We start from the raw sequence: 57,671 nt of genomic DNA on the forward strand, positions 1-57,671 counted from the left end.
TCGGCACTACCGAAAGTTTCATCGTGCCGTTATCGATGTCGACGATGCTGACGCCCTCCTGCCGACCGCCGTGCAAGGTGCGCAGGGTAACGCTGAAGGGTTTGTCGGTTTTTATGCCGAGTTGCTGGCTGGTGATCTGCCAATTCCGGGCGGCTTTGTCGGTGGCGAGAAGGACGTAATCCCAGGCCATGGCGTGGGAGGCGGACAGCGCGCCAAGAGCGACGAGGAGTTTGAGCGAGATCATGGGGAAAGCCGTTCTTGGAGTTTGCATTTTTTATAGCGCTGATGAAACGATTCATCAGCTTAAAAAAGCTTACACCCAAGCCTTCCCAAGCCAATTAAAATTGACCTTATGCAACCTCCGCGTGCTTACGTTAGTCTCATAAGGTTTGAACCTCCGGCAGATTGATGGCGATGTCATGATGATATTAAGATCGCCCGCTAACTGCAGGAGCAGGTACAGACAGTTTTGTCTGTCATTTTTGCGCAACGGATCGTATGGAGTTTGAATGCGCGGGGCACTATTACGCAGCGGTAAGAGCGGGTCATTCACTGCCCTCGGCGAAACAGGTCAACCGGTCTACCGGGCAGCCCTGCAATTGCGCGAAGCCATTCGCCGCAAGAACCCCGATTTGGTCGATCATCTGGCCATCCCTCAAAGCGATGAACTCGGCAATCAGATCGATTGGTACAGCGCCCTCGACGGCGATGTGATTCCGTGGAGCAGTGCGACCGAAGAAGAACGCGCCCCTGCCCGCCGCCAACTTGAAGCCCTGAAGATCGCACTCGAGGAATTGAGCCAGCGTTTCCTGGGCACTGATTCCGGCGAACAGCAGCAAGGCGATAAAGCCGTGTTCGGCAAGTTGCTCAAGCGCGTCATTCATATCCCCGACGAAAACTTCGTCTACCTGGTGCAAGGCAAACCGGTGCTGACCTTTTGGGGGTTCGAGCACGCCGGTACCGACCTCAATCGCGATCCCCTGCACTGCCTCTATCAGGTTCCGCCGCTGCCACCCGTAGTCGAAGCGCCTGCTGTTCCACTCGTCGTGCCGGTGGTGGCCCGTCCGTGGTGGCGGCGCTGGTGGTGGCTGTTGTTGCTGCCGCTCCTGCTGCTGCTTTTGTGGCTGTTGCTCGGCCTGCGCGGTTGCGTCCCGATTCCGTTGGTGGCGGTAGACCTGCTGCCCAAGGGCGTCGTGCCGGTGGAGAAACAGCTGGAAGAGCCGCCACTGACTGGCAATGTCACGACGCTCAATGGCATTCCGGTGACAGGCTCCGTTATAGGCTCCACCACTGGAACGGGCACCGCTGTGACCGGAGCCCAAGGCGTGGAATCGCCGGCCGTCGAGGGTAACGAGGCTGACGCAGCACCCGCCGACTTGAGCAAAGACCCAGCCAAAGACCCGGCAGCCGAAAACAGAACCGCGCCACCCGAAAACAAAACCGCGCCGCCGGATGTCACATCGCCCGAGGCCGAAAAATCCGCAGCCACAAAAGCCGGCCCTCCCCTGAGCATCCCGCCAGACGCCGCCGACGGTGCCGCCAAGTTCCTCGACGGTCAGTACAACGCAGGCGCCGGGATACAAGACCGCCGGACCGGCAAACCTCTGCGTCTGGAATACCAGCTCAAGGACGGTCAGGGCAAAGTCACCGTACACCAGGCCGACGGTTCCAAATGCAGCGGACCGGTAAGCGCTACCATGAAGGGTGGCAGCCTGGCCATCGACAGCCAAGGCCAGGCCGTGTGCGGAGATGGCAGCACTTACGACATGCCCAAGGTCAACTGCCGCCCAGGGGCGACCACGGTCGCGGACTGCACTGGCGGTTACGGAAAAGAACAATTCCCCATGTCCATGCGGCAAGCGGCCGAAAAAACGGAATAACCCGACATGTTGCCTGAAGTCACTCAATTCGAAGACACCGTCACGCTGGTCTGCGACACCGGCATCCAGTTCATGGATTTCGCACTGCGCCTGGATCCCCGCAAGGAACCGGCGGGCGAATTCGCACCGATGATCAGCGGGCTGATCTGCCGCCTGGCGTACAACGAAGAGAAAGACTTCTTTTTCTACGAGCCCGAACCGGAAAAGGTTGAAAAAGCCAAACCTGCGTTCAGCATCGACATGAAAAGCAGCCTCGAATTGCTCGACGGTATCTGGCTGCCGACCCCGTTTTTCCGCTTCATGCCGCCTCATCGCTTCGATGAAGGTCCGACCAACTGGTCGCGCATGCGTCTGGTGAAACTGGCGACACCCGACATCGACGGCAACACCCACCGTCTGACAATGGCCTTCGACAGCCGCGTGATGCCCAAGCGTGACGGCACTGCTTATCTGGCGCCAAACGAAGAAGACATCAGCTCCGGTGTGTCTTTCAAACTGGCGACAAAGGCCAGCGAAATCCGCTGGTTCCTGGCGCAGCCGTGGGTCAACGAATGGTTGCTGGAAGTGTTCAACGAGGGCAATGCCCACCGTTCGCGCGCAGAGTTGGACACCGATATTCGCGCCAGCTATCACCTGGCGCACTACCTCAACTTGCTCAGCCTGTTGAGCACGCCGTCAGCCGCCCAGCAGTCGACGGCCCGGGCGAAAGTTGAAATCCCCGAGCTGAAAGTGGTCGCCAACGACAGTAATGGCCTGGTCAAACCGATTCCGGTGGACCTGGTGCTGGATGTCGGCAACTCGCGCACCTGCGGCATCCTGATCGAAAACCACGGCCAGGCCGGCTCCGGGCTGAAGCAGAACTACGTGCTGGAACTGCGCGACTTGATCACCCCCGAACACACCTACAACCTGCCGTTCGAAAGCCGCGTGGAATTCGCCCAGGCGTACTTCGGCAAGGACCACTGCTCGGTCAAGAGCGGCCGTCACGACGCGTTCCAATGGGCAACGATTGCCCGTGTCGGCAATGAGGCCAGCCGTCTGGCCAGCCGTCGTCGCGGTACCGAAGGCTCCACCGGCCTGTCCAGCCCGAAACGCTATCTGTGGGACGAAAACGCCTATGGCCACGGCTGGCGTTTCAACTGCTCGTACATCAAGACCGACAACGAGCCGTACGCCACCGCCGCGCCGTTCTCGCATCTGATCAACGAAACCGGCGAGGCGCTTTACAGCCTCGAAGAGGACGATCGCCTGCCGGTGTTCATGCCGCGTTACTCACGCAGCTCGCTGATGACCTTCATGCTCGCCGAAGTGCTGGCCCAGGCGCTGTCGCAAATCAACAGCCCGGCCCAGCGCTCGCGCCAGGGGCACACCCGCGTGCCGCGCCAACTCAACAGCATTACCCTGACCGTGCCGCCGGGCATGCCGCAGGCCGAGCGCAGCATCCTCAACGAACGCATGCTGCAAGCCATCGGCCTGGTGTGGAAAAGCCTCGGCTGGCATGCCGGCGAGGAAGATCCACATCAGGATCAGGCCGTCAGCCCTCGCACGCCGATCCCGAGTATCCGCGTGGAATGGGACGAAGCGTCCTGCGGCCAGTTGGTGTACCTGTACACCGAGGTCAACGAGAACTTCGCCGGTCACCCGGAAGAGTTTTTTGACACCATCGCCCGGCCGGACAAGACCGACCGCCAACGCATAACCCTTGCGACCATCGACATCGGCGGCGGCACCACCGACCTGGTGATCACCGACTATCGCCTCGACCGTGCGGGAAATACCGGCAGCGGCAGCAACGTGCACATCGTGCCCGAGCAGCGTTTTCGCGATGGCTTCAAAGTGGCCGGCGACGACATCTTGCTGGACGTGATTCAGGACTTCATCCTGCCAAGTTTCGAGAAGGCCTTGCAGAACGCTGGCGTGAAAGCCCCGGACTCGCTGATGTCAAGGCTGTGTGGCGATGAATCGGTCAGCGCCCAGGACATGATCCTGCGTCAACAATTGAACCTGCAGGTGTTCGCACCGCTGGGCCTGGCGCTGCTCAAGGCGTACGAGCATTACGATCCGCAGGTCCCACAAGAAGTCACCCCGCAAAGCTACCGCCAATTGCTCGGTGACAACGCGATCAGCAAGAGCGTGCTTGACTACGTCAATGCTGCCGTGCGCCGGGATGTCGGCGGTCAGAGTGGTTTCGACCTGTATGCGGCACCAATCAGCTTCGACCTGCAAAAGCTCCACGCCGCCTTCCTCAACGACCAGATCAACATCACCAAGATCCTTGGTGCGCTGTGTGAGGTGGCCGCGCAGTACCCGTGCGATGTCTTGCTACTGACCGGCCGCCCTTCGCGCCTGCCCGGCATCCAGGCGTTCATTCGCAAGGTGTTGCCACTGCCACCGGGACGCATTCTGGCGCTGCAAAACTACCGCACCGGCGGCTGGTATCCGTTTCACAAGAACGGCCGGATCGACGACCCGAAAAGCACCGCCTCGGTCGGCGCCATGCTCTGCCTGTTGTGCGCCAACCACAGCGTACCGAACTTCTACTTCCGTGCTTCGGCACTCAAGCCGTATTCGACGGTCAAGCACATCGGCGTCATCGACCTGAACAACGTGATCAAGGATGCGGACGTGCTGTACCGCGACATCCAGTCCGAAGACTACAAAATCAAACTGCCGGAAATCGGCGTTGGCGATGCCGCAGACACGCCACAGCTGGAAATGCGCGGCGATCTGCGCCTCGGTTTCCGCCAGTTGGCCACCGACCGCTGGGCCGCCTCGCCGCTGTATACCTTGCGGTTCACCAAGGCTGGTCGGGAGAAGTTTTCCCGCGCGATCGGTGAAAACGGCAGCGCGCCGCTGCTCAAGGTGCGGTTCGAGGTCAAACCGGCGGACAAATACACGCGCAAGCAGGATCTGGTCAGCGACCGTCTCTCGGTTCGCGACATCGAATCCAACAGCAACAACGTCAACTTCAACCCGCGCAGCGACCTCGAACTGGAACTCAACACCATGCTCGACGCCGGCCTGAGCGAGACCAAGTACTGGCTCGACAGTGGAAGTGTGAAACGCAAATGAACGATCTGACCCCCGATCAAATTCAGCTCTCTGCCAGTTGGGCCGCTGTTTATGAAGGCGCCGGTCAGGCGCTGGACTGGATTGGCCAGACGCGCGGCAATGCGCCGCGCCTGGACAGCGAAGCCGACAACCTGAACATCCGCCTTCACCGCGCCCGCAACCTGGCCCAAAGCCTCGGTCGCGTGGCCTGCACGCCGATGACCATTGGCTTTTTCGGCTTGTCCCAGGCCGGCAAGTCGTACCTGATTTCGGCCCTCGCCGCCGGTCAGAACGGCAAGCTGGAAACCGAGTTCGGCAACCAGCGCCTGGACTTCATCAAGCACATCAACCCAGTGGGTGGTGGCAAGGAAGCCACTGGCCTGGTAACGCGCTTCAGCCGTCGAGCGACGGAAAGCCAGGACAAGGAATTCCCGGTAGAACTCACGCTGTTCAAGGAAATCGAGCTGGCGAAGATTCTCGCCAACGCCTGGTTCAAGGATTTCGACCTTGAACGGATTTCCTACGAGATCGACGAAGAGCGCATCCAGCGCGTGCTCAAACCGTTCGAAGGCCGCGAAACCGGGCCGCTGCAAACAGGGGTCAATTCCGACGATCTGGTGTCGCTGTGGGATTACCTGCGCGACAATTTCCGCAACTCGGTAAAGAAACTTGAGCCCCTGTACTGGCCCAAAGCGCTGCAACTGGTACCACGCCTGAATTACCAGGAACGGGCCGAGCTGTTTTCCATCCTCTGGGGTGAGCAAAGCGAGTTGACCCGCGTGTACCAGCAACTGGCCGGCGCGTTGCACAAGCTGGGCCTGCCCGAGACGGTGTTCGCACCGCTGAAGGCCCTGGTGAGCTTCGACAACGACACCTACAGCCAGCGCGACAGCATCATGAACGTCGATATCCTCGAACGTTTCGGCAGCCCGCTGGATTTACCGATCGACGTTCGACCGCTGGTGGGCGATCGCCTGCAAAACAGTCAGCCGATTCCCGTCGCGCAACTAGCGGCACTGACCGCCGAAATGACCTTTCGCCTGATCGAAGCGCCGGTGGATGACATCGTCAATCAGGTCGACTTGCTGGACTTCCCCGGTTATCGCGGACGCCAGAAACTGCACGAGATCGCCGATTCCTACGACCCGCAATCCACCGCCAAGGACAACTCGGTTTCCCAGCTGATCCTGCGCGGCAAGGTTGCCTATCTGTTCGAACGCTACACCGACAACCAGGAAATGAACGCGCTGGTGGTCTGCACAGGCACGACCAAGCAAAGTGACGTCAACGACGTGGGCCCGGTGCTGACCCGCTGGATCGAAAAGACCCAGGGCGCCGACTCAGCCGCGCGCAGCAAACGCGACACCGGTCTGATCTGGGCGTTGACCATGCTAGACCTGCGCATTACCAACTCTCTCAGCCTGACACCCGATCAGTACGACGAGAGCTGGAACGGTATGGTCAAGCTGACCATGCTGGAGCGCTTCGGCAGCCTGAGCTGGATGAACGACTGGGCCGGCACACCGTTCCAGAACACCTACCTGGTGCGCAAACCGCGTATGGACGCGGCGTTCATCGGACAAGACGCGACCGGCGCAGAAACCGGCCTCAATGCCATCTATCAGGAACGTGTCAGCGCGCTGGGCACCAGCTTCGCCAGCAACGCTCTGGTGTGCAAACACATCAAGAACCCGGCCAACGCCTGGGCAGAAATGCTGCGCAACGATGACGGTGGCATCAGCCACTTCAGCGGCAGTTTCAAAGGCGTGGCCAATATCGAATTCAAATTGCAGCGCATCCGCGAGCAATTGAGCGAATGCCTCGAAGGCCTGACCACCCACGGCCTGAGCACCTGGTACCACGCCGACGGCGACGGCGCCGCAGCCGCCAAGAAAGCCAAGTCGCAGATGATTCTGACGGGCCTTGGCCGTCGTCCGGCGGTGCTCGGTGAGTTGATCGATCAACTCGACATACCGAGCGAAGAGGTCCGCGACCTGTATCTCAGCGGTGTGTACGAAACCGATGACGAGTCCGTCGTGAACGACGAACCGGCTGCCCCGACACCGAGCCAGAGCCTATATGGCAACGACGCCGGTTTCGATTTCGATTTCAGTGACGACCTGAGCCACGATGCGCCGATCAGCAGCAAAACCGGCACCCCGGCGCCCGAGCTGCAAAGCAACGAGCACCGCTTTGCCAAAGCGGCATTCAAGGCCTGGATCGCGCACCTGCGTGAACTGACCACCCGGCAAAGCCTGCTCAACCTGCTGGGGCTTGAAAAGGCCTTGCTGGAAGCGGTGGTCGATGAACTGATAACCGCCGGCTATCGCCAGGACTTGCCGGGGCAACTGAGCCGCGCCGTCCTCAAGCGCGCACAAAGTGGCGCGCGACGCGATCAACTGGTCGAGCGCCAGGTACTGGAAGTGCAACGTGTGCTGCGTGACTTCGTATCCTGGTTCGGCTACCTCCAGAAGCCGGTGAACGAGCGTCCAAACAGCCGCGCCGGAGCCAAGGCGCCTTTGTTTTCGTTCTATGCCGACATTGGCCCGGGACAAGTGCCGGTGCTGCCGGCGCAACCAGCCAATCAGGCACAGCTGTATCTCGGCGACTGGCTCTCGGGCCTGGCCTACATCACGCAAGACAATGCCGGCCATGGTGCCGGACGTGAAATTACCCCTGAACAGAACGAACGGCTGGGCCACGTGCTCACAGCCTTCACAGCGAGATAAGCAATGCCAATTCGTGTCGACCTGCTCGCGTTAGAGCCCAATGTGCCTGGCCAGGCCCGTTTCACTGTGAAGAAATGGCAGGGTGGTGAGCAACAGCTGGAGTTTTCCATTCAGCGCAACCAGGACGGTTTTTACCTCCAGGACCACAAGGCCTGGAGCAACAATCCATTCTGGTTCAAGGTCTCGCGTTTCAAGCTCACGGCCAACGGCGAAGCTTTGGAAACGCAGGTCGGCCCGGAGGTGGTCGACCCGTTGCTGGAAGGCGGCGCCAACTCGCAATTCCAGATCGAACTGCGCGAACAGAGCCAAGGCCACACCGACAAAGGCGTGGTTCGTCCAGGCGTTGGCGTGCTGCCGTCCACGGCTGGTGGTCAGACACGCTCGACTTACGGCGGCGCCGAACTGACGGCGCCGAGCGCACCGGCACCGGAGATCCCAGAGCTGCCTGAGCTAACCCTGTCCACCGCCGAGCCAGAAGTGGAGCTGGAGTCGGTACTCACCGAGCCCGCCTATACGCCGCCTCCCGCACCGGTGAAAAAAAGCAACACAGGCCTGATCGGTCTGTTGATTGTGGTGATGCTGCTGGCGGCCGGCGCCGGTTTCTGGTTCTACAAGCGCGCCCCGACGCCTGCTCCAGTGGCCACAGCCGCTGGTTCCGCACCAGCCGGCGCAGATGCCCAAGCCTGCACCCTCGACAGCATGAACAGCCTGCCCGAACTGACCTTCGTCCAAACCTGCATCAAGGCGGCACCCGACAGTGCCAAGTTGCTGGAGATCATCAACCAGGCCAAGGACGGTAAACACTGCGGCGTCGCCCAGCGTCTGTACGCCAACCGCGCCCAGGCCGGTGATACGTTGATCGCCAACGCCTATGCCCGCGAATACGACCCAAAATACCTGAAGGCCAGCGAGTGCTTCCCGGCTGCGGACAACGCCACCGCCGCCTACTGGTATGAAACCATCCTCACCCAGGACCCGAACAACGCCGAAGCCAAGCAGCGCTTCGAGGAGTTGCAGAAGTGATGCGTTCACCCCTGAGTCGATTCCTGCTGAGCGGTGCCGTCTTGCTCGCACTGTGCATCAGCCCGCCGTCCCAGGCTGAAGACAAACCGCTGATCCAGACCGGTAAAAAGACCCTGTTCCAACGCGTGCTGACCACACCAGGCTGCAAAATCAGCCCGACGGCGGGCAGTGCGGCAGGCGACCCACAACCAGTCTTCAGCCGCTTTTATGTGTACGAGCGCGCCCAGGCGAACAATGCCGAGTGGCTGAAAGTCGGCCCTGACAGCTACGGCAAAACCATTGGCTGGCTGCCCGCCAGCTGTACCACCGACTGGAAGATGCAACTGACACTGGCCTTCACCAACCCAGCCAACCGCGACCGCTTACTGTTCTTCAAGGACCGAGCCACTGTCGAAGGCATCCTTGATGCGCCGGATCCGGTCAGCAAAGTCGCGCCGCTGCGAGCCACGCTGAAAAAGGGCCAGCAAGCACCGGGCGTACTGGCTGAAGAACCGGAATACTTCGTCGACCTGCAAAAGCAGTTCTACCTGCTGCCGGTGCTCAGTGGCGAAGAGGTCATGACCGAAAGCGGTTTTCGCACGCGCCTGCTCAACGTCGCCTCCGTCAGCAAGCCGGATGACAAGAACGCCAAGGGCGGTGCTGCTCACAGCGCTGCCGGCAGCAAGGAAGCCGAAGAGAAAAAGGCCAACCAGCTGAAGGAATTCAGTGCAGCCGTAGTATTTGTTATCGACTCGACGATTTCGATGGACCCCTATATCGACCGTACCCGCGAGGCGATCCGCAAGGTTTACCAGAAGATCGAAGCGCAGAATCTCGGCAAGCAGGTCAAGTTCGGCCTGGTGGCTTTCCGCTCCAACACCCAAGCGGTGCCGGGGCTGGAATACACTACCAAGATGTACGCCGACCCTACCAAGGTGAAAGACAGCGCCGATTTTTTCGCCAAGATCGCCGACCTCAAACAGGCCACCGTGTCGAGCAGCAGCTTCGATGAAGACTCGTTTGCCGGTGTCATGGAGAGCATCGACAAGGTCGACTGGAGCCAGTTCGGCGCGCGCTACGTGGTGCTGATCACCGATGCGGGCGCCATCGAAGGCGACGACAAGCTGTCGAAAACCGGTTTGAGCGCCGCACAGGTGCGGCTCGAAGCCGCCAACCCGGGCGTGGCGATTTACACCCTGCACCTGAAAACCCCGGCCGGAGCCAAGGACCACGCCAAGGCTGAAGCGCAATACAAGAACCTGTCGATCTACCCTGGCACCAACACCTCGCTGTACTACCCGGTGAATGCTGGCGATGTGCAGGAGTTCGGGCGCAAGGTTGACGCTCTGGCCGGGGCGATCACGACACAAGTGAAAGCCGCCTATATGGGCGAAGACGCCATCGGCAGCGCGGCGAACGCCAAGCAGGATCCGGCCGAGAAGAAAATGCTCGAAGACGCGGCGCTGATCGGCCACGCCATGCAACTCGCCTATCTCGGCGAGAAGACCAACAGCAAAGCCCCGCCAGTGTTCAAGGCGTGGATCACCGACCGCGACCTGATCAAGCAGAACATCCCGACCACCGACGTGCGGGTATTGCTGACCAAGTCACAGCTCAGCGACTTGAGCGACGTGATGAAGCAGATTCTCGATGCCGCCAACGAAGGCCTGATTTCACCGACGGAAATGTTCGATCGCCTGCGTTCCGTGGCAGCGACCATGGGCGCCGATCCCAATCAGCTCAAACAGAACAGTAACGCCAAACTGGCGGACATGGGCGTCCTCGGTGAATACCTCGAAGACCTGCCCTATCAGAGTGAAGTGTTGAACCTGGATGAAGAGACCTGGAAGAGCTGGGACGGTCTGGCGCAAGAAAAATTCATCCGCACGCTGAATACCAAACTGCGGCATTACCAGCGTTACAACGCCGATGTCGACCGTTGGGTAGCTTTAGCCAAAGACAGTGATGCGCGGGACAACGTCTACCCCGTACCACTGGAAATGATGCCTTAACGAGACGCCCATGCTCGATATCAAGAACCTGCTGGTACGCCGTGGTGAAGGCGCACAGGCTCATCACGTGCGACTACCGAACTTACAGGTCGGCGTCGGAGAAATCCTCGCCATCACCGGCGAGAGCGGCAGCGGTAAAAGCACGTTGCTCGAAGCCATCGGCCTGTTGCTCGTACCGGTGGAACTCGAGCGCTTTCGCCTGGGCCCGACGCACGCTCAGGATATTGCCCAACTGCTGGCCGCTGACGACCAGCCGGCTCTTGCAGCGGTGCGTTCACGGCATCTGGGATTCATTTTGCAGAGCGGCGGCTTGCTGCCGTTCCTGAGCGTACGTGACAACATCAGCTTGCCACGCCGTTTACTCGGGATGCCGGCAAAGAGCGAGCACATCGACCACGCCGTTGACGTGTTGCGCCTGCAAGGGTTGCTGGATAAACAACCTCAGGCCCTGTCGATCGGCGAACGCCAGCGCGTGGCCTGCGTTCGTGCGATTGCCCATGAACCGCTGCTCCTGCTGGCCGACGAGCCGACCGCCGCGCTCGACCCTCACAGTGCCCGGCGCTTGTTCGAGTTGCTGTTGAGCCTGGTGTCGAGCATGGGCCTGAGTGCACTCGTTGTGTCCCATGACTGGGCCTTGCTGAAGGTTTTCGGCTTGCCTCGACTCGGCGCTGTCAGCCATCAGGGAGAGACTCTGTTTGAACCGATGGATTGATCGCTTGCACCTGCTGGGCTCACTGGCGCTGCAAGACCTCTGGCACGACCGCAAGGTCTCGCTGTGTATCGCCGCCTCCCTGGTGGCGGTGATCGCACCGTTGTTGTTGCTGTTCGGGCTCAAGCACGGGGTGGTCAGCCAGTTGCAGGACGAACTGCTGCGCGACCCGCGCAACCTTGAAGTGAAGATGCTCAGCAACGGCAACTACGACACGGCCTGGATAGAGCGTTTACGCCTACGCCCCGAGACTGGTTTTGCCCTCGGCCAGACCCGCTCGCTCAATACCCAGGCTGACCTGCTGATCGGCATGCAACGGTTTGTCGACGGTGCGGAAATCATCGCCACCGAGCCGGGCGACCCGCAACTGAGCCTGGCGTCACTCAACCCCGTCGGCAATCAAGTGATCCTCAGCGCCAGCGCCGCGCAACGCTTGCAGGCCAAGGTCGGCGACAGCGTGCAACTACAGGCCTTGCGCCGCCTGGATGGGGTCAATGAACGTGGCGAGATGACGCTGACGGTACTGGCCGTGCTCGACGGTTCCCGTTTCGGTCGCGCGGCCGGGTTTGTTGCTCCGCCGTTGTTGCTGGATCTGGAGCGCTTTCGCGACGGCTATCAGGTCAGTGCGTTCGGTATCGCCACCGGCAAGCCTCAGGACAATCTGCAACCGCTGTATGCCCGCGCCCGCGTGTATGCGCGCGACATCGATCAGGTCGCACCGCTGGAACGCTGGCTCAACGAACAACATATCGAAACCTCGAGCCGACTGGCCGACATCGACAACGTCAAAGCCATCAACCATGTCCTGGGGCTGATCTTCAGTGTGATCGCCGTGGCGGCGCTGATCGGCTGTGTGGCGTCGATGGTCGGCGCGTTCCTGGCCAACATCGACCGCAAGCGCAAAAGCCTGGCGGTCCTGCGTCTGCTGGGTTTCAAACGCAGGGCCGTCGGCGGCTTCGTGGTCCTGCAAGCGCTCTTGCTGAGCCTGGCCGGCTACGTTGGCGGGCTGGGGTTTTATACCGCGGGCAGTCATTTGTTCGACTACCTGCTCGGCAGCAGCCAGGCCACCGGCACCTTTGTTTGCCACATCACTGTCTGGCATGGCCTGGCCGCCCTGCTCCTGACCTTTTTGGTCGCTGCACTGGTGGCCGTGATCGGCGCACTGCGCGCCATCAACATCCAACCTGCGGAGAGTCTGCGTGAGCTATAAACGTTTTGGCCTGCTGTTGCCCCTGAGCCTCGGCTACGTGCTCGACACCTCGGCCGCGGGCTGGGAAGAGAAGTATTACAACCCGATGCCCGACGCCTCCGACGTGGTGCTGCCAATGCCTTGCGAAGGCTCGATGGTGTTCCGTAAGGTGTTCATCCCGGTCGCCGGTCCGCTCGACGACTATCCGATCAACATCGGCCAGGACGGTGCGGAATACGGCTACGTCGAACAGACCCGTCCGACCTTTATCGCCGGCAGTTTTACCGGGGCCAAGAACGAAAAATCCCGCTACTACCTGATGGCCAAGTACGAGATGAGTCAGTTGCAATACGCCGCGCTGACCGAAACAACCTGCCCCACCGCCGCCACCAAGATGCGCGTGCCACAAACGGCGGTGAGCTGGGTGCAAGCCATCGACGCCGCCGACAAGTACAACCTGTGGCTGCGCAAAAACGCCGCCGGCAAACTGCCCAAGGAAGACGGCGCGCAGGGCTTCTTGCGGCTGCCGACCGAAGTCGAGTGGGAGTTCGCCGCGCGCGGCGGGCTGGAAGTCGGTGCTGCTGAATTCCGCGACACACACTACCCGATGCCAGAAGGCATCAACGCCTACGAGTGGTTCGCCGGTGCACAATCGTCCAACGGCAAAGTGCAATTGACCGGTCTGCAAAAGCCCAACCCGCTGGGCCTGCATGACATGCTCGGCAACGTCGACGAAATGATGTTCGAGCCGTTTCGCCTGAACAAACTTGACCGCCAGCACGGTCAGGCCGGCGGCTACGTCGTGCGTGGCGGCAACTACCTGACCGCGCAGGCCGACCTGCGGACCGCCTTGCGCAAGGAGGAACCGTATTACAATGCTGAAGGCCAGGTGAAAAACAAGACCACCGGCCTGCGACTGGTGCTGGTCTCCACGACCCTCACCTCTCGTGAACGGGTCGCCAGCATTGAAAGCAGCTGGAAGAAACTCGGCACCGGCAGCAAGGAAACCGAATCCGCCAACAAAGGCACAGTACAATCCCTGAACAGCCTCGCCTCGGGCGTCGAAGACAAAGCGCTCAAGGAAAAACTCCAGGCTCTGGAAAACCAGCTGCGTGCCAGCAACCAGCAGCAGGAAGAAACCCGCGATCAGGCGATTCGCGCCAGCCTCAACCTGGGTGCGTTCCTTTGCACCAAGATGCTCGACGACGGCCAGTACGTGGATTTCCTGCAAAAGAACTACAAGCTCAATTGCGAAAGCGCGGACAAAGACGCCAGTTGCGACATGCGCAAAGGCAAACTCGCGGAGCAAAAGGATCGCCTGCACAAACTCAGCCGTTACTACGCCAGCAGCCTGGTGGAATCCGCTACCTTGTACGGCCAGCCACTGCTTGAAACGCAAGTCCCGGTAATGGAAGAAATCCTCACCCGTAACAAACAGCTTCAAGACCTGAAACCTTACTTGCGCACCCACTGGGCCAATCAGAAGGCATTTCTGCAAAAACAGAAAATCGACACTGAAGCCTGGCTGACCAGCTGCAAAACCGTCACTCAATAACAACGCGTCAACACCGTTACGCAGGAGTTTCACCATGTCGCGCAGCCTTTGGACTCGCTTCAAGCTACAGATCGCTTTCGTTGTCGCCGGCAGCCTGTTAATGACCGGTTGCGCCAACACCGGCAGCTCTATGCTCGGCGAAGGCGACGGTGCCGACCCGCGCCTGACCCAAGGCAATGACGCAGAGTTCTTCAGCAAGTCCGGATACCAGGCCTGCGCCGTCGGCGCCGGTGTCGGCATCCTCGCTTGCGCGCTGTCCAACAGCAGCAACAAAACCGTGTGCGTCATCGCCGCCGGCATTACCGCCTGTGGCGTGGCCATGGGCGCGAACTATTACCTGGATCAACGTCGCGCCGAATACGCCGACACCACCACCCGTTTGGCGAAGATGAACAGCGACGTCGAACAAGACACGCAGAAGGTGATCGCCCGTACCGCGACCGCTCAGCAAGTGATCAATGATGACCAGGCGCAAATTGCCCAGATCAAAAAGGACATCGCCAACAAGAAAGTCGACAAGAGCAAGGCTCAGGCGCAAATCGCCGGGATCGACTCGGACATCGCGCGCCTGCGTAAAGACCTGGCCAACATGCGTACCAAAGTCACCGAGTACAGCAAAGTGGCAGACGCCGAGCGTACACAAGGCACCAGCGCCGAGATCAGGCAGGTGGACATGAACATTCAGAGAATGAACCAGAAAGTCGTCTCCTTGCAGAAAGAAGTTGACGCTCTGTACAGCCAACGCTCCGCAATCACCCTGGGCTAAGCACATGACACTACGACAACTGATGGTCATCACTGCCGTCCTTGCCCTGAGCGGTTGCGCGACCCAGCCTGGCGAGTGCGATGCGACCAATCGCGACAGCAGCATGCTGACCAAGATGAACTGCGACTACTCCGGTGGTTACAGCGATCAGGTCAAGCAGAAGGAGCTGGCCCTGAGCGAGTCCCGTCAGCAAAACGCAATGTTCCGCCAGGTGTACGAGAACATTCAGTCCCAGCAGCTCAGCACCAAGACCGATCTGGCCAGCCAGCAGAAATCCCAGGCAGCGCTTAATCAGTCGCTGGCGCAACTGCTGAACTCGCTCAAGGCTCGGCGGGGCAATGAAGCCCAGGTGCAGAAGCAGATTGCCGACCTCGAGAAGCAGCTCAAGGCTTCGCAAGCGGCGCCAACGACCAAATCAACACCCGCGACACTGGCGGCCAAGCAGCAAGAGCTGAAAGCGTTGCAGAAGAAGGTCAATCAGCTGCAATTCAGCCTCGGCTACGAAGAGTAACCTTTCACCCCGCAGGGCATCCCGACGGATGCCTGCACTTTTTCAGGAATTGTCGTCATGCAGCGGGTCATCAGGGATGCGCAAGCCACAACGGAGGGGATGAGTGCGCTGCAAGCCAAAGTCGCCCTCATCCAGAAACACTTTCCGCCAACCGTCGCCAGTCTGTTTGCTATCCCGCGGATGGGCAGCGGTGACGTGCTGGAATGGTGGACCGAACTGGGTGGCCAACCCACGCCCTATGCCGACCTCAACGAGGACGCGCAACGACGCTTGCTGGAAACCTATGAAGTGCGTCAGACGTCCCTCGGACAGTTGGCGGATGAACTGCAAAATCGCGGTCAACCGACGGAAGCGGACGACCTGCGCAGCCTGCTCGGCGCGCCTGAGCTGGACAAACTCTACAGCCTCAACGGTGAGCCATTGGTGGTGCGCTGGAACCAGCGCCCGCCCAAACCGATCGTGCCGCCGGTGGTGCCGGTCGTGCCGCCATCGCGTCGTGGCTGGTGGATCGCGGCGGCTTTGCTCGCGCTGCTGTTGCTGCTTCTGGCGCTGTGGCTCTGGTGGTTCCTGCACCGAGAGCCGGTGGTCGTGGTTCCGCCTGTAGCGCCTGTAGCGCCGGTGGTGACGCCGGTTGAGAAACCGGCTGAGCCAGTCCCCGAGCCTGTTGTGGAACCGGAACCGAAACCTGCTCTGGTACCAGAACCCGCGCCAGAACCGGTACCGGAACCCAAGCCGGTCCCGCCACCAAAACCGGCACCGGAACCCAAGCCGATACCGCCACCCAAACCAGTTCCACCACCAAAACCGGTAGTGGCTGCCCCACCACCAGCCCCGACGCTGGACAACTTCGCATGCCGTAAAAATGCGCCGAACGCAGAGATCCCGCAGTTCGTGGTGGTGCTCGACACTTCGGGTTCGATGAACTTGAACATCAAGTCAGTGAAAGCCGACGAGGACTGGTACTTCGGTAGTGACCTCAACAAGCTCCTGGACCCGAACCGCACCATGCGGCTCACCGCCAAACCCAGCCGCATGGACGTCGCCAAGGACTCGCTGGCAAGCATGATCAACGGGCTGGACCCGAAGATCGACACACGCCTGATCACCTTCGCCGGCTGCGAAAGAACACCGGACCGGGGTGTGTTCAAGTTCGGCGACCGCCCGCGGCTGATCAACGGGATTCGAGGTCTGGTTCCCGACGATGGCACACCGCTGGCCGACAGCCTGGCCCACGCGGCGAGTACCGTCGACGGGCGCAATAACGATGCGGTTATCGTGATGTTTGTCGACGGAGAAGACGGTTGCGGGCAGGACGTGTGCGCGGTATCCCGTCAAATCGCCAGGGAACAACCGCGCCTGCGGGTCAACGTAGTGAAAATCGGTGTTGGCGGCCCGTCACGTTGCATCGCTGAAAACACCGGTGGCCGGGTTTACAACAGCACCAACGCGGCCGAACTGGGCAACCAGTTGAAACAGGCAAGCAAGGAATTATCCAGCAATGCCAAGTGCGATTAGTTTGGGGACTGATCCGGCTTGCCCGCGATGATTCAGCTCAGGTGCTCGACCGCCGGTAACTCCATCGCCTGAACCTCTCCCAAGAGGAAATCGCTGAGCCGGCGCAAACGTTCACCTCCGGGACGGGTTTTCGGCCAGACCAGGTAATATTTTTCGCCGCTGGCGACCGCCGTCGGCCACGGTAAACTCAGACGTCCCTGCGCCACATCTTCCGCCACCATCAGTAGATCGCCCATGGACACGCCATATCCCCGTGCGGCGGCGATCATGCCCAGTTCCAGGGTGTCGAACACCTGCCCGCCCTTGAGCGACACCTGTTCGGCCAGGCCCATGCGCTCCAGCCAGTTGCGCCAGTCGCGGCGGTCCGGCGTCGGGTGCAGCAACTCGGCGTTGCTCAAGCGTTCGACATCCCAGGGTTGGTCGCCCCGCAGGTTGGGCGCGCCGACCGGGATCAACTCTTCGGGGAACAGGTAAATCGCCTCCCAGTCCGGAGGGAAATGTCCGTTGCTTAACAGCACCGCACAGTCGAACGGCTCGTCGTTGAAATCCACGGAATCGACGTCCATCCACGCACTGGTCAGCTGCACTTCGTTACCCGGTTGCAGATGACGGAAACGACTGAGGCGCGCCAGCAACCAACGCATGGTCAGGGTCGACGGGGCTTTCATGCGCAGGATGTCGTCTTCGGCGCGCAAGGTATTGCAGGCGCGCTCCAAGGCGGTGAAGCCCTCGCGAATACCCGGCAACAACAAACGGGCCGACTCGGTCAGTTGCAGGTTGCGGCCACTGCGATGAAACAAGCGGCAGGCAAAATGTTCTTCGAGCGTACGAATATGTCGGCTGACCGCACTTTGGGTAATCGACAGTTCTTCCGCGGCCCGGGTAAACGACGTGTGTCGCGCCGCCGCTTCAAATGCGCGCAGGGCATATAAGGGAGGGAGACGACGCGACATCAAGAAAGCTCCTACAGCGGTTTTTGGATACCCTAGCAGAAACTATCCTGCATGAGTTTGAATCATGCTACCCATCCTTTTTATCCCTTTGTGCAAACGCCGCAGAGCGCCGAGAATCGACGCTTTCCTGTCCACTTCCAGAATCGAGCGTGATGACCATGCAGCATCCAGCACGTACTGAACTCTGGGCCATCCTGCGGCTGGCGGGGCCGCTGATTGCCTCGCAGTTGGCGCACATGCTGATGGTCCTCACCGACACCCTGATGATGGCGCGCCTGAGTCCCGAGGCTCTGGCCGGTGGCGGACTCGGCGCGGCGACCTATTCGTTCGTGTCGATTTTCTGCATCGGCGTGATTGCTGCCGTCGGCACTCTGGTCGCGATCCGTCAGGGGGCCGGCGACATTCTCGGGGCGACCCGGCTGACCCAGGCCGGGTTGTGGCTGGCATGGCTGATGGCGCTGGTCGCCGGTTTGCTGCTGTGGAACCTCAAACCGGTGCTGCTGCTGTTCGGCCAGACCGAAAGCAATGTCCAGATGGCCGGGCAGTTTTTGATCTTCCTGCCTTTCGCCCTGCCCGGCTACCTGAGCTTCATGGCCCTGCGCGGGTTCACCAGCGCCATTGGCCGCGCGACACCGGTGATGGTTATCAGCCTGGGCGGGACCGTGGCCAACTTCCTGCTCAACTATGCGCTGATTACCGGCATGTTCGGCCTGCCGAAACTGGGGCTGATGGGCATCGGGCTGGTCACGGCGATTGTCGCCAACCTGATGGCCCTGGCGCTGGCGTGGCACATTCGCCGGCATCCGGCTTATGAGGCCTATCCGCTGCGTCAGGGCCTGTCGCGGCTGAACCGCCAGTACCTGAAGGAACTGTGGCGTCTGGGCCTGCCGATTGGCGGCACCTACGCGGTGGAAGTCGGGCTGTTTGCCTTCGCCGCGCTGTGCATGGGCACCATGGGCAGCACGCAACTGGGTGCACACCAGATCGCCCTGCAGATCGTCTCGGTGGCGTTCATGGTGCCGGCGGGGATTTCCTATGCGATCACCATGCGCATCGGTCAGCATTACGGCGCCGGGCAACTACTGGATGCGCGGCTGGCCGGGCGGGTCGGCATTGCGTTCGGGGCGGCGGCGATGCTGTGTTTCGCCATGGTTTTCTGGCTGTTGCCGAATCAGTTGGTCGGTTTGTTTCTCGACCACAACGACCCGGCGTTCCGCGATGTCATCAACCTCGCCGTGAGCCTGCTGGCGGTGGCGGCATGGTTCGAGCTGTTCGACGGCACGCAAACCATCGCCATGGGCTGCATTCGCGGGCTCAAGGATGCCAAGACCACGTTCCTGGTGGGCCTGGGGTGCTATTGGCTGATTGGCGCTCCGGCCGCGTGGTGGATGGCGTTCCACCTGGACTGGGGGCCAACGGGTGTCTGGTGGGGCCTGGCGCTGGGGCTGGCGTGTGCGGCGGTGAGCCTGACGCTGGGGTTTGAGTGGAAGATGAAGCGGATGATCAAGCGCGAAACGACGTCAGAGCAGCGCTTCGAAGTCGCTCAGCCCGACTGAGATCCCTTGTAGGAGCGAGCCCGCTCGCGATAAACACGAGAACGCCGCGGGGCACCTGCCAACCAGCGTTATCGTTGACGACCATCGCGAGCAAGCTCGCTCCTACAGGGTTCCGTGGCAAACAATTACTCGTGATCAGCTTACGACTTCCAGCGCCGGCTGCTGGCTGGAGCCAAACATCAGATATTCCACCAGCTCGGCCAGCGGCAATGGCTTGCTGATCAAATACCCCTGCACCTGATCGCATTCGAACCCGCGCAGCAGATCCAGCTGCTCCGATGTCTCCACACCTTCGGCGACCACTTCAAGGTTGAGGTTGTGTGCCAGGTTGATCATCGCGTGGACCAGTTTGCGGTTTTCCTCACGCTGCTCCATGCCGCCGACAAAGCTCTTGTCGATTTTCAGCAAAGTGATCGGCAGGCTGTTTAGGTGCACGAACGACGAGAAGCCGGTGCCAAAGTCGTCGAGAGAGAAGCGCACACCGAGGCGCCCGAGTGCGTCCATGGTCTGCTTGACCAGGTCGCTGCGGCGCATCACGGCCGTTTCGGTCAGTTCGAACTCCAGCCACTGCGCCTCGACGCCGCGCTCGGCAATCAGGCGACTCAGGGTCGACAGCAACTGGCTGTCCTGGAATTGCCGGAACGACAGGTTGATCGCCATGTGCAACGGCGGCAAACCCAGCTCAAGCAGCGCCTGCATGTCGCGCAAGGCCCGGGAAATCACCCAGTAGCCCAGCGGCACGATCAGACCGCTTTGCTCGGCCAGCGGCACGAATTCACTTGGTGGCAGCAAGCCGCGCTCGGCATGGCGCCAGCGCACCAACGCTTCGAGGCCGACGATCTGTCCGTCTTCAAGGTTCAGCCGTGGCTGGTAGTGCAACTCCAGCTCATCACGGCGAAGTGCCCGACGCAGTTCGGTTTCGAGGTCGGCGATGCTGCGGGCATTGCGATTGATGCGTTCGTTGAAAATGTGAAAGGTGCAGCCTTGGGTGCTTTTGGCCTGCTGCATGGCAATGTGCGCGTGCCACATCAGCGGGTCCGCGCCGGCCTGGGCCCGGGCGTAAGCGATGCCCAGGCTGGAGCCGATCAACAAGCTTTCGCCGTCGACCCAGTAGGGTTCGGCCAGCGCTTCGCTGATGCGTTCGGCCATCCACTCGGCACGCTGGGGTGCACGACGGGTGTCGATCAGCAGCGCGAATTCATCACTGCCCAGGCGCGCGAGTTGATCGCCGGCTTCAAGCTGGCTCTTGAGCCGCGCCACCACCTGCAGGATCAGGCGGTCACCGGCCTGATGACCGAGGGCGTCGTTGGCGTAACGGAAATTGTCGAGGTCGAGATGACCGAGGGCCAGGCCGCGACCGTCGTTTTCCGCCAGGCGCGCCGTCAACAGGGTCTGAAAGCCCTGGCGATTGGCGATGCCGGTGAGCGGATCTTGCTCGGCCAGGCGTTGCAGGGTGTTTTCCAGGACGCCACGTTCGCGCACATGACGCAGGCAGCGGCGCAACATGCCCGGATCGAGATGATCGCGCACCAGCCAGTCACTTACACCGTCGGGCGGGGTCAGCGGCTCATGGTCGAGCAACAACACCGTCGGCAGGCTGCAACGGCCCGGCGCCGGTTGAAGTTGCGGGATGGTCAATAACACCGCACTGCGGTTGTCATCGAACAAGCTGCTGACCGACTCCCAACTCGGCGCGCTGATGAGCACGGCCGAGCTCCCCATCGGAGCCAGACACTCGCGCAACAACGCTGCCCACGCTGGCTCTTCGGCCAGTAGCAGCAAACGCAAGGGTTCGACAGGCGTAGACAAGCTAGCTCCCTAGACTCTGCAAAGATGTAGGCGACGGGCATTATGCCGTCCCGATGACCAATGACAATGACATCAGTTATCAAAACGAGCCCTTTGTATCTGGAATTACGAACATTAGCCGCAAATTCGTTGCGCATCCTGCGTGAAAGTAACAAAACCGGCAATTACAGATAGCGCGGTACGTCACAAGTCGGACAGAGCAGCACAAATCGCTGAGCCTGTTAAAATGCCGGCCCATTTCGTGACTGACTCCTGAAATTACCTATGTCCCGACTCAATCCCCGGCAGCAAGAAGCCGTGAGCTACGTCGGCGGCCCTCTTTTGGTGCTCGCCGGTGCAGGCTCCGGCAAGACCAGTGTGATCACGCGCAAAATCGCGCACCTGATCCAGAACTGCGGCATCCGCGCCCAGTACATCGTCGCCATGACCTTTACCAACAAGGCTGCCCGCGAGATGAAGGAACGGGTCGGCACCCTGCTGCGTGCCGGTGAAGGTCGCGGGCTGACGGTCTGCACCTTCCACAACCTGGGCCTGAACATCATCCGCAAGGAACACGTGCGGCTGGGCTACAAACCGGGCTTCTCGATCTTCGACGAGACCGACGTCAAAGCCCTGATGACCGACATCATGCAGAAGGAATACTCGGGCGACGACGGTGTCGACGAGATCAAGAACATGATCGGCGCCTGGAAAAACGACCTGATCCTGCCGGCCCAGGCCCTGGAAAACGCGCGCAACCCCAAGGAGCAGACCGCCGCCATCGTCTACACCCACTACCAGCGCACGCTCAAGGCGTTCAACGCAGTGGACTTCGACGACCTGATCCTGCTGCCGGTGAAGCTGTTCGAAGAACACGCCGACATCCTGGAAAAGTGGCAGAACAAGGTGCGATACCTGCTGGTGGACGAATACCAGGACACCAACGCCAGCCAGTATTTGCTGGTGAAAATGCTCATTGGCAAACGCAACCAGTTCACCGTGGTGGGCGACGACGACCAGTCGATCTACGCCTGGCGCGGCGCCCGCCCGGAAAACCTGATGCTGCTCAAGGAAGATTACCCTTCCTTGAAAGTGGTGATGCTGGAGCAGAACTACCGCTCCACCAGCCGCATCCTGCGCTGCGCCAACGTGCTGATCTCGAACAACCCCCACGAATTCGAAAAGCAGCTGTGGAGTGAAATGGGTCACGGCGACGAGATCCGCGTGATCCGCTGCCGCAACGAGGACGCCGAGGCCGAGCGTGTGGCCATGGAAATCCTCAGCCTGCACTTGCGCACCGACCGTCCGTACAGCGATTTCGCGATCCTGTATCGCGGCAACTACCAGGCCAAGCTGATCGAGCTGAAATTGCAGCACCACCAGGTGCCGTATCGCCTGTCCGGCGGCAACAGCTTTTTCGGCCGTCAGGAAGTGAAAGACCTGATGGCCTACTTCCGTCTGATCGTGAACCCGGATGACGACAACGCCTTCCTGCGGGTGATCAACGTGCCGCGCCGCGAGATCGGCTCGACCACGCTGGAGAAGCTCGGTAACTACGCCACCGAGCGCAAGATCTCGATGTACGCCGCCACCGACGAAATCGGCCTGGGCGAGCATCTGGACAGCCGCTTCACCGATCGCCTGTCGCGCTTCAAGCGCTTCATGGACAGGGTGCGCGAGCAGTGCGCCGGCGAAGACCCGATCTCGGCCCTGCGCAGCATGGTCATGGACATCGACTACGAGAACTGGCTGCGCACCAACAGCTCCAGCGACAAGGCCGCCGATTACCGCATGGGTAACGTCTGGTTCCTGATCGAGGCGCTGAAGAACACCCTGGAAAAAGACGAAGAAGGCGAAATGACCGTCGAGGACGCCATCGGCAAACTCGTCCTGCGTGACATGCTCGAGCGTCAGCAGGAAGAGGAAGACGGCGCCGAAGGCGTGCAGATGATGACCCTGCATGCGTCCAAGGGCCTGGAATTCCCCTACGTGTTCATCATGGGCATGGAGGAGGAAATCCTCCCGCACCGTTCCAGCATCGAAGCCGACACCATCGAAGAAGAACGTCGCCTGGCCTACGTGGGCATTACCCGCGCGCGCCAGACCCTGGCCTTCACCTTCGCCGCCAAGCGCAAGCAGTACGGCGAGATCATCGATTGCGCGCCGAGCCGCTTCCTCGATGAGCTGCCGCCGGACGATCTGGCCTGGGAAGGCAACGACGACACACCGACCGAAGTCAAAGCCGTGCGGGGCAACAACGCATTGGCAGATATACGCGCGATGTTAAAGCGCTAGAATTGACCACTTTTATATGACCTTCGGCGCACAGGCGCCAAAAGAGGACAGCTTCATGGAAGCCCTGCACCAGAAAATTCGCGAACAAGGCATTGTGCTTTCCGACCAGGTCCTGAAAGTCGACGCCTTTTTGAACCACCAGATCGACCCGGCACTGATGAAGCTGATCGGCGACGAATTCGCCACGCTGTTCAAGGACTCGGGCATCACCAAGATCGTCACCATCGAAGCCTCGGGCATCGCCCCGGCGATCATGACCGGCCTGAACCTCGGTGTGCCGGTGATTTTCGCCCGCAAGCACCAGTCCCTGACCCTGACCGAAAACCTGCTGTCGGCGACCGTGTACTCGTTCACCAAGCAAACCGAAAGCACCGTGGCGATCTCCCCGCGCCACCTGACCAGCAGCGATCGTGTGCTGATCATCGATGATTTTTTGGCCAACGGTAAGGCGTCCCAGGCGCTGATTTCGATCATCAAACAGGCCGGCGCTACCGTGGCGGGGCTGGGCATCGTGATCGAGAAGTCGTTTCAGGGCGGTCGTGCGGAGCTGGATTCACAGGGTTATCGCGTAGAGTCGTTGGCCCGCGTGAAGTCGCTGGCAGATGGTGTCGTGACCTTCATCGAGTAAGCCGTCACACCGCAATTCCCCCTGTGGGAGCGGGCTTGCTCGCGAAGGCGGTGTGTCAGTCGACTGATTTTTGACTGACACACCGCCTTCGCGAGCAAGCCCGCTCCCACATTTGATTTATGTTGGCTGTTATTGCGCGGTGGCTTTCAGGCCAGCCAGCAGCAACCGCTGATACAAATCCTCCTTCAGTCCTTCAGGATTGGCCAGCTCCATGCGTTCCAGATGCTCCGGGAACGACGCAGGCTCCGGCGCATCCAGCGCTGCCTTGCCCAGTTCCAGCACCTCGCTCAGCTTGAACTTGCTCTTGAGCCAGTTCAGTGCCCGCAATACATCTTGCTCGATCTCGGTGAAATCACAGCCCAGTGGATACTCTGGAAAGAGCAGCGGATGCCGCGCCTGGATCTCCTGCAACCGCTGCGGACTGTTATCGGTAAAGCGTGGATCGAGACAGAAGTCCTTGGGCAATTTGCCGACCTTCTGCGCCTGTTCAATCAATCCCGACTGAAAACGCGAGTCGCTGATATTGAGCAAGGCCTCGATCACTCCAGCATCGGTTTTTCCACGAAGATCGGCAATGCCATATTCGGTGACCACCATGTCCCGCAAGTGCCGGGGAATCGTGCAGTGGCCATACTCCCAGACGATGTTCGAGCTGACGTCACCGCCAGACTCACGCCAGCTGCGCAGCAGCAGCACCGAGCGCGCACCCTGCAGTGCATGACCCTGAGCCACGAAGTTGTATTGCCCGCCTACGCCGCTGAGCACACGTCCGTCCTCGAGCTGATCCGCCACCGCGGCACCAAGCAAGGTCACGGTGAACGCGGTGTTGATGAACCGCGCATCCAGGCGCTGCAAGCGCTTGAGTTCTTCCTGCCCGTAAAGCTCGTTGATGTAGCTGATGCGGGTCATGTTGAATTCGAGCCGCTTGTTTTGTGGCAATTCGCGCAGGCGTTCGTAGTAGCTGCGCGGACCGAGGAAGAAACCACCGTGCACCGAGACGCCATCGGTTTGCGCAGCCTCGTCGAGGGTGCCGGCATTCGCCTGCTGTTGGGTCGCCACGTCCGGATAAACCTTGCGCCGTACGATTCCGGCATCGGCCAGCACCAACAAGCCGTTGACGAACATTTCGCTACAGCCATACAGGCCTTTGGCGAACGGTTCGATACCGCCCTCGTGCTCGATCAGTTGCGCCCAGTGGCTGAGGTTTACGTCGGCCAGCAACGCCTTGTAAGCGTCGTTGTCCGCTTGCCGCGCCAGCAGCGCCGCCGTCAGCGCATCGCCCATGGAGCCGATGCCGATCTGTAAGGTGCCACCGTCACGCACCAGGGTGCTGGCATGCAGGCCGATGAAATGGTCCTGGCACCCCACCGGCATGTTCGGCGTGGAAAACAGTGTGGTGTGGTCTTTCTCATCGATCAGCAGGTCAAAGGTGTCGATGCCCAGTTCCGCATCGCCGGGCATGTAAGGCAGATCGTTGTGCACCTGGCCGACCATCAGGATGGTTTCTCCGGCGGCGCGGCGCTTGGCGATCATCGGCAACAGGTCGAGGGTGATGTCGGGGTTGCAGCTGAGGCTCAAGCGGTCGGGATGCTCGGCATGGCTGGCCACCAGTTGCGCCACCAGGTTTAGCCCGGCGGCATTGATGTCCCGGGCTGCATGGCTGTAGTTGCTGCTGACGTAATCCTGCTGCGCCGTGGCACTGTTGAGCAGGCTGCCGGGCTGCATGAAAAACTGCTGGATGTGGATGTTGCCCGGGAGTTGATCGCGACGCAGGTCGGCGAGGAAATCCAGCTCCGGATAATCGCCGAAAACCCGTTCGACAAAGGGTTCGAGGAAGCGCTTCTGCAATCCGTCGCCCAAGGGCGGGCGGCCCAGACACAACGCGGAGTAGATCGTCAGCCGTCGCTCGGGCAACTGTGCGATTCGTCGATACAGCGCGTTGACGAAGTGATTGGGCTTGCCCAACCCCAGAGGCAAGCCCATGTGGATATGCGCCGGCAACCTTGCCAGGACGTCATCGACTGCCTGTTCGATAGAGCACAGCTGAACCATCGGATCCTCCCTCACGTTCCATGACTTGGGTTTGGACCGAGATTGCCGGGTCTTTGCTGCAATGAACAGCCTGTATCGGCCAACCGCCCGACACAAATACCTTGTAGGAGCGAGCTCGCTCGCGATGGTCGTCAACGATAACGCGGCGAGCCTGACACCCCACGGCGCCTTCGAATTCATCGCGAGCAAGCTCGCTCCTACAGGGAATGGGGGCACAAAAAAACCGTCCGAAGACGGTTTTTTGCGGAAGATCTGGCGCTTACTTCAAGCCGGACATCTTCTGGATAGCGCCTTTGAGTTCAGCGTCGGAGCAATCGGCGCAGGTGCCTTTAGGCGGCATCGCGTTGATACCGGTAATGGCTTTAGCCAGGATGCCGTCGAGGCCGCCCTGGTGATCGGCACGTTCCTTCCAGGCGGCAGCATCACCGATTTTCGGTGCGCCCAACAGGCCTGAACCGTGGCAAGCGTTGCAATGTTTTGCAATCACTTCATCCGGGGTTTTTGCACCACCACCGCCGCCGGCGGAAGCGGCCACTTCCATGCCCTTGCACTCTTTACCCTGAACACAGACCTGGCCGACTGGCTCAAGGCGTTTGGCGATATCGTCGTTGGTCGCAGCCTGAGCGCTGACACTGACAGCCCATAGGGCCAATACGGTTGCTGGTGCAGCCAGCATTTTCATAATTAGGTTCACGCGTTCACCCTCAATGGTGGCTAGTCACGCCTACGGCCACGGTTCGCAGGCGGGCGCAAGTATAGCGGTAAGCCCGTCGCACTGAAACAACCCCAAAGTCGCAAGGGTCTTAGGCGGCGGCGGAAAAACGGCCCGGACGCCTCTGCGATGCTGGCAGGACGCCTCTTTTCTTAGAAATTCGCCGGCGTGGCTGCGCTGATTAGTCGCGCAGGCGCATCGAACGGATTCCGGAAACGGTGTGGCTTGGTACTTTCAAAGTAGTAGCTATCACCAGCTTCGAGGACAAAAGTTTCGAGACCGACCACCAGCTCCAGTTTTCCTTCAACCAGGATGCCGGTTTCCTCGCCCTCATGGGTGAGCATCTCGTCACCGGTGTCGGCGCCTGGCGGATAGATTTCATTGAGGAATGCGATAGCCCGGCTCGGGTGCGCCCGGCCGACCAGTTTCATGGTCACGGCGCCATCGGAAATATCGATCAGCTCGTTGGCCTTGTAGACGATCTGGGTCGGCTTTTCCTGCAGGATTTCTTCGGAAAAAAACTCGACCATGGACATTGGAATCCCGCCCAACACCTTGCGCAACGAACTGATCGAAGGGCTCACGCTGTTCTTTTCGATCATCGAAATGGTGCTGTTGGTGACACCCGCCCGTTTGGCGAGCTCACGCTGGGAAAGGCCTTTGAGCCTACGGATGGATTGCAGTCGTTCACCGACGTCCAAAGCTTGCGCCTCCAGGATTCAAAATTGTTGGAATAGTGGACGTTATCATGGCGACAGCGTTCAGTATTTACAACACCTTGACCTGAATCCTGCTCAGCGAGGCGACTTCCGGTCTCGAGCCTTGCGCACTAAGCCCCGGAATAGAGCAGTGGCACCCGGCGAAGGTTGCAGAAAATCTGGTAAGGAATCGTCCCGGCTGCCATGGCTACATCGCTGGCAAGGATGTTTTTGCCCCACAACTCGACGGTCGAACCGAGACCGGCCTGTGGCACATCAGTCAGGTCGATGCAGAGCATGTCCATCGACACCCGGCCGATCAACTGGCTGCGCTGCCCGGCAACCAGCACCGGGGTGCCGGTCGGTGCCAGACGCGGGTAACCGTCGGCGTAACCCATGGCCACCACACCAATGCGCATCGGTTTGGGCGTGACGAACCTGGCGCCGTAACCGACTGGCTCGCCAGCCGGCAGTTCGCGGACACTGATGACTTTCGACTCAAGGGTCATCACGGGTTGCAGGCGTGAGGCAACTTCGTTGGCCTCTTCGAACGGCGTGGCGCCATAGAGCATGATGCCGGGACGCACCCAATCGCTCGGAATCTGCGGCCAACCAAGCACCGCCGGCGAGTTGCGCAGGCTGACCTCGGCGGACAAGCCCTTGCGCGCCGCTTCAAATACCGCCACCTGATCGGCACTGGCTTGTTCGTGCAGTTCATCGGCACGCGCAAAGTGGCTCATCAGCACTACTTTCGCGACCTTGCCGCTGGCCAGCAGCCGTTGGTAGGCCGCCTGATAATCCGCCGGATGCAGCCCCACGCGGTGCATGCCCGAATCGAGTTTCAGCCACACGGTGATCGGCTTGCTCAACGCCGCTTTCTCGATGGCTTCGAGTTGCCATAGCGAATGCACCACGCACCAGAAATCATGCTCGACGATCAGCGCCAGCTCATCGGCTTCGAAAAAACCTTCCAGCAGCAGGACCGGTGCACGAATGCCCGCCGCCCGCAGCTCCAGCGCCTCTTCGATGCAGGCCACGGCAAACCCGTCCGCCTCGGCTTCCAGCGCCTGGGCGCAACGCACCGCGCCATGGCCATAGGCATCGGCCTTGATCACCGCGAGGGCCTTGGCCCCCGTGAGTTCACGGGCGATTCGGTAGTTGTTGCGCAGGGCTTGAAGGTCGATCAGGGCACGGGCAGGGCGCATGGCGGCAGACTTCTGGTCGGGTTATCGGGAAGAAAAACCGGCGCTGGCTGACAGCGTGAACCGCCAACAGCACCGGGAGAGGGATCTGACTGAAAGCTTATGGCAGAGCGGCTACAACCGACAGCTCGACCAGGATTTCCGGTTCGCACAATTTCGCTTCAACGGTGGCACGGGCCGGGGCGACGCCTTTTGGCAGCCAGTTGTCCCACACCGCGTTCATACCTTCGAAATGCGCATCGATGTCTTTCAGGTAAATCGTCACCGACAGCAGGTTGTGCTTGTCGGTGCCGGCCAGATCGAGCAAACGCTCGATGTTGGCGAGGGTTTCACGGGTCTGCTGTTCAATCCCGGCGTTCATGTCGTCGCCTATCTGTCCGGCCAGGTAAACCGTGCCGTTATGGGTGACGATCTGACTCATGCGCTCATTGGTGAGCTGGCGCTGGATTGACATGCTTTGCAGACTCCTGGGTTTTGTTGCCATAACGGGAAATATCGAGGCCTTCGGCGCTGATCTGCGGCTTTCTCTTCGCCATCAGGTCAGCCAGCAAACGGCCGGAGCCGCAAGCCATGGTCCAGCCGAGCGTGCCATGACCGGTGTTGAGGAACAGGTTCTTGAACGGAGTGGCACCGACAATCGGGGTGCCGTCAGGGGTGGTCGGACGCAGGCCGGTCCAGAAGCTGGCCTGGGCCAGATCGCCGCCCTGAGGATAAAGATCGTTGACGATCATCTCCAGGGTTTCCCGGCGACGCGGGTTCAGCGACAGGTCAAAACCGGCAATCTCGGCCATGCCGCCGACGCGGATGCGGTTGTCGAAACGGGTGATCGCGACCTTGTAGGTCTCGTCGAGAATGGTCGAGGTCGGGGCCATCGCCGAGTTGGTGATCGGCACAGTCAGGGAGTAGCCCTTGAGCGGGTACACCGGCGCCTTGATCCCCAGCGGCTTGAGCAGTTGTGGCGAGTAGCTGCCGAGAGCAAGCACGTAGCGGTCGGCGGTTTCCAGCTTGCCGTCGATCCACACGCCATTGATGCGGTCACCGGCGAAGTCCAGGCGCTGAATGTCCTGGCCGAAACGGAATTGCACGCCGAGGTTCGCGGCCATTTCTGCGAGCTTGGTGGTGAACATCTGGCAGTCGCCAGTCTGGTCGTTCGGCAGGCGCAGGGCACCGGCGAGGATGTCAGTCACGCTGGCCAGCGCCGGTTCAACGCGAGCGATGCCTTCGCGGTCGAGCAGTTCGAACGGCACGCCGGACTCTTTCAGCACGGCGATGTCTTTCGCGGCGCCGTCCAGTTGAGCCTGGGTGCGGAACAGTTGGGTGGTGCCGAGGCTGCGGCCTTCGTAGGCGATGCCGGTTTCAGCGCGCAGTTCATCGAGGCAGTCACGGCTGTACTCGGACAGACGGACCATGCGCTCCTTGTTCACCGCATAACGGCTGGCGGTGCAGTTACGCAGCATCTGTGCCATCCACAGGTACTGGTCGATGTCGGCAGTGGCCTTGATTGCCAGGGGCGCGTGGCGCTGCAACAGCCACTTGATGGCCTTGAGCGGCACACCCGGTGCAGCCCACGGCGAGGCATAACCCGGCGAGACCTGCCCGGCGTTGGCGAAACTGGTCTCCATGGCAGCAGCCGGCTGCCGGTCGACGACCACCACTTCAAACCCGGCACGGGCCAGATAATAAGCACTGGTGGTACCGATGACGCCGCTGCCCAAGACCATGACGCGCATTTTCATATCCCTCATCGCGGCTAACCGCTGACGTTTGTTGTTCAGAGCTTTAGATGCGCGCAGTGTAAAAAAGATTTGCCAGTGCTTTTCACTATATAAGCGCCTATATTTGGCGACAATTCTCGGCAAAAACCCTTTTCACGGAGGCGCATCCCCTATGCGGACCAACACTCAGACTAAACGTGAGCTGGACAAGATCGACCGCAACATCCTGCGGATCCTGCAAGCGGACGGGCGGATTTCCTTTACCGAGCTTGGGGAAAAGGTCGGGCTCTCGACCACGCCCTGTACTGAGCGGGTCCGGCGACTGGAGCGCGAGGGGATCATCATGGGCTACAACGCCAGGCTAAACCCGCAACATCTGAAGGGTAGTCTGCTGGTGTTCGTCGAGATCAGCCTGGATTACAAATCCGGCGACACTTTCGAAGAGTTCCGACGCGCGGTGCTGAAATTGCCCCATGTACTGGAGTGTCATCTGGTGTCAGGGGATTTCGACTACCTGGTGAAGGCGCGGATTTCCGAGATGGCCTCGTACCGCAAGTTACTGGGCGACATTCTGCTCAAGCTGCCCCATGTGCGGGAATCCAAGAGCTATATCGTGATGGAAGAGGTGAAGGAGAGTTTGACCCTGCCGATTCCGGATTGAGATTTGCGGTGTGTGGACCGACCCCATCGCGGGCAAGCCTGCTCCCACAGGTACAGCGGCGATCCTGTGGGAGCAGGCTTGCCCGCGATAGCGTCGACTCGCTGGACTTGATTCATGCGAGGGTCAGACCAACACCTGCCGGTTCGAAGCCATATACTCGAACACCTGTTTCTCCACCCGCGGGTGAATCAACTCCACCGGCCCGCGCCCATTGGGGCATGGCAAGGTCTTGGTGGTGCCGAACAACCGGCAGATCAGCGGCCGCTCACCATACACAGTGCAGCCATTGGGCCCCAGATGCACACAGTTGAGCTCTTCCATGGCGGCATCCTGCTCGGCGCGCGTCTTGCGCGGCAGGCGCGACATTTCTTCCGGCGAGGTGGTCACCGGCCCGCAGCAGTCATGGCAGCCGGGCACGCACTCGAACGAAGGAATCTGTTGGCGCAATGTGCGGATTGTCTGGCTGTTGCAGCTCATTGCAGCGGTGACCCAAAGCGGAATAGAGCGCGATTCTGACGCAAAATCCCCGATCCAGACAGCACCAGCCGACCAATGTTGCCCGTCCGGGAAGGTCCGGCATATGCTCCGTCAAATTTTCTAAACGCAAGAATCAGGAACACGCACATGACCCCCCGTGCTCAACAGCCTGCTCTGAACCACACCGCGTCCTACTACGCCGCCACCAGCCTGCCGCAGCCCGAACTTCCGGTGCTCAAAGGCGAAGTGCGGGCCGATGTCTGTGTGGTGGGCGGCGGGTTTTCGGGGTTGAACACGGCGCTTGAGCTGGCCGAACGCGGGCTCAGCGTGGTGTTGCTTGAGGCCCACAGAATCGGTTGGGGCGCCAGTGGACGCAATGGCGGGCAGCTGATTCGCGGCGTCGGCCACGGCCTCGATCAATTCGCCAACGTCATCGGTGCCGAAGGCGTGCGGCAAATGAAACTCATGGGCCTGGAAGCCGTGGAAATCGTCCGGCAACGGGTCGAGCGCTTCCAGATCCCCTGCGACCTGACCTGGGGTTACTGCGACCTCGCCAACAAGCCACGCGACCTTGAAGGGTTCGCCGAGGATGCCGAAGAACTGCGCAGCCTCGGATATCGCTACGAGACCCGTTTGCTGCAAGCCAATGAGATGCACACCGTGGTCGGCTCCACACGGTACGTCGGCGGCCTGGTCGATATGGGCTCGGGGCACCTGCACCCACTGAACCTGGCCTTGGGCGAAGCGGCGGCGGCGCAACGACTGGGAGTCCGACTGTTTGAGCGGTCGGCCGTGACCCGCATCGACTATGGCCCCGAGGTCAAGGTCCATACCGCCGAGGGCTCGGTGCGCGCCAAGACCCTGGTGCTGGGCTGCAACGCCTACCTCAACAACCTCAATCCGGAACTCAGCGGTAAAGTCCTGCCCGCCGGCAGCTACATCATCGCCACCGAACCACTGAGCGAAGAACAGGCCCACGCCCTGCTGCCGCAGAACATGGCGGTCTGTGACCAACGGGTGGCGCTGGACTACTACCGGCTCTCGGCGGACCGGCGCCTGCTGTTTGGTGGCGCTTGCCATTACTCCGGCCGCGACCCGAAAGACATCGCCGCGTACATGCGCCCGAAAATGCTCGAGGTTTTCCCGCAACTGAGCGCAGTGAAGATCGAGTACCAATGGGGCGGCATGATCGGCATCGGCGCCAACCGCCTGCCGCAGATCGGGCGGCTCAAGGACCAGCCGAACGTGTATTACGCCCAGGCCTATTCAGGTCATGGCGTGAATGTCACGCACCTGGCCGGCAAACTGCTGGCCGAAGCCATCAGCGGCCAGCACAGCGGCGGCTTCGATCTGTTCGCCAGGGTGCCGCACATCACCTTCCCCGGCGGCAAGCATTTGCGCTCACCGTTGCTGGCGTTGGGGATGTTGTGGCATCGGCTCAAAGAGTTGGTCTGAAGGATTGTCGGTGTCAGCTCTGACGCCTTCGCGGGCAAGCCCGCTCCCACTGGGTATGATGGTGCTCACAAAATTTGCGCTCACCGCCGGTCCTTGTGGGAGCGGGCTTGACCGCGATGAGGCCCGGAAGAACACTGCAACATTCAGATCCGCCAGAAAGGCTTCAGCCCCTCCTCCAGCGCCTGCTCCCGTGTCAGTCCGATATCCTTGAGCTGGTCGGGAGTCAGTGCCAGCAACGCCTTGCGCGTGTGCAGCCGGCGCCAGAACTGGTCCCAACGACTCTGGCCGGACGACGCATTGTGCATGCCCGCCTCCCGCGCACCGTTGTTCTGCCCTGTCGCCAGTTCCTGACTGTGTAATGTCAGCCGCACATCGCTCAAACCGTTCATCTTGGATGCTCCTGTTTACTTGGGTAGCCAGAGGTTCCATGATGCGCGGGCGGGAAAAAGCATTACAGATTCAAAGCAACTGTATTAACTCCATACAGTTTTGCCGATTCCGCCACTGAATCCCGTTTTTTCGTCTGATCTGTACTGGTTAACCGAATCATCCCTATCGAGGCTGCACCATGACCCTTTACGTCAACCTGGCCGAATTGCTCGGCACGCGTATCGAACAGGGCTTCTATCGCCCCGGTGACCGGCTGCCCTCGGTACGGGCGCTGAGCGTCGAGCACGGCGTCAGCCTGAGCACAGTGCAGCAGGCCTATCGGGTGCTGGAAGACAGCGGGCTGGCCACGCCGCGTCCCAAGTCCGGGTACTTTGTCCCGGCCAGCCGCGAACTGCCGGATTTGCCGGCAGTCGGCCGCCCGGCCCAACGGCCGGTGGACATATCCCAATGGGATCAGGTGCTGGAGTTGATACGCGCGGTGCCGCGCAAAGACGTGGTGCAACTGGGCCGCGGCATGCCGGACATCACCAGTCCAACCATGAAGCCACTGCTGCGCGACCTGGCACGGATCAGCCGGCGGCAGGACATGCCCGGTCTGTATTACGACAACATCCACGGCAACCTCGAACTGCGCGAACAGATCGCCCGCCTGATGCTCGATTCCGGCTGCCAGTTGGGCGCCAGCGACCTGGTAGTGACCACCGGTTGCCACGAAGCGCTGTCCACCAGCATTCGGGCGATCTGCGAACCGGGAGACATTGTGGCGGTAGACTCGCCGAGCTTTCACGGTGCGATGCAAACCCTCAAGGGCCTGGGCATGAAGGCCCTGGAAATCCCCACCGATCCACTGACCGGCATCAGCCTCGAAGCGCTGGAACTGGCCTTGGAGCAGTGGCCGATCAAGGTCATACAGTTGACCCCCAACTGCAACAACCCGCTGGGCTACATCATGCCGGAGTCGCGCAAACGCTCGCTGTTGACGCTTGCCCAGCGCTATGACGTGGCGATCATCGAGGACGATGTGTATGGCGAACTGGCCTACACCTATCCACGTCCGCGCACGATCAAGTCCTTCGATGAGGACGGTCGCGTCCTGTTGTGCAGTTCGTTTTCCAAGACCCTGGCACCGGGCCTGCGCATCGGCTGGGTCGCGCCCGGCCGCTATCTGGAACGGGTGCTGCACATGAAATACATCAGCACCGGCTCCACCGCGCCGCAACCGCAGATCGCCATCGCCGAATTTCTCAAGGGCGGCCATTTCGAACCGCATTTGCGGCGGATGCGCACGCAATACCAGCGCAATCGCGACATGATGATCGATTGGGTGACCCGCTATTTCCCGGCCGGCACCCGCGCCAGTCGCCCACAAGGCAGCTTCATGCTGTGGGTCGAACTGCCGGAAGGCTTCGACACCCTGAAACTGAATCGCGCCTTGCACGACCAGGGCGTACAGATTGCAGTGGGCAGTATTTTTTCCGCCTCGGGCAAGTACCGCAATTGCCTGCGCATGAACTACGCTGCCAAGCCAACACCGCAGATCGAAGAGGCGGTGCGCAAGGTCGGTGCGACAGCGATCAAACTGCTGGCGGAAACCGATCAGCTCAGCGACTGACTTTTATTCTGGATTCAGCGTCCATATGCCTGACTATGCCGCCAAACGGAACGATCCTACGTGAGAGTCAGACAGCCCCTGCTTGCTCTTGTGCTACTCGCCGCGTTCCTGGGCGGTTGCGCCAGCCTCGACGTACAGCGTGTACCGAGTCAGGCGCTGCCGGCTTCAGACTCCGCATTCGGCCGCTCGGTCCAGGCACAGGCCGCGCCTTACAAGGGACAATCGGGTTTCCGCCTGCTATCGGACAGCACCGAGGCCTTCACCGCCCGCGCCGAATTGATCCGCAATGCCCAAAGCAGCCTCGATTTGCAGTATTACATCGTCCACGACGGCATCAGCACGCGCATGTTGATCGAGGAATTACTCAAGGCCGCCGACCGGGGCGTGCGGGTGCGGGTACTGCTTGATGACATGACCAGCGACGGCCTGGACCGCGTCATTGCCACCCTCGCCGCGCACCCGCAAATCCAGATCCGCGTGTTCAATCCGCTGAACCTGGGCCGCAGTACGGGGGTGACACGTACCGTAGGCCGGCTGCTCAACCTGTCGCAACAGCATCGACGCATGCATAACAAGTTGTGGCTGGCGGACAGCAGCATGGCCATCGTCGGCGGGCGAAATCTGGGGGATGAGTACTACGATGCCGAGCCCAACATGAATTTCACCGACATCGACTTGCTCGGTGTCGGCCCGGTTGCCGAGCAACTCGGGCACAGTTTCGACCAATACTGGAACAGCGCCCTGAGCAAGCCGATCGACGAATTCCTGTCGAGCAAACCCACCCTGCGCGACCTGGAAAACACCCGCGCCCGACTGGAAGAGTCCCTTGCGGAAACCCGCAGGCAGGATCACGCACTCTACAAACACTTGATGACCTTCACCACCCATCCGCGCCTGGACATCTGGCGCCGCGAACTGATCTGGGCCTGGAACCAGGCATTGTGGGATGCGCCGAGCAAGGTACTGGCCAAGGGCGAGCCCGACCCGCAGTTGCTGCTGACCACACAATTGGCGCCTGAACTAGACAGCGTCCGCAAAGAGCTGATCATGGTCTCAGCCTACTTTGTACCCGGCCAACCGGGGCTGGTGTACCTGACCGGACGCGCCGATGCCGGCGTTTCGGTGCGCTTGCTGACCAATTCACTGGAAGCCACGGACGTGCCCACGGTTCACGGTGGTTATGCGCCCTATCGCAGGGCATTGCTGGAGCACGGCGTGAAGCTGTACGAATTGCGTCGCCAACCCGGCGAGGGAGGCGGCAGCGGTAGCGGGCCGCATCTGTTTTCCAGCAGCTCCTATCGCGGCTCCGATTCCAGCCTGCACAGCAAGGCGATGATCTTCGACCAGCAGAAATCCTTTATCGGCTCGTTCAATTTCGATCCGCGCTCAGTGCTGTGGAACACCGAGGTCGGCGTGTTGGTGGACAGCCCGGAATTGGCTGCACGGGTCCGCGAACTGGCGCTGCAGGGCATGGCGCCAGCCCTGAGCTATCAAGTGGAGCTGGAGAACGGTCAGATTGTCTGGAGCACGGAAGACGACGGAAAAATGCACACCCTGACCAAGGAGCCAGGGAGCTGGTGGCGTCGTTTCAATGCCTGGCTGAGCAACATGGTTGGGCTGGAGCGGATGTTGTAGCTGCTGCCTGGCGGAGCTCTTGTGGCGAGGGGGCTTGGCACTGCTTCGCAGCGCAACGGGGGCAAGCCCCCTCGCCACAGATTTTGTATTCTCAGCTAAGCCGGTTGCACCGCACCAAACGCCCCTTGCCGCGACACCACAATCAACACGCCCAAGGCCCCGACCGCCATCAGCAACGGTAACGCATGGCCGCTGATCCACTGGCTGCCGGCGCCCGCCAACAGCGGCCCGATCAGACAACCGATGCCCCACAACTGAGCGATGTGCGCGTTGGCCCGCACCAGCGCATCGTCGCGATAACGCTCGCCGATGAGGATCAGCGACAAGGTGAACAAGCCGCCGGCACTGGCGCCAAACAGGACCCACAGCGGCCAGATCAGCAGCGTATCGATCAGCATCGGAATCGCCAGGCTAGACACCAGCAAGACGACTGCGCAGCCGGTAAACAACGCCCGGCGCGACAAGCGATCGGCCAACGCACCAATCGGCAACTGCAGCACCGCATCGCCGACCACCACCGTACTGACCATCGCCAGTGCGATCTCCGTGGTGAAGCCCTGGCGCAGACAATAGACCGGCAACAGAGTCAAAATCATCGCCTCGAACGCGGCGAACAGCGACACCGCCCAGGCAATCGCCGGCAGGCCACGACAGAAAGCGAGCAAATCACTCAAGGTCACGCTGCTGGCTTCGCTGCTCGGCGCACCACTGCGGCCCAGCAACAGGAACGGAGCCGCCATCAGCAAACCGACACCCACCCAAAAGCCATAATCGTCTTCGGTACCGAGAAACCCCAGCAACACCGGGCCTGCCAGCTGACTCAGCGCATAACTGCTGCCATACAGCGCCACCAGCCGCCCGCGCCACTCCTCGACCACCAATTGATTGATCCAGCTTTCACCGATGATGAATACGAGGGTCAGGATCACCCCGATCATCAACCGCAGCACCAACCAGACCGGATAACTCGGTAACAGCGCCAGCAATCCGATCGAAACCGCCCCGGCCCACAGGCACAGGCGCATCAGATTGGCCGTGCCGAATCGCGCCGCCAGATGGCTGGAGATTTTCGCCCCCAACAGGACGCCAATGGCGGGCATCGCGGCCATGACACCAATGGCAAACGAGCCGTAGCCCCAGCTCTCCAGGCGAAACGACACCAGCGGCATGCTAACGCCCAAGGCCAAGCCGACACTCAGGACAGATGCCAATACGGCGAAATAAGTCGCCCAACGCATGTTCCACGCTCCTGTGGATTTATTGTTTTTACAGACAACACAAAACACTGTGGGAGCGAGCCTGCTCGCGATGACGGAGCAACATTCAACATTTTCGTCGACTGTCACACCGCTATCGCGAGCAGGCTCGCTCCCACAAGGGATCTGCGTCGTTTCGGGAGGCCGGTTCTACAACAGGCCTCCCTTAAAGACTTACAGCTTGATCCAGGTCGCCTTCAGCTCGGTGTACTTGTCGAACGCGTGCAGGGACTTGTCACGACCGTTGCCGGACTGCTTGAAGCCACCGAACGGAGCGGTCATGTCGCCGCCATCGTACTGGTTGACCCACACGCTACCGGCACGCAGTGCGCGGGCAGTGAGGTGAGCCTTGGAAATGTCGGCTGTCCAGACCGCAGCGGCCAGACCGTACGGCGTGTCGTTGGCGATCGCGATGGCCTCTTCGGCGTTGTCGAATGCGATGACCGACAGTACCGGGCCGAAAATTTCTTCCTGAGCGATTTTCATCGCATTGCTCACGCCGTCGAAAATCGTCGGCTCAACGTAAGTGCCGCCAGTTTCCTGGAGGGTACGCTTGCCACCGGCCACCAGTTTGGCGCCGTCGGCATGGCCGGACTCGATGTAGGACAGCACGGTGTTCATCTGCTGGGTATCGACCAGCGCGCCAACATTGGTCGCCGGATCCAGCGGGTTGCCCGGCTTCCAGGTTTTCAGCGCCTCGATCACCAGCGGCAGGAATTTATCCTTGATCGAACGCTCGACCAGCAGACGCGAACCGGCAGTGCAGACTTCGCCCTGGTTGAAGGCGATGGCGCCAGCAGCGGCTTCGGCAGCTTCCTGCAGGTTCGGTGCATCGGCGAAGACGATGTTCGGGCTCTTGCCGCCGGCTTCGAGCCAGACGCGCTTCATGTTCGACTCGCCGGAGTAGATCAGCAGTTGCTTGGCGATTTTGGTAGAGCCGGTGAAGACCAGGGTGTCGACGTCGTTATGCAGGGCCAGAGCCTTGCCGACGGTGTGGCCGTAACCTGGCAGCACGTTCAGCACGCCTTTCGGAATGCCGGCTTCGACAGCCAGAGCTGCGATGCGGATGGCAGTCAGTGGCGATTTTTCCGACGGCTTGAGGATCACCGAGTTACCGGTGGACAGCGCCGGACCCAGTTTCCAGCACGCCATCATCAGCGGGAAGTTCCACGGCACAATGGCCCCGACCACGCCGACCGGCTCACGGGTCACCAGACCCAACTGATCATGCGGGGTGGCGGCTACTTCGTCGTAGATCTTGTCGATGGCTTCGCCGCTCCAGCTCAGGGCTTGCGCCGCGCCAGGGACGTCGATGTACAGGGAGTCGCTGATCGGCTTGCCCATGTCCAGGGTTTCAAGCAGCGCCAGCTCTTCGGCGTGCTGTTTGAGCAGGCCGGCGAAACGGATCATGGTGGCTTTGCGCTTGGTCGGCGCCAGGCGCGACCAAACACCGGAATTGAACGTGGCGCGGGCGTTTTCCACGGCGCGCTGGGCATCGGCGGCGTCACAGCTGGCAATCCTGCCCAGCAGACGGCCATCGACCGGGCTGATGCATTCGAAGGTCTCGGCGGAAACGGCGTCGGTGTATTCGCCATTGATATAGGCGCGGCCTTCGATTTTCAGATCGCGGGCACGTTGTTCCCAGTCGGCACGGGTCAGGGTGGTCATGCGAGTGTCCTCCTCTTATTGATACGACACCCGCGTTCTTCGCGGGCGCTGTCAGGAATTCTGCCCGGCCAGCCTGCTTTTCGGCCGAAGGCATCCACCACCCTAAACCAGCCGCACATGAAGTTTCAATATATTTGACATAAGGCCGGCAAACGGCCTTGCGATGTTCATTTTAATAAACATAGACTTTGGGCTCATCAACCAACCGCGCCGCAATCACGGGGAGATAACAACAATGAACATCCAGAACGTCGTCGACTTCAGCCAGGCCACCACCGCCGCCGAGCGTTACCGCCCGGATCCGGCCAAAGTGCTCAAGGGCGACCCGGAACAAGCGGTGTACAACCACTACAACAGTCCTTGTGGTCAGTTGAATGCTGGCGTGTGGGAAGGTGAAGTCGGACAGTGGACGGTGAATTTCACCGAGCACGAGTACTGCGAGATCCTGCAAGGGGTTTCGGTGCTGCGTGACAGCGACGGCAATGCCAAGACCCTGCGTGCAGGCGATCGCTTTGTGATCCCGGCGGGTTTTCGCGGTACCTGGGAGGTGCTGGAGCCGTGCCGCAAGATCTACGTGGCGTTTGAACAGAAGGCCTGAAGAATATCGCTGTCCGGGCCGACGCTATCGCGAGCAAACTCGCTCCCACAGGGATCTGTGGTGACCACAAACCTGTGGGAGCGAGCCTGCTCGCGATGAGGCCCTGACAGGCAACGCATAACCATCAGACAACAAAAAAGGCCCGTATCTCGCGATACGGGCCTTTTTCGTAAGAGAGAAAAATCAATTACTTGATTTTGCCTTCTTTGTAGATCACGTGCTTGCGAACAACCGGATCATATTTCTTGATCTCGATTTTGTCCGGGGTAGTACGCTTGTTCTTGTCGGTAGTGTAGAAGTGACCAGTACCGGCGCTCGAAATCAAACGAATCAATTCACGCATGATTAGCTCCCTTAAACCTTGCCATCGCGGCGAAGTTCGGCCAGCACGACAGTGATGCCACGCTTGTCGATGATACGCATGCCTTTGGCAGATACGCGCAGACGCACAAAACGTTTCTCTTCTTCAACCCAGAAGCGGTGATGCTGCAGGTTCGGCAGGAAACGACGACGGGTTTTGTTGTTTGCGTGGGAAATGTTATTCCCGGTTACCGGACCCTTACCGGTAACTTGACATACTCTAGACATGCCTCAGCCCTCTAAAACCACATGCCCAACCCGGCATGGGTTGGCCGCTTAATCTCTCAGTCATTTGGCGCCAGGCGCCGCGTTTCTTTAGAGGTCTTACCGGCTACACCTACAGTGAAGGAACCGGGCCCCTAGAAAAGAGCGCTGCTTTATACCAGAAAGACTGGAGAGCAACAACATTCAGTGTGCGTTGAATTCACAAAATCCCCGTTTTCCGGGCTCCGAGCGCTTTGGACAAAGGCTATCGCCGATGGCGACCGCTCGTCGCAGAGAATCGGGCATTGGGCCAACCAAGGGGGTTTCTCAACCGCCGCACAGCAAAATCAGTCGCCTATAGTCCTCTCAAAATGAAAAAGGGGATAGTCATTTGCAAAAGAGCCCACTAGGGTAAGTCTTTTCCAGACTGCACTTGCAGATGGGCCTTCGATCTGTAAAGGAAGCCGACCATGCGCCTCGCTGCCCTACCGCTGTTGCTCGCCCCGCTTCTGCTGAGCCCACAAGCCTTTGCCGCCGCCCTGAGCGTCTGCACCGAGGCCAGCCCTGAAGGGTTCGATGTGGTGCAGTACAACTCGTTGACCACCACCAACGCCTCGGCCGACGTGCTGATGAACCGCCTGGTGGATTTCGACACGGCCAGTGGCAAAGTGGTCGCCAGTCTCGCCGACAGCTGGGAAGTCAGCCCCGACGGCCTGATCTACGTCTTCAAGTTGCACCCGCAGGTAAAATTCCATCGCACCGAGTACTTCACCCCAACGCGCGACCTGAACGCCGAAGACGTGATTTTCAGCTTCGACCGCATGCTCGACCCGGCCAATGCGTGGCACAAAGTCGCCCAGAGCGGCTTCCCGCACGCGCAATCGATGCAGTTGCCGGCGCTGATAAAGAAAATCGACGCCCTCGACCCACAGACCGTGCGCTTCACCCTCGACCACGCGGATTCGACCTTCCTGGCGACCCTGAGCATGGGCTTCGCCTCGATCTATTCGGCCGAGTATGCGGACAAGCTGATGAAGGCCGGCACGCCTGAAAAACTCAACAGCCAGCCGATCGGCACGGGGCCGTTCGTATTCACGCGCTTCCAGAAGGATGCTTCGGTTCGCTATAAAGCCAATCCCGACTACTTCGCCGGCAAACCCTCTGTCGATCCGCTGATCTTTGCCATCACACCGGACGCCAATGTCCGCTTGCAGAAATTACGGCGCAATGAATGCCAGATCGCCCTGTCGCCCAAGCCTCTGGACGTACAGGAAGCGCTGAAAGAGCCGACCCTGAAAGTCGAAAAGACTGACGCATTCATGACCGCGTTCGTCGGCATCAACAGTCAGCACCCACCGCTGGACAGGCCAGAAGTGCGTCAAGCCATCAACCTTGCCTTCGACAAGGCCAATTACATCAAAGCCGTGTTCGAAGACACCGCCGAAGCGGCCAATGGTCCGTATCCGCCGAACACCTGGAGCTATGCGAAAAGCCTTCCGGGGTATCCGCATGACGTCGAGAAGGCCAAAGCGCTGATGGCCAAGGCCGGGCTCAAGGAAGGCTTCCAGACCACCATCTGGACCCGCCCTTCCGGCAGCCTCCTGAACCCCAACCCGAGCCTCGGCGCTCAACTGCTGCAATCCGACCTGGCGGAAATCGGCATTCAGGCCGAAATCCGGGTGATCGAATGGGGCGAGCTGATCCGCCGCGCCAAGGCCGGTGAACACGACTTGCTGTTCATGGGCTGGGCCGGTGACAACGGCGATCCGGACAACTTCCTCACGCCGCAGTTTTCCTGCGCCGCGGTCAAGTCCGGCACCAACTTCGCCCGCTACTGCAATGCGGACCTGGACAAGCTGATCAGCGCTGGCAAGACCACCGGCGAGCAAGGCGTGCGCACCAAGCTCTACGAACAGGCGCAGACGCAGATCCAGCAACAGGCGCTGTGGTTGCCCCTGGCCCACCCGACGGCCTTCGCGCTGACGCGCAAGGATGTCGAGGGGTATTCGGTCAGCCCGTTCGGGCGGCAGGATTACTCCAAGGTCAGCCTCAAATAATCGACATAGGAGCCTGTAGTAGCGAGCTTGCTCGCGATGGTCGTCAACGATAACGCGGGAAGCCAGACACCCCGCAGCGTTCTCGGGTTTATCGCGAGCAAGCTCGCTCCTACAGGAGGCCGCGCCCTACATCCACCCATACTCAGCCATCGACAGCGGATCGCCATCGCCAATGATGAAATGGTCGAGCACCCGCACATCAATCAACTCCAGCGCCTTTTGCAGACGCTTGGTCAGCACCCGGTCGGACTGACTGGGGTCACTGTTGCCCGAAGGATGGTTGTGGCAGAGGATCAATGCCGCTGCGTTGTTGGCCAAGGCGCGTTTGACCACCTCTCGCGGATGAACGCTGGTGTTGTCAATGGAACCGCGGAACAGCGTCTCAAACGCCAGTACCTGATGCCTGGAATCGAGAAACAGGCAACCAAACACCTCATGCGGCTCATGGCGCAGCATTGATTTCAGGTACTCGCGAACCGCCTGCGGATTCTCCAGTGCCGATTTTTGACGCGCACGCTCGGCCAGATGGCGCCTGCTCATTTCTTGCGCAGCCTGCAACTGTGCAAATTTCGCCGGCCCCAGCCCCAACTCCTTGCTGAACGTTTCCTGATCGGCCTCAAGCAGCAAACGCAGGCTGCCAAACTGATTCAACAGGTGTCGGGCCAAATCCACGGCGCTTTTACCGACCACGCCTGTCCGTAAAAATATCGCCAGCAATTCGGCGTCCGAAAGGCTTCCCGAGCCCTGTTCAAGCAGCCTCTCCCGCGGCCGCTCCGCCGCCGGCCAATCGCGAATACTCATAACACCTCCCTGTCTGTGGGCGCCGCTGTTCCGTAGCGGTCGCTGTGATATCGTAGCCCATCTTTTTTGCGGGCGAATTCACCCTGGGGAGGGGGTTTCGCCACGTATGTCACCAACGAATTGAAAGGCAGGCCTATGCAGCGGCTGTATCGGAAACGCATTGTTCTGGGCGTCGGCGGCGGTATCGCTGCCTACAAGAGCGCCGACCTGGTTCGCCGCCTGATCGACCAGGGCGCCGAAGTGCGCGTGGTCATGACCCGTGGCGGCGCAGAGTTCATCACCCCGCTGACCATGCAGGCCCTGTCCGGGCACCCGGTCCACCTGGACCTGCTGGACCCGGCGGCCGAAGCGGCCATGGGCCACATCGAACTGGCGAAATGGGCCGATCTGGTGCTGATCGCCCCCGCCACGGCGGATCTGATTGCCCGCCTGGCCCAGGGCATTGCCGATGACCTGCTGACCACGCTGGTGCTGGCCACCGACGCGGTGGTCGCCGTTGCCCCGGCCATGAACCAGGCCATGTGGCGCGATCCGGCGACCCAGGCCAACCTGCAAACCCTCGAAAGCCGCGACATCAAGGTCTTCGGCCCGGCCTCCGGCAGCCAGGCCTGCGGCGACGTCGGCCTGGGGCGCATGCTCGAAGCCCTTGAGCTGGCCCAGTGCGCGGCAGACTGCTTCCAGCGTCAGGCCCTGACCGGCAAACACGTGCTGATCACAGCCGGCCCGACTCAGGAAAACATCGACCCGGTGCGCTACATCACCAACCACAGCTCCGGGAAAATGGGCTTTGCCCTGGCCGAAGCCGCCGTGGAAGCCGGTGCCCGCGTGACCCTGATCACCGGCCCCGTGCATCTGCCGACCCCGGATCGAGTCACCCGCATCGACGTGGTCAGTGCCCGCGACATGCTCGCCGCCTGCGAAGCAGCCATCCCTTGCGACCTGTTCATCGCTTCGGCAGCCGTCGCGGACTACCGCCCGGAAGTCGTCGCCCCACAGAAACTCAAGAAAGATCCCACGAGCGGCGACGGCTTGTTGCTACAAATGGTGCGTAACCCGGACATCCTGGCCACCATCGCCACCCGCCCCGACCGCCCGTTCAGTGTCGGTTTCGCCGCCGAGACCGAACACCTGCTCGATTACGCTGCGCGCAAGTTGAAAGACAAGAACCTCGATTTGATCGTCGCCAACGACGTCGCCAACCCGAGCATTGGCTTCAACAGCGAAGAAAACGCCTGCAGCGTCATCGATCGCGAGCTTCACGCCACTCTTTTCGCCCAGACCAGCAAGAGCAAGATTGCTCGCCAGCTGATCACCTTTATCGCCGAACGTCTGAACCAGGTTTAATTTACATGCACGCTTTGCAAGCCAAGATCCTCGACCCCCGCATCGGTACCGAATTCCCGCTGCCGCAATACGCCACACCGGGCTCCGCCGGCCTCGACCTGCGCGCCATGCTGGAGCAGGACACCGTGATCAAGCCGGGTGAAACCGTGCTGATCCCTACCGGCCTGTCGGTCTATATCGGCGACCCGAACCTGGCGGCGCTGATTCTGCCGCGCTCGGGGATGGGCCATAAGCACGGCATCGTGCTGGGCAATCTGGTCGGCCTGATCGACTCCGATTACCAGGGCCCGCTGATGGTCTCCTGCTGGAACCGTGGCCAGACCGAATTCACCATGCCGGTCGGCGAGCGCCTGGCGCAACTGGTGCTGGTGCCGGTGGTACAGGCTCACTTCGAGATGGTTGACGAGTTTGTTGAGACCGAGCGCGGCACTGGCGGTTTCGGCCATACCGGTAGTCGTTGATAGAGATCCATCGTTGCGAGGGAGCAAGCTCTCTCGCCACAAAATTCAAATTGTCATCTGCAACGTTTAGCACCGAAAATCAAGGCATTGCCCGGCCAAACCCTTGCCGTCAGGGGCGTCATGGCCCTTTCACACCACGAACTCTCTGTGGAAAACGCCGTCATACCCTTCAGATTGAACCTGTCGCCGAATGACTCGGCGGCCTGTCCAGCCACTTTCGAGATGGAGCACTTCCACAGATGAACACCCCGGCCAAAATTGCACCCAAGTTCCCTGACAGCATCTTCCGCGCCTACGACATCCGCGGCACCGTCCCGGAATTCCTGAACGCCGAGACCGCTTACTGGATTGGCCGCGCCGTCGGCTCCCAAAGCCTGGCCCAGGGCGAGCCAAATGTGTCCGTCGGTCGCGACGGTCGCTTGTCCGGCCCGGAGCTGGTCGCGCAATTGATCAAAGGCATCGCCGACAGCGGCTGCCACGTCAGCGATGTCGGCCTGGTCCCGACGCCGGCGCTGTACTACGCCGCCAACGTGCTGGCCGGCAAATCCGGTGTGATGCTGACCGGCAGCCACAACCCGTCGAACTACAACGGCTTCAAGATCGTCATTGCCGGCGACACCCTGGCCAACGAACAGATCCAGGCCCTGCACGACCGCCTCAAGACCAACAACCTGAGCAGTGGCCAGGGCAGCATCACCCAAGTCGAAATCCTCGACCGCTACACCACCGAAATCGTCCAGGACATCAAGCTGGCCCGTCGCCTAAAAGTGGTCGTCGACTGCGGCAACGGCGCGGCCGGCGTGATTGCCCCGCAGTTGATCGAAGCGCTGAATTGCGAAGTCATCCCGCTGTTCTGCGAAGTCGACGGCAACTTCCCGAACCACCACCCGGACCCGGGCAAGCCTGAAAACCTCGTCGACCTGATCGCCAAGGTCAAGGAAACCAACGCTGACATCGGCCTGGCCTTCGACGGCGACGGCGACCGCGTCGGCGTGGTGACCAACACCGGCAGCATCGTCTATCCGGACCGCCTGCTGATGCTGTTCGCCCGCGACGTCGTAGCGCGCAATCCGGGCGCCGAGATCATCTTCGACGTCAAATGCACCCGTCGCCTGATTCCGCTGATCAAGGAATACGGCGGCCGGTCGTTAATGTGGAAAACCGGTCACTCGTTGATCAAAAAGAAAATGAAACAATCCGGCGCCTTGCTGGCCGGCGAAATGAGCGGGCACATCTTCTTCAAGGAGCGCTGGTTCGGTTTCGACGACGGCATCTACAGCGCCGCGCGGTTGCTGGAGATCCTCAGCAAGGAAAAATCCTCGGCCGAAGAGCTGTTCGCGACCTTCCCGAACGATATTTCTACGCCGGAAATCAATATCCATGTGACCGAAGAGAGCAAATTCAGCATCATTGATGCACTGCACGACGCACAGTGGGGCCCAGGCGCCGACCTGACCACCATTGACGGCGTGCGAGTCGACTACGCCAAAGGCTGGGGCCTGGTACGCGCATCCAACACCACACCGGTGCTGGTGCTGCGTTTCGAGGCCGATGACGAGGCTGAATTGCAGCGCATCAAGGACGTTTTCAAAGTCCAGTTGAAGCGCGTTGCACCTGATCTCCAACTACCGTTCTGATTCACCCGGAGCCCTGAATGACCCTCGAACGCGAAGCCGCCGCCAACACCGCCAAGGTCCTGTCCGAAGCGTTGCCTTATATCCGCCGATACGTCGGCAAGACACTGGTGATCAAATACGGCGGCAACGCGATGGAAAGCGAGGAGCTGAAAACCGGCTTCGCCCGCGACATCGTGCTGATGAAGGCCGTGGGCATCAACCCAGTGGTGGTTCACGGCGGCGGCCCGCAAATCGGTGACCTGCTCAAGCGCCTGTCGATCGAGAGTCATTTCGTCGACGGCATGCGCGTCACCGACGCCGCGACCATGGACGTGGTGGAAATGGTTCTCGGGGGCCAGGTCAACAAGGACATCGTCAACCTGATCAACCGCCACGGTGGCAGCGCCATCGGCCTGACCGGTAAAGACGCCGAGCTGATTCGTGCGAAGAAGCTCACCGTCACCCGTCAGACCCCGGAGATGACCACCCCGGAAATCATCGACATCGGCCATGTGGGCGAAGTGGTCGGGATCAATACCGATTTGCTGAACCTGCTGGTCAAAGGCGATTTCATCCCGGTTATCGCGCCAATCGGCGTCGGCGCCAACGGTGAGTCGTACAACATCAACGCCGACCTGGTGGCCGGTAAAGTCGCTGAAGCGTTGAAAGCAGAGAAGCTGATGCTGCTGACCAACATCGCCGGCCTGATGGACAAGTCGGGCAAGGTCCTGACCGGTCTGACGACTCAACAGGTCGACGAACTGATCGCCGACGGCACCATCTACGGCGGCATGCTGCCGAAGATCCGTTGCGCACTGGAAGCGGTCCAAGGCGGCGTGGGCAGCTCGCTGATCATCGACGGCCGCGTGCCGAACGCGATCCTGCTGGAAATCTTCACCGATACCGGCGTGGGCACCTTGATCAGCAATCGCAAGCGTCACTAAGCGATCGCGCAAACCAAAAGACCCCGCTCAGCCAGGCTGAGCGGGGTCTTTTTTTGCCGCACTCCCTGTAGGAGCGAGCTTGCTCGCGAAAAACGCCAACGATAACGCAGGGTGCCTGGCGAAAAGCGGCGCTCTGACGTGCATCGCGAGCAAGCTCGCTCCTACAAGGGAATTGCGGTTAAACGCCGAACTGGGCGCGGTAGGCTTCGACAGCAGGCAGGTGTTGCTTGAGTTGTGGATCGTCCGCCAGGAATTCCAGCACCTGATTCAGCGAAACAATGCTGATGACCGGGATGCCGAAGTCACGCTCGACTTCCTGGATCGCCGACAACTCGCCATTGCCGCGCTCCTGACGGTTCAGGGCGATCAGCACGCCAGCGGCCTTGGCGCCGTCCTGGGAGGCGATGATCTGCATCACTTCACGGATGGCTGTACCGGCGGTGATCACGTCGTCGATGATCAGCACTTCGCCGGTCAAAGGTGCGCCGACCAGGCTGCCGCCTTCGCCGTGGGCCTTGGCTTCCTTGCGGTTGAAGCACCATGGCAGGTCACGGTTGTGATGTTCGGCCAGGGCCACAGCGGTAGTCGCCGCCAACGGGATGCCTTTGTAGGCAGGGCCAAACAGTACATCGAACGCAATGCCGCTTTCGGCAATGGCAGCGGCGTAGAAACGACCCAGCTGCGCCAGGGCCGAACCCGAGTTGAACAGCCCCGCATTGAAGAAGTAAGGACTGGTGCGCCCGGACTTCAGGGTGAACTCACCGAAGCGCAAAACGCCGCGATCGATGGCAAAACGGATGAAATCGCGCTGATACGCTTGCATGAAAAACCCCAAATACCACGGATTTAGCTAATTAGCTTGACGCCGTGTATCATACACGCACGCGATTTTTGGGGCCATTTATGCGGATCATCAGTGTGAACGTCAATGGTATTCAGGCTGCAGTCGAGCGTGGTTTGCTCAGTTGGCTGCAGGCACAGAATGCCGACGTCATCTGCCTGCAGGACACCCGCGCCTCCGCCTTTGAACTGGACGATCCAGCCTTCCAACTGGATGGATACTTCCTTTATGCCTGCGATGCCGAAGTCCCCGCCCAAGGTGGCGTGGCTTTGTATTCGCGGCTGCAACCGAAGGCTGTCATCAGCGGTCTCGGTTTCGAGACGGCCGACCGCTACGGGCGCTACCTGCAAGCCGATTTCGACAAGGTCAGCATCGCGACCTTGCTGCTCCCTTCGGGGCAGAACGGCGATGAAGACTTGAACCAGAAGTTCAAGCTAATGGACGACTTCGCCCGTTATCTGGATAAACAGCGGCGTAAACGTCGCGAGTACATCTATTGTGGCTCGCTGTACGTGGCGCAACAGAAGCTGGATATCAAGAACTGGCGCGATAGCCAGCAATCTCCGGGTTTCCTGGCGCCTGAACGCGCCTGGATGGACGAGATTGTCGGCAACATGGGCTATGTTGACGCCCTGCGCGAAGTCAGCCGGGAAGGCGACCAGTACAGCTGGTGGCCGGATAACGAACAGGCGGAGATGCTCAACCTCGGTTGGCGCTTCGACTATCAACTGCTGACCCCGGGCCTGCGCCGCTTCGTACGCAGCGCACGCTTGCCACGCCAGCCGCGGTTCTCGCAACACGCGCCGCTGATCGTGGACTACGACTGGACGCTGACCATCTGAGGCGTCGTTTCGCAGACGCCAAGCCGGTCATAAAAAATGCCCGTATCGCAAGATACGGGCATTTTTTATGGGGCAAGCCGGCTTAACTTCAGACAGCGACGAAAAATGGCAGCGCCAGGAACAACTTGATCACGATGACGTTAATGATATCAATGAAGAATGCGCCCACCATTGGCACCACCAGAAACGCAATCTGCGAAGGCCCGTAGCGTTGTGTCACGGCCTGCATATTAGCGATGGCTGTTGGCGTGGCACCCAGCCCGAAACCGCAATGTCCTGCCGCCAGTACTGCCGCATCGTAGTTGCTCCCCATTATTCTGAACGTCACGAATATCGCAAACAGCGCCATGACGACTGTTTGCACAGCCAGAATGATAAAGATCGGCAAAGCCAGCGATGCCAGGTCCCATAGTTTGAGGGACATCAGGGCAATTGCCAGGAACAGCGACAAGCTTACATTCCCCAGTACCGAGACTTCGCGCTCAAACACCTGATACAAGCCAAGTGCCGAAAGCCCGTTGCGCAGAACAACACCAACAAACAACACACATACGAAAGTCGGCAACTCGAATGCACTGCCGAGCAACAGGCCATTGAGAAGATTACCTGCCAGCAAGCTGACGGCGATCAGCGCGAGTGTCTCGATAAACGAGAAGGGCGTGATCGAGCGCTCCTTGTTCGGTTGCTCAAAGCCCTTTGGCGCGCGCGGCTTCGCTTGCTCAACGCAACCGGGTACTTGTACTCGCTTGATCAGCAAGCGGGCGACTGGCCCACCAATCAGACCGCCCAGCACCAGGCCGAAGGTCGCAGAGGCCATCGCAAGCTCGGAAGCCGAAGCCAGGCCGTATTTCTCGCTGAATGTCGCGCTCCAGGCAGCGCCTGTGCCGTGACCGCCCGCCAGGGTCACCGAGCCTGTCAGCAGGCCCATCAGAGGATCAAGCCCCAGCAGGCTGGCAAGACCGATGCCCATGGCGTTCTGGACCAGCAGAAGGCCGCTGACAGCCAGAATGAAAATCCCCACGACGCGCCCGCCCTTCTTCAGGCTGGCGAAGTCGGCGCTCAAGCCAATGGTGGCGAAAAACGCCAGCATCAAGGGGGTCTGCAACGAAGTGTCGAACCGGACTTGAACATCGAAGCTGCGCAAGGCCAGGAGAACCAGGGCAACCACCAGGCCACCCGCTACAGGTTCGGGGATATTGTAGGCGCGTAAAAAACCGACACGTGTGACAAGCCCGCGACCCAATAACAGCACCAGGGAGGCGGCGACTAATGTTCCATAAAAATCAAGCTGAATCATTTTGCACTTATTCTTGGATATATATTCAGGGGCGAACTTTTTACCTGGACACGCCTCTTGAACAGGTTGAATCTCTCAACACTGATTGATGGTGAATTCAAGGACCTTCAATGGTCTGAATATATCAGAATATTTCTTGAAATATTTCGTGGTGGCAACTTTATCAATCACCCTGACTTATTGCCAAGCACAAGGGCCATATTGACACTGCACAGTTGTGACTAAAAATGTATTAACTCAGCAGTACTTGCCATAATAGTTGTCACAACTAGAAAACATTACAACTTGAAACATTTATTTGATGTGACAAACGAAAATGCCCCGAATTATCGGGGCATTTGCTTATTACCTTGGCTGACGCTGCTTCTGCTTTGCTTCTGTGGGTGCGAGCAAGCTCGCTCCTACAAGTGAAGATTGATCGTTATTTGATCAGTCGCCAGGTAAACGGGTACCGGTAAGGAAACCCTTCATTGGCTTTCACACCGGCAATAATCGTCAGCACCAGCGCACCTATCGCCACCAGTCCGAACAGGAAGAACCCGATGATCACCACCATCAGCAGGAAGCAGATGGCCGAGGCAATGGCGACGGTGATCTGGAAGTTCAAAGCCTCCTTGCCCTGGGCGTCGATGAACGGGTCCATCTCGCGCTTCATTTGCCAGAGAATCAGCGGACCGATCAGCGTGCCGAACGGAATCCAGATCCCCAGCAAGGCGGACAGGTGACAGAACATCGCCCACTGACGCACCTCCTGGCTCGGCGTGGGCAGCGGCAGTTGTTCGTCACTCATGGTGTCCTCCTTGCCTGGAGCGGTGCGGTCAGTCGGCCAATGCGGCCTTTTGCAGTTCGAAGATCTCGTTCATGCCTTTCTTCGCCAGTTCCAGCATGGCGTTCAGCTCTTCAGGCTGGAACGGCGCGCCTTCGGCAGTACCCTGGACTTCGATGAAACCGCCAGCACTGGTCATCACCACGTTCAGGTCGGTTTCGGCCGCCGAGTCTTCCAGGTAGTCGAGGTCGAGCACAGGCTCGCCCTTGTACATGCCCACGGAAACAGCAGCGATCATCTGCTTGACCGGGTCGCCGCCTTTCAGGCCGCCACGCTTCTTGATCACTTTCAAGGCATCGATCAGCGCGACCATGGAACCGGTGATCGACGCCGTACGGGTGCCACCGTCTGCCTGGATCACGTCGCAGTCGACGTACAGGGTGACGTCGCCCAGCTTGGTCATGTCCAGCGCAGCGCGCAGGGAACGGCCGATCAGACGCTGGATTTCCAGCGTACGGCCGCCTTGCTTGCCACGGCTGGCTTCACGCTGGTTACGCTCGCCGGTGGCACGTGGCAGCATGCCGTACTCGGCGGTCAGCCAGCCCTGGCCCTGACCTTTGAGGAAACGCGGTACGCCCGGTTCAACGCTGACGGTGCAGATGACCTTGGTATCACCGAACTCGACCAGCACAGAACCCTCGGCGTGTTTGGTGTAGTTGCGGGTGATGCGGATCGAGCGGAGCTGATCGGCAGCGCGACCACTTGGACGTATCATAGGGAATACCTGTACTGGGGACGGAAAACTGCGGAGCATTATAGAGCCGACGACCGCTACTGGGCACTTCTAAAAAAATCCGCCGACGACCGAAGGCTCTGCACTGCACGCCGGCGCAGGCCTGCCGCTCTTTGTCACACCCTGTGTTTGGGCGCATCCGCGTCACTGCGCTACAATCCTGCGCCTTTGCTGCCAGTCGGCTTTAATTCATTGATATCGGATGCCCGGAACCACGGTTCTGCGCCGATCTGCCTTGCGAGGTACCGCCATGGTGCACAGCATGACCGCCTTCGCCCGCGTCGAAAAAGCCGGCGTCCAGGGCACCCTGAGCTGGGAACTGCGGTCGGTCAACAGCCGCTACCTGGAACCCCACCTGCGCCTGCCGGAGTCCTTTCGCGACCTCGAAGGCGCGGTACGTGAAGCCCTGCGCCAAGGCGTATCGCGGGGCAAGCTCGAATGCACCCTGCGCTTCACCGAAGAAAACACCGGCAAAGCGCTGCAGATCGATCAGGAACGCGCCGCGCAACTGGTCGCCGCCGCCGAGACCATCGCCGGCCTGATCAAGAACCCGGCCGCGCTGAATCCACTGGAAGTCCTGGCCTGGCCCGGCGTACTGGTTGGCGACGCCACCGACCCGCAAGCCTTGAACACCGAAGCGCTGGCACTGTTCAACCAGGGCCTCAAGGAACTCAAGGCCGGTCGCGAGCGCGAAGGTGCTGAGCTGGCACGGTTGATCAACGAGCGCCTGACCTCCATCGAAGAAGACGTGGTGACCTTGCGCGAACTGGTCCCGCAGATGCTCGCCACCCAGCGCCAGAAAGTCCTCGACCGTTTCGCCGACATGAAGGCCGAGATGGACCCGCAGCGCCTGGAACAGGAAATGGTCATGCTCGCGCAGAAAAGCGACGTCGCCGAAGAACTGGATCGCCTGAGCACTCACATCATCGAAGTTCGCCGGGTACTCAAGTCCGGCGGCGCTGCCGGTCGGCGCCTGGACTTCCTGATGCAGGAACTCAACCGCGAAGCCAACACACTGGGCTCCAAAGCCTTCGACCCGCGCAGCACCCAGGCTGCGGTCAACCTCAAGGTGTTGATCGAGCAGATGCGCGAACAAGTGCAGAATATTGAGTAAGGCTACCCCCGACATGACCCACAGCACTGGCACCCTTTACATCATTTCCGCCCCTTCGGGCGCGGGCAAGAGCAGCCTGGTCAAGGCCCTGACCGATGCCGATCCGGAGATCCGCGTCTCGGTCTCCCACACCACCCGCGCCATGCGCCCGGGCGAAGTGAATGGCGTGAACTATCACTTCGTCGATCGCAGCGAGTTCGTGAAGATGATCGAGCACGGCGATTTCCTCGAGCGCGCCGAAGTGTTCGGCAATCTCTATGGCACCTCGCAAAGCCACCTGCAGCAGACCCTGGACGAAGGCCACGACCTGATCCTGGAAATCGACTGGCAAGGTGCCGAGCAAGTACGCAAGCTGATGCCGCAGGCCCGCTCGATCTTCATCCTGCCGCCGTCGTTGCAAGCCCTGCACCAGCGCCTGACCAACCGTGGCCAGGACAGCGACGAGATCATTGACGGCCGGATGCGCGAAGCCGTCAGCGAAATGAGCCATTACGTCGACTACGATTACCTGATCATCAACGACGATTTCGCCCACGCACTGCACGACCTGAAGGCGATTTTCCGCGCCAATCAGCTGATTCAGAAGCGTCAGCAGCAGCGTCACGGCAAATTGCTGGCTGAATTGCTCGGTTAATCAGCTCTTCCCAAAACCGCTGCAAGGGCTTTACATTGGCACTTGCAGCGCCTTGAAGGGCTTGGTCAAAAAATCAGCGCTTCCCTAATCGCTGGTGATTTTTTAAACTGTTGAGTCCGCTCGCCCATCCGGGCAGCGCGCATATTGCATTTGCTACGAGGAAGACCATGGCCCGCGTAACCGTTGAAGACTGCCTAGAACACGTGGATAACCGCTTTGAGCTGGTCATGCTCTCTACCAAGCGTGCCCGTCAACTGGCCACCGGCGGCAAAGAGCCGAAAGTAGCATGGGAAAACGACAAGCCTACCGTCGTCGCCCTGCGCGAAATCGCTGAAGGCCTGATCGACTACGCAGCTATCGCCGAAGCCGAAATCGTTGAAGATGAACCGCTTTTTGCTGCATTCGAGGACGAGTCCAACGAGGCCGTCTAAGCCTATGCCTGGTCGACGTAGCACGGCGCGGGATCACAGCCTACGGCAGGAGACATCATGCCGAGCATAGACGCCCTCGCCGATCGCTTATCGACCTACCTCGGCAATGACCAGGTCAACCTGGTCCGCCGAGCGTATTTCTACGCCGAACAAGCCCACGACGGCCAACGCCGCCGTAGCGGCGAGGCGTACGTCACGCACCCACTCGCGGTGGCGAATATTCTTGCCGACATGCACATGGACCATCAGAGCCTGATGGCCGCAATGCTGCATGACGTGATCGAAGACACCGGTATTGCCAAGGAAGCGCTGCAAGCGCAGTTCGGCGAAACCGTGGCCGAACTGGTCGACGGGGTAAGTAAACTGACCCAGATGAACTTCGAGACCAAGGCCGAGGCACAAGCCGAAAACTTCCAGAAAATGGCCATGGCCATGGCCCGCGACATTCGCGTGATCCTGGTCAAGCTGGCCGACCGCCTGCACAACATGCGCACCCTGGAAGTGCTGTCCGGTGAAAAACGCCGACGCATCGCCAAGGAAACCCTGGAAATCTATGCGCCCATCGCCAACCGGCTGGGCATGCACGCCATCCGCGTAGAATTCGAAGACCTCGGCTTCAAGGCCATGCACCCGATGCGTTCCGCGCGGATCTACCAGGCCGTCAAGCGCGCCCGGGGCAACCGCAAGGAAATCGTCAACAAGATCGAAGAATCCTTAAGCCACTGCCTGGCCATCGACGGCATCCAGGGCGAGGTCAGCGGTCGCCAGAAACACCTCTACGGCATCTACACGAAAATGCGCGGCAAGCGTCGGGCCTTCAACGAGATCATGGACGTCTACGCGTTCCGGATCATCGTCGACAAGGTCGATACCTGCTACCGCGTGCTGGGCGCTGTACATAACTTATACAAACCACTGCCGGGGCGCTTCAAGGATTACATCGCGATCCCCAAGGCCAACGGCTACCAGTCGCTGCACACCACGCTGTTCGGCATGCACGGTGTTCCGATCGAGATCCAGATCCGCACCCGTGAAATGGAAGAGATGGCCAACAACGGCATCGCCGCCCATTGGCTGTACAAGTCCAGCGGCGACGAACAGCCGAAAGGCACTCACGCCCGCGCCCGCCAGTGGGTCAAGGGCGTGCTGGAAATGCAGCAACGCGCCGGCAACTCGCTGGAATTCATCGAGAGCGTGAAGATCGACCTGTTCCCGGACGAGGTCTACGTGTTCACGCCCAAGGGCCGGATCATGGAGCTGCCCAAGGGCTCCACGGCGGTCGACTTCGCTTACGCAGTGCATACCGACGTGGGCAACAGCTGCATTGCCTGCCGGATCAACCGTCGTCTCGCACCGCTGTCCGAACCGCTGCAAAGCGGCTCCACGGTCGAGATCGTCAGCGCACCCGGCGCACGGCCGAACCCGGCATGGCTCAACTTCGTGGTCACCGGCAAGGCGCGCACGCACATCCGCCATGCACTGAAACTGCAACGCCGCTCCGAATCCATCAGTCTGGGCGAACGCCTGCTGAACAAGGTCCTCAACGGATTCGACAGCGCGCTGGAGAAAATCCCGGCTGAACGCGTCAAGGCGATGCTCGCCGAGTACCGCCTCGAACTGATCGAGGATTTGCTCGAAGACATCGGCCTGGGCAATCGCATGGCCTATGTGGTGGCTCGCCGACTGCTCGGCGAAGGCGAACAGCTGCCAAGCCCGGAAGGTCCGCTGGCGATTCGCGGTACCGAAGGCCTGGTACTCAGTTACGCCAAGTGCTGCACGCCGATCCCGGGCGACCCGATTGTCGGCCACCTGTCCGCGGGCAAAGGCATGGTCGTGCACCTGGACAACTGCCGCAACATCAGCGAAATCCGCCACAACCCGGAAAAGTGCATCCAGCTCTCGTGGGCCAAGGATGTCACCGGCGAATTCAACGTCGAACTGCGCGTCGAACTGGAACACCAGCGCGGCCTGATTGCCCTATTGGCCAGCAGCGTCAACGCCGCCGACGGCAACATCGAGAAAATCAGCATGGACGAACGCGATGGTCGCATCAGCGTGGTCCAGTTGGTAGTCAGCGTGCACGATCGCGTGCACCTGGCCCGCGTGATCAAGAAACTGCGCGCCCTGACCGGGGTGATTCGCATCACCCGCATGCGCGCATAAGCCCACTTACAAGGAGTCATTCATGACCAAGACTGTTATCACCAGCGACAAGGCCCCGGCCGCCATCGGTACTTACTCCCAGGCGATCAAGGCTGGCAACACCGTTTACATGTCGGGTCAGATTCCTCTGGACCCAAAAACCATGGAACTGGTTGAAGGCTTCGAAGCCCAGACCGTCCAGGTGTTCGAGAACCTCAAGGCCGTAGCCGAAGCAGCCGGTGGTTCGTTCAAGGACATCGTCAAGCTGAACATCTTCCTCACCGACCTGAGCCACTTCGCCAAGGTCAACGAGATCATGGGCAAGTACTTCGACCAGCCTTACCCAGCCCGCGCCGCCATCGGCGTTGCAGCCCTGCCAAAGGGTTCGCAGGTTGAAATGGATGCCATCCTGGTCATCGAGTAATGTGCACGGCGCAGCCTGGGGCTGCGCCGACTGCCCTGCTGTAAAGAAAGTTTGAAAGGATTCCACCATGCGCAATGCGCTTGCTCTCTCGCTGCTCGCCCTGCTTCTGGGCGGATGTGCCAGCAACCCTGCCGATCGTGATATCAGCGGCACCTGGATCAATCAGGTGGCGATCGATGCTGCCGCCAAAGGCGTCCCCCTGCGTGAAGCGCTCCAGGCCTATGGCCCGAACCTGGAATGGGACATCAACACCAAGGCCGGCCAGGCCCGCTACACCAATGGCTTTGAAAACGTCGACGGCAAGCTGCTGGGTGAAGAATCCGGCGCCTG

General features: G+C 60.4%; 49 protein-coding genes and 2 pseudogenes (1 of these 51 running past the window's edge). 31 read left to right on the top strand and 20 right to left on the bottom strand.

Features of this window, described 5'->3' with window-relative positions:
• A pseudogene (locus tag Q8X48_RS10730) lies at window positions 1–244 on the bottom strand (DUF4432 domain-containing protein); the annotation flags it as partial.
• A gap of 265 nt (window positions 245–509) precedes the next feature.
• Between Q8X48_RS10730 and Q8X48_RS10735 the strand changes: the two are divergent.
• From Q8X48_RS10735 to Q8X48_RS10785, 11 genes are read left to right on the top strand one after another with little or no spacing between them, the layout of a single operon-like run.
• Window positions 510–1,880, top strand: a complete 1,371-nt coding sequence (locus Q8X48_RS10735) for an SrfA family protein (protein ID WP_407802599.1) — start codon at window positions 510–512, stop codon at window positions 1,878–1,880.
• A 6-nt stretch (window positions 1,881–1,886) separates the two neighbouring features.
• Window positions 1,887–4,952, top strand: coding sequence for a virulence factor SrfB (locus Q8X48_RS10740; RefSeq protein ID WP_407802598.1), 3,066 nt, complete (start codon window positions 1,887–1,889; stop codon window positions 4,950–4,952).
• Complete coding sequence (locus Q8X48_RS10745; RefSeq protein ID WP_407802597.1) at window positions 4,949–7,660, top strand: putative virulence factor; 2,712 nt, start codon at window positions 4,949–4,951, stop codon at window positions 7,658–7,660. The genes Q8X48_RS10740 and Q8X48_RS10745 overlap by 4 nt, the downstream gene beginning before the upstream one ends.
• Before the next feature lie 3 nt (window positions 7,661–7,663).
• Complete coding sequence (locus Q8X48_RS10750) at window positions 7,664–8,683, top strand: hypothetical protein (protein ID WP_407802596.1); 1,020 nt, start codon at window positions 7,664–7,666, stop codon at window positions 8,681–8,683.
• Window positions 8,683–10,674 carry a vWA domain-containing protein gene (locus Q8X48_RS10755; RefSeq protein ID WP_407802600.1) on the top strand — a complete coding sequence of 664 codons (1,992 nt, stop codon included), beginning with the start codon at window positions 8,683–8,685 and terminating at the stop codon, window positions 10,672–10,674. Before Q8X48_RS10750 ends, Q8X48_RS10755 begins: the two co-directional genes overlap by 1 nt.
• 10 nt (window positions 10,675–10,684) lie before the next feature.
• Window positions 10,685–11,386, top strand: a complete 702-nt coding sequence (locus Q8X48_RS10760; protein WP_218473135.1) for an ABC transporter ATP-binding protein — start codon at window positions 10,685–10,687, stop codon at window positions 11,384–11,386.
• Window positions 11,370–12,593 (top strand): ABC transporter permease, encoded by a 1,224-nt coding sequence (locus Q8X48_RS10765; protein WP_407802595.1) that lies wholly within the window; start codon window positions 11,370–11,372, stop codon window positions 12,591–12,593. The genes Q8X48_RS10760 and Q8X48_RS10765 overlap by 17 nt, the downstream gene beginning before the upstream one ends.
• A complete protein-coding gene (locus tag Q8X48_RS10770) occupies window positions 12,583–14,127 on the top strand; it encodes an SUMF1/EgtB/PvdO family nonheme iron enzyme (RefSeq protein WP_218473133.1) in 1,545 nt (514 codons plus the stop codon). The genes Q8X48_RS10765 and Q8X48_RS10770 overlap by 11 nt, the downstream gene beginning before the upstream one ends.
• Before the next feature lie 34 nt (window positions 14,128–14,161).
• On the top strand, window positions 14,162–14,893 hold the full coding sequence (locus tag Q8X48_RS10775) for a hypothetical protein (protein WP_407802594.1): 732 nt from the start codon (window positions 14,162–14,164) through the stop codon (window positions 14,891–14,893).
• A gap of 4 nt (window positions 14,894–14,897) precedes the next feature.
• Window positions 14,898–15,404, top strand: coding sequence for a hypothetical protein (locus Q8X48_RS10780; protein WP_218473129.1), 507 nt, complete (start codon window positions 14,898–14,900; stop codon window positions 15,402–15,404).
• A gap of 57 nt (window positions 15,405–15,461) precedes the next feature.
• Complete coding sequence (locus Q8X48_RS10785; RefSeq protein WP_407802593.1) at window positions 15,462–16,919, top strand: vWA domain-containing protein; 1,458 nt, start codon at window positions 15,462–15,464, stop codon at window positions 16,917–16,919.
• Window positions 16,920–16,951: 32 nt separating this feature from the next.
• Here Q8X48_RS10785 and Q8X48_RS10790 read toward each other — a convergent pair whose 3' ends face one another.
• Entirely contained in the window at window positions 16,952–17,872 is a 921-nt protein-coding gene (locus tag Q8X48_RS10790; protein ID WP_218473124.1) for a LysR substrate-binding domain-containing protein, read from the bottom strand.
• Between the two features lie 158 nt (window positions 17,873–18,030).
• On the opposite strand from Q8X48_RS10790, the gene Q8X48_RS10795 reads away from it, so the two are divergent.
• Complete coding sequence (locus tag Q8X48_RS10795) at window positions 18,031–19,428, top strand: NorM family multidrug efflux MATE transporter (protein ID WP_095964442.1); 1,398 nt, start codon at window positions 18,031–18,033, stop codon at window positions 19,426–19,428.
• A 135-nt stretch (window positions 19,429–19,563) separates the two neighbouring features.
• On the opposite strand, the gene Q8X48_RS10800 is transcribed toward Q8X48_RS10795, so the two are convergent.
• The gene (locus tag Q8X48_RS10800) at window positions 19,564–21,237 is read right to left on the bottom strand and encodes a putative bifunctional diguanylate cyclase/phosphodiesterase (RefSeq protein ID WP_126048271.1); all 1,674 of its coding nucleotides are present in this window, start codon (window positions 21,235–21,237) and stop codon (window positions 19,564–19,566) included.
• Between the two features lie 264 nt (window positions 21,238–21,501).
• Between Q8X48_RS10800 and rep the strand changes: the two genes are divergently transcribed.
• A complete protein-coding gene (gene rep, locus Q8X48_RS10805) occupies window positions 21,502–23,511 on the top strand; it encodes a DNA helicase Rep (protein ID WP_007975144.1) in 2,010 nt (669 codons plus the stop codon).
• 55 nt (window positions 23,512–23,566) lie between these two features.
• On the top strand, window positions 23,567–24,139 hold the full coding sequence (locus Q8X48_RS10810; RefSeq protein ID WP_007975145.1) for a xanthine phosphoribosyltransferase: 573 nt from the start codon (window positions 23,567–23,569) through the stop codon (window positions 24,137–24,139).
• A gap of 129 nt (window positions 24,140–24,268) precedes the next feature.
• Here Q8X48_RS10810 and Q8X48_RS10815 read toward each other — a convergent pair whose 3' ends face one another.
• The 6 genes from Q8X48_RS10815 to dadA all read right to left on the bottom strand — a co-directional run bounded on the left by Q8X48_RS10815 (window position 24,269) and on the right by dadA (window position 30,533).
• Entirely contained in the window at window positions 24,269–26,191 is a 1,923-nt protein-coding gene (locus tag Q8X48_RS10815) for an acetyl-CoA hydrolase/transferase C-terminal domain-containing protein (protein WP_407800777.1), read from the bottom strand.
• Window positions 26,192–26,450: 259 nt separating this feature from the next.
• A complete protein-coding gene (locus Q8X48_RS10820) occupies window positions 26,451–26,873 on the bottom strand; it encodes a c-type cytochrome (RefSeq protein ID WP_407800780.1) in 423 nt (140 codons plus the stop codon).
• A 182-nt stretch (window positions 26,874–27,055) separates the two neighbouring features.
• Window positions 27,056–27,604 (bottom strand): cupin domain-containing protein, encoded by a 549-nt coding sequence (locus Q8X48_RS10825; RefSeq protein ID WP_007975150.1) that lies wholly within the window; start codon window positions 27,602–27,604, stop codon window positions 27,056–27,058.
• Between the two features lie 128 nt (window positions 27,605–27,732).
• Window positions 27,733–28,806 carry an alanine racemase gene (gene alr / locus Q8X48_RS10830; protein ID WP_217836704.1) on the bottom strand — a complete coding sequence of 358 codons (1,074 nt, stop codon included), beginning with the start codon at window positions 28,804–28,806 and terminating at the stop codon, window positions 27,733–27,735.
• A gap of 97 nt (window positions 28,807–28,903) precedes the next feature.
• On the bottom strand, window positions 28,904–29,257 hold the full coding sequence (locus Q8X48_RS10835; RefSeq protein WP_407800776.1) for a RidA family protein: 354 nt from the start codon (window positions 29,255–29,257) through the stop codon (window positions 28,904–28,906).
• Entirely contained in the window at window positions 29,229–30,533 is a 1,305-nt protein-coding gene (dadA, locus tag Q8X48_RS10840; protein WP_407800775.1) for a D-amino acid dehydrogenase, read from the bottom strand. The genes Q8X48_RS10835 and dadA overlap by 29 nt, the downstream gene beginning before the upstream one ends.
• Before the next feature lie 157 nt (window positions 30,534–30,690).
• Between dadA and Q8X48_RS10845 the strand changes: the two genes are divergently transcribed.
• On the top strand, window positions 30,691–31,179 hold the full coding sequence (locus tag Q8X48_RS10845; RefSeq protein ID WP_007975155.1) for an Lrp/AsnC ligand binding domain-containing protein: 489 nt from the start codon (window positions 30,691–30,693) through the stop codon (window positions 31,177–31,179).
• 123 nt (window positions 31,180–31,302) lie between these two features.
• Here the strand turns inward: Q8X48_RS10845 and Q8X48_RS10850 are convergent, their stop codons facing one another.
• A complete protein-coding gene (locus Q8X48_RS10850) occupies window positions 31,303–31,656 on the bottom strand; it encodes a YkgJ family cysteine cluster protein (protein ID WP_126048280.1) in 354 nt (117 codons plus the stop codon).
• A gap of 147 nt (window positions 31,657–31,803) precedes the next feature.
• Between Q8X48_RS10850 and Q8X48_RS10855 the strand changes: the two genes are divergently transcribed.
• Complete coding sequence (locus Q8X48_RS10855; RefSeq protein ID WP_407800774.1) at window positions 31,804–33,111, top strand: NAD(P)/FAD-dependent oxidoreductase; 1,308 nt, start codon at window positions 31,804–31,806, stop codon at window positions 33,109–33,111.
• Between the two features lie 143 nt (window positions 33,112–33,254).
• On the opposite strand, the gene Q8X48_RS10860 is transcribed toward Q8X48_RS10855, so the two are convergent.
• Window positions 33,255–33,500: a DUF1127 domain-containing protein gene (locus tag Q8X48_RS10860; RefSeq protein ID WP_407800773.1), complete on the bottom strand. Its 246-nt coding sequence runs from the start codon at window positions 33,498–33,500 to the stop codon at window positions 33,255–33,257.
• 179 nt (window positions 33,501–33,679) lie between these two features.
• Here Q8X48_RS10860 and Q8X48_RS10865 point away from each other — a divergent pair, with 179 nt between their 5' ends.
• Complete coding sequence (locus tag Q8X48_RS10865) at window positions 33,680–35,113, top strand: aminotransferase-like domain-containing protein (RefSeq protein WP_015097357.1); 1,434 nt, start codon at window positions 33,680–33,682, stop codon at window positions 35,111–35,113.
• Window positions 35,114–35,173: 60 nt separating this feature from the next.
• A complete protein-coding gene (locus Q8X48_RS10870) occupies window positions 35,174–36,748 on the top strand; it encodes a phospholipase D family protein (protein WP_407800772.1) in 1,575 nt (524 codons plus the stop codon).
• 95 nt (window positions 36,749–36,843) lie between these two features.
• Here the strand turns inward: Q8X48_RS10870 and Q8X48_RS10875 are convergent, their stop codons facing one another.
• Window positions 36,844–37,986, bottom strand: a complete 1,143-nt coding sequence (locus Q8X48_RS10875; protein WP_407800771.1) for an MFS transporter — start codon at window positions 37,984–37,986, stop codon at window positions 36,844–36,846.
• Between the two features lie 192 nt (window positions 37,987–38,178).
• Complete coding sequence (locus tag Q8X48_RS10880; RefSeq protein ID WP_015097360.1) at window positions 38,179–39,672, bottom strand: aldehyde dehydrogenase; 1,494 nt, start codon at window positions 39,670–39,672, stop codon at window positions 38,179–38,181.
• Window positions 39,673–39,907: 235 nt separating this feature from the next.
• Here Q8X48_RS10880 and Q8X48_RS10885 point away from each other — a divergent pair, with 235 nt between their 5' ends.
• Window positions 39,908–40,270 carry a cupin domain-containing protein gene (locus tag Q8X48_RS10885; protein WP_095964331.1) on the top strand — a complete coding sequence of 121 codons (363 nt, stop codon included), beginning with the start codon at window positions 39,908–39,910 and terminating at the stop codon, window positions 40,268–40,270.
• A gap of 187 nt (window positions 40,271–40,457) precedes the next feature.
• On the opposite strand, the gene rpmG is transcribed toward Q8X48_RS10885, so the two are convergent.
• Window positions 40,458–40,613, bottom strand: a complete 156-nt coding sequence (rpmG, locus tag Q8X48_RS10890) for a 50S ribosomal protein L33 (protein WP_003177274.1) — start codon at window positions 40,611–40,613, stop codon at window positions 40,458–40,460.
• A gap of 11 nt (window positions 40,614–40,624) precedes the next feature.
• Window positions 40,625–40,858: a 50S ribosomal protein L28 gene (rpmB, locus tag Q8X48_RS10895; protein ID WP_007975166.1), complete on the bottom strand. Its 234-nt coding sequence runs from the start codon at window positions 40,856–40,858 to the stop codon at window positions 40,625–40,627.
• A 446-nt stretch (window positions 40,859–41,304) separates the two neighbouring features.
• On the opposite strand from rpmB, the gene Q8X48_RS10900 reads away from it, so the two are divergent.
• Window positions 41,305–42,891 carry an ABC transporter substrate-binding protein gene (locus Q8X48_RS10900; protein ID WP_217836710.1) on the top strand — a complete coding sequence of 529 codons (1,587 nt, stop codon included), beginning with the start codon at window positions 41,305–41,307 and terminating at the stop codon, window positions 42,889–42,891.
• Window positions 42,892–43,017: 126 nt separating this feature from the next.
• On the opposite strand, the gene radC is transcribed toward Q8X48_RS10900, so the two are convergent.
• Window positions 43,018–43,692 (bottom strand): RadC family protein, encoded by a 675-nt coding sequence (radC, locus tag Q8X48_RS10905; RefSeq protein WP_126048292.1) that lies wholly within the window; start codon window positions 43,690–43,692, stop codon window positions 43,018–43,020.
• Window positions 43,693–43,827: 135 nt separating this feature from the next.
• Here radC and coaBC point away from each other — a divergent pair, with 135 nt between their 5' ends.
• The 4 genes and pseudogenes from coaBC (at window position 43,828) to argB (ending at window position 48,057) form a co-directional block, all read left to right on the top strand.
• On the top strand, window positions 43,828–45,036 hold the full coding sequence (coaBC, locus tag Q8X48_RS10910) for a bifunctional phosphopantothenoylcysteine decarboxylase/phosphopantothenate--cysteine ligase CoaBC (protein WP_126048294.1): 1,209 nt from the start codon (window positions 43,828–43,830) through the stop codon (window positions 45,034–45,036).
• 5 nt (window positions 45,037–45,041) lie between these two features.
• Window positions 45,042–45,497: a dUTP diphosphatase gene (gene dut, locus Q8X48_RS10915; protein WP_126048296.1), complete on the top strand. Its 456-nt coding sequence runs from the start codon at window positions 45,042–45,044 to the stop codon at window positions 45,495–45,497.
• A 260-nt stretch (window positions 45,498–45,757) separates the two neighbouring features.
• Window positions 45,758–47,134, top strand: a pseudogene (locus tag Q8X48_RS10920) (phosphomannomutase/phosphoglucomutase); the annotation flags it as partial.
• 17 nt (window positions 47,135–47,151) lie between these two features.
• Window positions 47,152–48,057 carry an acetylglutamate kinase gene (gene argB / locus Q8X48_RS10925; protein ID WP_007975174.1) on the top strand — a complete coding sequence of 302 codons (906 nt, stop codon included), beginning with the start codon at window positions 47,152–47,154 and terminating at the stop codon, window positions 48,055–48,057.
• Between the two features lie 178 nt (window positions 48,058–48,235).
• Here argB and pyrE read toward each other — a convergent pair whose 3' ends face one another.
• Entirely contained in the window at window positions 48,236–48,880 is a 645-nt protein-coding gene (pyrE, locus tag Q8X48_RS10930; protein WP_007975175.1) for an orotate phosphoribosyltransferase, read from the bottom strand.
• Window positions 48,881–48,960: 80 nt separating this feature from the next.
• On the opposite strand from pyrE, the gene Q8X48_RS10935 reads away from it, so the two are divergent.
• Window positions 48,961–49,740, top strand: coding sequence for an exodeoxyribonuclease III (locus Q8X48_RS10935; RefSeq protein WP_003176915.1), 780 nt, complete (start codon window positions 48,961–48,963; stop codon window positions 49,738–49,740).
• Window positions 49,741–49,828: 88 nt separating this feature from the next.
• On the opposite strand, the gene gltS is transcribed toward Q8X48_RS10935, so the two are convergent.
• From gltS to rph, 3 genes are all read right to left on the bottom strand, one after another.
• Window positions 49,829–51,037 (bottom strand): sodium/glutamate symporter, encoded by a 1,209-nt coding sequence (gene gltS, locus Q8X48_RS10940; protein WP_102700101.1) that lies wholly within the window; start codon window positions 51,035–51,037, stop codon window positions 49,829–49,831.
• A gap of 421 nt (window positions 51,038–51,458) precedes the next feature.
• Window positions 51,459–51,827 carry a DUF4870 domain-containing protein gene (locus Q8X48_RS10945; RefSeq protein WP_007975177.1) on the bottom strand — a complete coding sequence of 123 codons (369 nt, stop codon included), beginning with the start codon at window positions 51,825–51,827 and terminating at the stop codon, window positions 51,459–51,461.
• Window positions 51,828–51,855: 28 nt separating this feature from the next.
• Entirely contained in the window at window positions 51,856–52,578 is a 723-nt protein-coding gene (gene rph, locus Q8X48_RS10950) for a ribonuclease PH (RefSeq protein ID WP_007975179.1), read from the bottom strand.
• 268 nt (window positions 52,579–52,846) lie between these two features.
• Here rph and Q8X48_RS10955 point away from each other — a divergent pair, with 268 nt between their 5' ends.
• From Q8X48_RS10955 to Q8X48_RS10980, 6 genes are all read left to right on the top strand, one after another.
• Window positions 52,847–53,710, top strand: a complete 864-nt coding sequence (locus Q8X48_RS10955) for a YicC/YloC family endoribonuclease (RefSeq protein ID WP_407800770.1) — start codon at window positions 52,847–52,849, stop codon at window positions 53,708–53,710.
• 13 nt (window positions 53,711–53,723) lie between these two features.
• The gene (gene gmk, locus Q8X48_RS10960) at window positions 53,724–54,344 is read left to right on the top strand and encodes a guanylate kinase (protein WP_007975181.1); all 621 of its coding nucleotides are present in this window, start codon (window positions 53,724–53,726) and stop codon (window positions 54,342–54,344) included.
• A gap of 167 nt (window positions 54,345–54,511) precedes the next feature.
• On the top strand, window positions 54,512–54,775 hold the full coding sequence (gene rpoZ / locus Q8X48_RS10965; RefSeq protein ID WP_007921129.1) for a DNA-directed RNA polymerase subunit omega: 264 nt from the start codon (window positions 54,512–54,514) through the stop codon (window positions 54,773–54,775).
• Window positions 54,776–54,832: 57 nt separating this feature from the next.
• Window positions 54,833–56,938, top strand: a complete 2,106-nt coding sequence (gene spoT, locus Q8X48_RS10970; RefSeq protein WP_095964338.1) for a bifunctional GTP diphosphokinase/guanosine-3',5'-bis pyrophosphate 3'-pyrophosphohydrolase — start codon at window positions 54,833–54,835, stop codon at window positions 56,936–56,938.
• Window positions 56,939–56,960: 22 nt separating this feature from the next.
• Window positions 56,961–57,341, top strand: coding sequence for a RidA family protein (locus tag Q8X48_RS10975; protein WP_003229509.1), 381 nt, complete (start codon window positions 56,961–56,963; stop codon window positions 57,339–57,341).
• Window positions 57,342–57,408: 67 nt separating this feature from the next.
• On the top strand, window positions 57,409–57,671 hold the start of the coding sequence (locus tag Q8X48_RS10980; RefSeq protein ID WP_407800769.1) for a hypothetical protein. The gene runs 478 nt beyond the window's last position; only the first 263 of its 741 coding nucleotides appear in the window; it begins with the start codon at window positions 57,409–57,411; the stop codon falls past the right edge of the window.

Origin of the sequence: Pseudomonas sp. QLc11A (assembly GCF_052112305.1) — a bacterium.
GTDB classification, from domain to species: domain Bacteria; phylum Pseudomonadota; class Gammaproteobacteria; order Pseudomonadales; family Pseudomonadaceae; genus Aquipseudomonas; species Aquipseudomonas laurylsulfatiphila.

Coding starts and splice junctions, on each gene's coding strand:
- dadA (WP_407800775.1), bottom strand. CDS start 30,533: ATGCGCGTCATGGTCTTGGGCAGCGGCGTCATCGGTACCACCAGTGCT.
- alr (WP_217836704.1), bottom strand. CDS start 28,806: ATGCGCCCTGCCCGTGCCCTGATCGACCTTCAAGCCCTGCGCAACAAC.
- Q8X48_RS10775 (WP_407802594.1), top strand. CDS start 14,162: ATGTCGCGCAGCCTTTGGACTCGCTTCAAGCTACAGATCGCTTTCGTT.
- Q8X48_RS10795 (WP_095964442.1), top strand. CDS start 18,031: ATGCAGCATCCAGCACGTACTGAACTCTGGGCCATCCTGCGGCTGGCG.
- rph (WP_007975179.1), bottom strand. CDS start 52,578: ATGATACGTCCAAGTGGTCGCGCTGCCGATCAGCTCCGCTCGATCCGC.
- Q8X48_RS10945 (WP_007975177.1), bottom strand. CDS start 51,827: ATGAGTGACGAACAACTGCCGCTGCCCACGCCGAGCCAGGAGGTGCGT.
- gmk (WP_007975181.1), top strand. CDS start 53,724: ATGACCCACAGCACTGGCACCCTTTACATCATTTCCGCCCCTTCGGGC.
- Q8X48_RS10735 (WP_407802599.1), top strand. CDS start 510: ATGCGCGGGGCACTATTACGCAGCGGTAAGAGCGGGTCATTCACTGCC.
- Q8X48_RS10750 (WP_407802596.1), top strand. CDS start 7,664: ATGCCAATTCGTGTCGACCTGCTCGCGTTAGAGCCCAATGTGCCTGGC.
- Q8X48_RS10815 (WP_407800777.1), bottom strand. CDS start 26,191: ATGGTTCAGCTGTGCTCTATCGAACAGGCAGTCGATGACGTCCTGGCA.
- Q8X48_RS10935 (WP_003176915.1), top strand. CDS start 48,961: ATGCGGATCATCAGTGTGAACGTCAATGGTATTCAGGCTGCAGTCGAG.
- rep (WP_007975144.1), top strand. CDS start 21,502: ATGTCCCGACTCAATCCCCGGCAGCAAGAAGCCGTGAGCTACGTCGGC.
- Q8X48_RS10820 (WP_407800780.1), bottom strand. CDS start 26,873: ATGAAAATGCTGGCTGCACCAGCAACCGTATTGGCCCTATGGGCTGTC.
- Q8X48_RS10785 (WP_407802593.1), top strand. CDS start 15,462: ATGCAGCGGGTCATCAGGGATGCGCAAGCCACAACGGAGGGGATGAGT.
- dut (WP_126048296.1), top strand. CDS start 45,042: ATGCACGCTTTGCAAGCCAAGATCCTCGACCCCCGCATCGGTACCGAA.
- argB (WP_007975174.1), top strand. CDS start 47,152: ATGACCCTCGAACGCGAAGCCGCCGCCAACACCGCCAAGGTCCTGTCC.
- Q8X48_RS10745 (WP_407802597.1), top strand. CDS start 4,949: ATGAACGATCTGACCCCCGATCAAATTCAGCTCTCTGCCAGTTGGGCC.
- rpoZ (WP_007921129.1), top strand. CDS start 54,512: ATGGCCCGCGTAACCGTTGAAGACTGCCTAGAACACGTGGATAACCGC.
- spoT (WP_095964338.1), top strand. CDS start 54,833: ATGCCGAGCATAGACGCCCTCGCCGATCGCTTATCGACCTACCTCGGC.
- Q8X48_RS10975 (WP_003229509.1), top strand. CDS start 56,961: ATGACCAAGACTGTTATCACCAGCGACAAGGCCCCGGCCGCCATCGGT.
- Q8X48_RS10835 (WP_407800776.1), bottom strand. CDS start 29,257: ATGTCAATCCAGCGCCAGCTCACCAATGAGCGCATGAGTCAGATCGTC.
- Q8X48_RS10855 (WP_407800774.1), top strand. CDS start 31,804: ATGACCCCCCGTGCTCAACAGCCTGCTCTGAACCACACCGCGTCCTAC.
- pyrE (WP_007975175.1), bottom strand. CDS start 48,880: ATGCAAGCGTATCAGCGCGATTTCATCCGTTTTGCCATCGATCGCGGC.
- coaBC (WP_126048294.1), top strand. CDS start 43,828: ATGCAGCGGCTGTATCGGAAACGCATTGTTCTGGGCGTCGGCGGCGGT.
- Q8X48_RS10740 (WP_407802598.1), top strand. CDS start 1,887: ATGTTGCCTGAAGTCACTCAATTCGAAGACACCGTCACGCTGGTCTGC.
- Q8X48_RS10880 (WP_015097360.1), bottom strand. CDS start 39,672: ATGACCACCCTGACCCGTGCCGACTGGGAACAACGTGCCCGCGATCTG.
- gltS (WP_102700101.1), bottom strand. CDS start 51,037: ATGATTCAGCTTGATTTTTATGGAACATTAGTCGCCGCCTCCCTGGTG.
- Q8X48_RS10860 (WP_407800773.1), bottom strand. CDS start 33,500: ATGAACGGTTTGAGCGATGTGCGGCTGACATTACACAGTCAGGAACTG.
- Q8X48_RS10810 (WP_007975145.1), top strand. CDS start 23,567: ATGGAAGCCCTGCACCAGAAAATTCGCGAACAAGGCATTGTGCTTTCC.
- Q8X48_RS10755 (WP_407802600.1), top strand. CDS start 8,683: ATGCGTTCACCCCTGAGTCGATTCCTGCTGAGCGGTGCCGTCTTGCTC.
- Q8X48_RS10900 (WP_217836710.1), top strand. CDS start 41,305: ATGCGCCTCGCTGCCCTACCGCTGTTGCTCGCCCCGCTTCTGCTGAGC.
- radC (WP_126048292.1), bottom strand. CDS start 43,692: ATGAGTATTCGCGATTGGCCGGCGGCGGAGCGGCCGCGGGAGAGGCTG.
- Q8X48_RS10790 (WP_218473124.1), bottom strand. CDS start 17,872: ATGTCGCGTCGTCTCCCTCCCTTATATGCCCTGCGCGCATTTGAAGCG.
- rpmG (WP_003177274.1), bottom strand. CDS start 40,613: ATGCGTGAATTGATTCGTTTGATTTCGAGCGCCGGTACTGGTCACTTC.
- Q8X48_RS10955 (WP_407800770.1), top strand. CDS start 52,847: ATGGTGCACAGCATGACCGCCTTCGCCCGCGTCGAAAAAGCCGGCGTC.
- Q8X48_RS10845 (WP_007975155.1), top strand. CDS start 30,691: ATGCGGACCAACACTCAGACTAAACGTGAGCTGGACAAGATCGACCGC.
- Q8X48_RS10760 (WP_218473135.1), top strand. CDS start 10,685: ATGCTCGATATCAAGAACCTGCTGGTACGCCGTGGTGAAGGCGCACAG.
- Q8X48_RS10865 (WP_015097357.1), top strand. CDS start 33,680: ATGACCCTTTACGTCAACCTGGCCGAATTGCTCGGCACGCGTATCGAA.
- Q8X48_RS10885 (WP_095964331.1), top strand. CDS start 39,908: ATGAACATCCAGAACGTCGTCGACTTCAGCCAGGCCACCACCGCCGCC.
- Q8X48_RS10850 (WP_126048280.1), bottom strand. CDS start 31,656: ATGAGCTGCAACAGCCAGACAATCCGCACATTGCGCCAACAGATTCCT.
- Q8X48_RS10780 (WP_218473129.1), top strand. CDS start 14,898: ATGACACTACGACAACTGATGGTCATCACTGCCGTCCTTGCCCTGAGC.
- rpmB (WP_007975166.1), bottom strand. CDS start 40,858: ATGTCTAGAGTATGTCAAGTTACCGGTAAGGGTCCGGTAACCGGGAAT.
- Q8X48_RS10875 (WP_407800771.1), bottom strand. CDS start 37,986: ATGCGTTGGGCGACTTATTTCGCCGTATTGGCATCTGTCCTGAGTGTC.